This is a genomic window from Rhizobium sp. Leaf306, from assembly GCF_001423425.1.
In the GTDB taxonomy this organism is placed as follows: domain Bacteria; phylum Pseudomonadota; class Alphaproteobacteria; order Rhizobiales; family Rhizobiaceae; genus Neorhizobium; species Neorhizobium soli.
Genome location: NZ_LMNX01000006.1, coordinates 1 through 57,671, shown reverse-complemented (window position 1 = coordinate 57,671; position 57,671 = coordinate 1). Strand labels below are relative to the sequence as shown.

Below are 57,671 nucleotides of genomic sequence, written 5' to 3'. Positions count from 1 at the left end.
GCCTGGGCAGCTCCCGTCGGTTTCGGCGATTCCTTTGCCGGCTATCCGATCGTGGGAACGACGACGACGCTTGTGACCAGCACGACGCCAGGCTTTGGCGAGGGGCGCTTGTTTGCCGCGGAAGGCGAAGCGGTTCTCGGCGCTTCCGTCACTCTTCCGGTCGGTGCCGTCGTCAAGCCGATGCATGGAACAGCCGAAACCGGTGGTCCAACCCATACGGACATCGCATACAAGGTCGTGGGCAAGCTGAAACCTACCGGCACGCCTTGGGACCGCGCCATTCTCGTGCCGATCCAGGCCGTATGGCATGTCCATGGTCTCGGCGACGAACCTGAGCACGAGGACGGAGGCACGGAGCCTGCGGCAACTGTCGCCTCTGCCACCCATGACGAAGACCATCACCACGGCGGCATCGATCCGGATGCGCCGATCGTTGAGGATTTCGGCGCTGATACCCCCGGCCTGCCGGCCATTTTGGTCAAACCGAAGTCGATTGCCGACGCTTATCGCCTGCGTCAGGCCTATCGCGGCAATGGCACGGTGGCGGTCTTTCCCGGCGAGGTGCTGACCGGCCTTTATGCAACGCTTGGCGATGCGAAAATGGTGTTGAGTGCGGTCGCTGCGGGATCTCAGGCTCTTGTCGCGGCGGCACTGGTGCTGGTGACGGTGATCCATGTGGGGCAACGGCGCCGGCAGATCGGCGCGCTGCGCGCGTTCGGGGCACCGCGCGTCGCCGTGTTCCTCATCGTGTGGCTGGAGCTTCTTCTCCTGGTTGCGCTTGGCATCGGGCTCGGCTTCGTCTGCGGGCTACTGGCGGCGCAGTTCGGCGCCCATCTGTTTACCGCGAAAAGCGGGGTCATCCTGCCGGTCGGGTTCACGAGAGACGACGTACGTCTGGCACTTTTTCTGCTGGGCTTTGCAGCGGTCCTTTCGGCCGTGCCGGCACTTCTTGCCTATCGGCAGTCGCCCGCCCAGGCGCTTCGCTCCTGACCATTCCGAGCTACGTCATTAGACGAAAGTCATAAGCCGAAAGCATGTCTCATCCGGCGTGCCAAATTCTGTCACTCTGCAACGATTGCGCTAACCTGTCTGGCCGAGGAGGAGAATGGCCGGACAGGAAGGCACGGAGTTCATCTTGTTGGGAGGACGACAATGGCACACGTCGCAACGGCAGCCCGGACGAAGGCTAGCCCCATGACGCGCGAGGAAAAGAAGGTCATCTTCGCCTCGTCGCTGGGTACCATTTTCGAATGGTATGATTTCTATCTCTACGGAACGCTTGCCGTCATCATCGGCCGGCAGTTCTTTTCGGCGTTTCCGCCCGCCACGCAGGCCATCTTTGCACTGCTGGCCTTTGCTGCAGGCTTTCTCGTCCGCCCCTTCGGCGCACTGGTCTTTGGACGGCTCGGCGATCTTGTCGGACGCAAATATACCTTCCTGGTCACGATCGTGATCATGGGCCTATCGACATTCTTTGTCGGTCTTCTGCCGAGCTACGAGCAGATTGGTGCAACGGCGCCCATCCTTCTCATCGCGCTGCGCATGTTGCAGGGCCTGGCGCTTGGTGGCGAATACGGTGGTGCTGCTGTCTATGTGGCGGAGCACGCCCCGCCCGGTCGCCGCGGATTTTACACGGCCTGGATTCAGACGACGGCGACGCTTGGCCTGTTGCTGTCGCTCGCCGTCATCGTGACGCTGCGCGTCAACATGGGTGAAGAAGCCTTTGCCACAAGCTATCCGGTCATATTCGGTCTGCTGGGCGGCTGGCGCATTCCGTTCCTCGGATCGGCACTGCTGCTTGCCGTCTCCATCTACATCCGCTTGCAGATGAACGAGTCCCCCGTCTTCCAGAAGATGAAGGAAGAAGGCACCCGTTCGAAGGCACCGCTGACGGAAGCCTTCGGCACCTGGAAGAACGGCAAGATCGTGCTGATCGCACTGTTCGGTCTTGTCGTCGGCCAGGCGGTCGTCTGGTATACCGGCCAGTTCTACGCGCTGTTCTTCCTGCAGAGCATCCTGAAAGTCGACCTTCTGACGGCGAACGTACTGATTGCCTGGTCGCTTCTTCTCGGCACACCATTCTTCCTCGTCTTCGGTGCGCTGTCTGACCGCGTGGGCCGCAAATGGGTCATTCTGGCAGGCTGCGCGCTCGCAGCGGTCACGTACTTCCCGCTATTCCACGCATTGACCAATACCGCCAATCCGACCTACGCGGCAGCGATCAAAAACGTCCAGATCCAGGTTTCGGCGGATCCGGCGACATGCGGATCCCTGTTCGACCCGGTTGGTATCAGAACCTTCACGCAGCCCTGCGACGTCGCGCGACGCACGTTGTCGCAGCAGGCGTTTACCTACACGCTGGTGCCAGCAGCCGCCGGTGCGCCAACCACGGTCAGCGTGGCGGGCACGGACGTTCCCGTTGCCAATGTGACGTTGCCGGACGGCAAGACCGAAACCTTCGCCCAGCGTCTCGGCCCGGCCAGCGTGGCAGCCGGCTACCCTGCCGCCAACGATGCTGCCAAGGTGCGTGTGGATGGCTTCTTCGCGGTGTTCGGCAATGCCCAGGCTTTGACGGTCATCGCCATTCTCTGGGTCATGGTCGTCTATGTGACGATCGTCTACGGCCCGATCGCCGCGGCGCTGGTGGAGTTTTTCCCGACACGCATCCGCTATACCGCCATGTCGCTGCCGTATCACATCGGCAACGGCTGGTTCGGCGGGCTGCTGCCGGCCACCTCCTTCGCGATCGTTGCCTCGACCGGGGATATCTATGCCGGCCTCTGGTACCCGGTCGGCTTTGCCGTTCTCACGATCATCATCGGCGCGGTCTTCGTGAAGGACCGGCGCAATATCGATCTTAACGACTGATCAGTCAGCAAAAAAGAAGGGCCCGGCGGAAACGCCGGGCCCTTTTTCGTTTCAGGGCAGTGGTCCCCTCGCGGGATGCCTCAGGCCGAGAGGCCGGCAAATTCCTTGAGGATGGCGTCGCCCATGTCGCCGGTGCCGACCTGGCGGCAGCCGTCGGCCATGATGTCGCCGGTGCGGATGCCCTGGTCGAGAACGTTGGCGATCGCCTTTTCCAGGTTGTCGGCTTCAGTGATCATGTTGAAGGAATAGCGAAGACACATGGCAAAGGACGCGATCATGGCGATCGGGTTGGCAATGCCCTTGCCGGCAATATCCGGTGCCGAACCATGGACCGGCTCGTACAGCGCCTTGCGCTTGCCGGTCTTGCCATCGGGTGCGCCGAGGGACGCGGACGGCAGCATGCCGAGCGAACCCGTCAGCATGGCCGCAACATCAGACAGCATGTCGCCGAACAGGTTGTCGGTGACGATGACGTCGAACTGTTTCGGCGCGCGAACCAGCTGCATGCCGCCGGCATCGGCCAGCATGTGGTCCAGCTTCACATCGGAATACTTGGCCTTGTGGATCTCGGTGACGACCTGGTTCCACAGCACGCCGGATTTCATCACGTTGCGCTTTTCCATCGAGCACACGGCATTCTTGCGGGTGCGCGCCAGTTCGAAAGCAACGCCTGCGATGCGTTCGATCTCGTAGGTGTCGTAGATCTGGGTATCGATGCCGCGCTTCTGGCCGTTGCCGAGATCGATGATTTCCTTCGGCTCACCGAAATAGACGCCGCCGGTCAGTTCGCGGATGATCAGGATGTCGAGCCCGTCCACCAGTTCGGGTTTCAGCGAAGAAGCGGCGGCAAGCGCCGGATAGCAGATGGCCGGGCGCAGATTTGCGAAAAGCTCCATATCCTTGCGCAGACGCAGCAGGCCGGCTTCCGGGCGCACCTCATAGGGCACACTATCCCATTTCGGACCGCCGACGGCGCCGAACAGGACGGCATCGGCCGCCATCGCTTTTTCCATATCCGCGTCGGAAATGGCGGCGCCATGCGCATCATAGGCGCAGCCGCCGACCAGACCTTCGTCGGTGACGAAATCGGCACTCATGGCGTCGTTCATATGGGCGATGATCTTGCGCACTTCGCCAATGGCCTCTGGACCGATGCCATCACCGGGAAGCAGGAAAAGGTGTTTTGCCATTGTGCAGATGTCCTTGATTGTTCAGGCGGCGGTTGGGCAGCTGTTTCAGGAAGCGCCGGCACCGATGCGTGCGGTCACTTCGATCTCGATTTTCATTTCAGGGGTGGTGAGGCCGCAGACGATCATAGTCGCTGCCGGACGGATGCTGGCAAATGCCGATCCGACGACCTCGACCACAGAATCGTAATCGGCCATGTCGACGAGATAATAGCGCACGCGGACCACATCCTTCAGGCTGCTGCCGGCTTCGCCAAGCGCTTTTGCGATAGTGGCGAGCGCGTTGCGGGTCTGGTCAGCGACATCGTCAGGCATCACCATCAGGGCATAGTCATAGCCCGTCGTGCCAGAGACATAGACCATGTCACGGTCAACAACTGCGCGGGAATAGCCGATCCGTGCTTCGAAGGGTGATCCGGAGGAGATATGCGTGACCATCTGATGACCCTCAGAGCCAGGGGCGTTCCGTGCTGTTCTTGTCCTCGAAACTCGAGATCACGGCGTCGCTCTTCAGCGTCGATGCAATATCGTCGAGACCTTCGAGAAGGATCTGGCGGCGGCCGGGGTCGATGTCGAAATGCAGCGAGCCGCCATCCGGGCCGGTGATCTTCTGTGCTTCGAGATCGATCGAAATGACGGCATTGGAGCCGCGATCCGCGTCATCGAGCAGCTTTTCGAGATCTTCCGGAGATACGATGATCGGCAGGATGCCGTTCTTGAAACAGTTATTGTAGAAAATGTCGGCAAAGCTGGTCGAGATCACGCAACGGATGCCGAAATCGAGAAGCGCCCAGGGCGCGTGCTCGCGGGAAGAGCCGCAGCCGAAATTGTCGCCGGCCACAAGGATCTTGGAATTGCGATAGGCCGGCTTGTTCAGGATGAAATCCGGGTTTTCTGACCCATCCTGATTGTAGCGGGATTCTGCAAACAGTCCCTTGCCGAGACCGGTTCGCTTGATCGTCTTCAGGTAGTCCTTGGGAATGATCATGTCGGTGTCGATGTTGACGACCGGAAGCGGCGCTGCGACGCCTGTGAGTTGCGTGAACTTGTCCATGATCTGCCTCCAAGGGAGTTGTCGTGAAGGCCAAATAAAGCAATTTGCCGCCGATTTGAAGGGCATTATGCGTTCAACCGGTACTCCGCTGCGCCAGAGCGCGCAGGCGGAGCGAACATGATGACGCTAGAGGTCGATGATGGTACCGCGGCCGTCGTTCCACACACGGATATCGCGGCTGGCCGGCTTTGGTCCGAACGATTTCGCTCGCACGGGTACAGGGTTCAACCTGGTCGAGATCGCCCTACCAATTGAAAGAAGGACGAGAATGCCGGCAAATGCGACGGTCAGAGACGCTGTAAAGAGCGCCGCCATGGCAAGCACCGCAATAGCTGAGGCGACGACGAAAAATGCACGAATGTTTTGCATGGATCATACCTTTCAACGTCTGAAATGTGGGACCGGCCGGCCCCGCTTACAAGTGGTTTCACGACCTCCTGTCTTGCCGAGGGCCAAAAAGCTTGTCACAACCACGTTATGACTTTTCCCAATGATTACATGGTCCCGAAGCGATGGCCGCTCTGATCCGGCGCTCGCTCCTGAGCGTTCCCGCGAGCAACACCCGTGCGCTTTCGAAAATCCCGCAGCTCGACTGCGACGGCGTGATTTTCGATCTGGAGGATTCCGTGGCATTCGCGCAGAAAGCGGAAGCGCGGGATAACCTCCGCAGAAGCTTTGCCGAGCTGAATTCCGATGGTCTCGAGACGGCTATCCGGATCAATCCGCTCAAAAGCGAATTCGGTCCTGCGGATCTCGAGCTCATCGTCGAACTTCTGCCGGATGCGGTGGTCATTCCCAAGGTTGAGCATGCGGACGACGTCCGGGTGATCGCCGAGCGCCTTTCTCAGGCGGGCGTGCCGGAGAGGGTCTCTATCTGGGCGATGATCGAAACGCCGCTCGGCGTCCTCAACGCCGCCGAAATCTCGAGCGTGGGCGGACGGATCAAATGCCTCGTCGTGGGGCTCAACGATCTTCGCAAGGCAACGGGTGTTTTGCCGCAACCGGGGCGGGCCAATCTCATACCCTGGTTGATGCAGGTCGTGCTGGCGGGCAGGGCCTATGGTGTCGATGTGATCGACAGCGTCTTTAACGATTTCAAGGACGAAGTCGCGTTCGAAGCCGAGTGCGCCCAGGGCCGCGCCATGGGATTTTCAGGCAAGATGCTGATCCATCCGGCGCAGATCGACGCGGCCAACCGTCATTTCGGTCCTGATGATGATGCGCTTGAAGAGGCGCGCGCCATCATCGAGGCCTTCCGCCAGCCGGGAGCCGAAACGCTCAACGTCATCAACCTCGACGGTCGCATGGTCGAGCGTCTGCATCTCGAAGATGCGGAAAAGCTCGTCGCCAGCGCGGCGGTCATCGCCAACAGAAAGAGAAAGCCATGAAAGTATATCGTTTCATCACCGGTCCTGACGATGCCGCCTTTTGTCACCGGGTGACGGCGGCGCTGAACAAGGGCTGGGAACTCTCCGGTTCGCCAAGCTACGCCTTCAACGGCAAGACGGGCGAGATGCATTGCGGCCAGGCCGTGATGAAGACCGTAGAAGGCAAGGAATACAGCCCCGACATGAAGCTCGGCGAGCAGTAAAAAGCTAGGCCGAGGTGTGTCTGCCAGCGCTGGATCAGCGCTGGCTTGCTTCCTCGGCGCTCGCCTCGATGCGCTCCATGTCGTCGTCACTCAGGCCGAAGTGATGGCCGATCTCGTGGATAAGGACGTGGGTGATGATATCGCCCAGCGTTTCCTCATTCTCCGCCCAGTAATCGAGGATAGGCCGGCGATAGAGCCGGATGCGATTGGGCAGTTCGCCGGTTTCGACCGTAAACCGTTCCGAAATGCCACGTCCTTCGAACAGGCCCAGAAGGTCGAACGGCGTTTCCAGCGCCATGTCTTCGAAAACGTCGTCGTCCGGAAATTCTTCGACCTCAATGGTGAGGTTCGTCGTGAGTTTGCGGAATTCGTCCGGAAGGTGGCTGTAGGCTTCTAATGCCAGCGACTCGAACGTGCTGATCGTCGGCGCATGGCGATCCTGCCAATCATCGGTCTGGTCAATGCGGGCCATGGGATCTCCTTCCAACTCAGGCACATATAATACCTGAAGCAGCTATTTCGAGAAAAGAATCATTGCGATAGCTTTTAGAGGAAAAGATTCCTGATCAGGAGCTGTTGACTCTTTGCCACGTGTCTGGAATCCATAAGAACATAAAGCGAACATTATCGATGGAGTTAACGCCATGGCCAAAGGTGCCTGGGCGCGGGAGAGACTTTTGCCCTGCGCAAGCCGATCTCGGAGACGGAAAGCGGTTGGCGAGCTTGCTCCTGATGCTCGCGTCTGGTCTGGATTGGAACCCGCATGACCGCCTGTTTTCGATCCCCTCTGGCGCATGGACAGAGGCGTATTCTGACACTCGTGTTCCCGCGTCTGTCAACCGACAGAATTGCGCGCCGCCGCTGGGGTATGGACTGGCGGTCTTCCCGCCATCACGACCATCCACCGATCGTCTTTGCCGGGCGCCACGCCGACAGGATGTGCCTGACAGTGCTCGACGCGGCCGCCGAACGCCTTAACCTGAAGCTGGGGCAGGGCGTTTCAGAAGCGCGAGCGATCTTTCCGGAGCTCGACGTGATGGACGAAGACGATGATGCCGACGCGGCGCTTCTGATGGCGCTCTCCGACTGGTGCGACCGATATACGCCACTGGTGACGCTAGAAGGGCGAAACGGGCTCTCTCTGGATATCACGGGCTGTGCGGATTACGGTGGCGGAGAGCAGGTCTTGCTCGGCAATGCCTCCCGCAGACTCCGTCAGATGGGTTTCGACGTCAAAGGGACACTCGCATCTTTGCCGGGCGTGTGGAGCGATTCTGCTTCTGCCGCGGACGGAACCTGTGGCGGCGCGTTGTTTCGATCGAGTGACATCCGAGCCTTTCCAGAGATATCGCAGCGACACAGCAGCCGGTTAGGCATCACTGCCTCCGATCACGGATCGTTGATAAGGGGGTTATGATATGTCAATTACCGGGCTGGATTCTTTCTTGACATCGCTTGTCCTCTTTTGCAAAAAGTCTGTATCGAGGTCAATGTTCTCCAGGTCGATCCAAAATGCTGGTTTGCAGTTGCAATTACATCACCGAAAGGGAGATCAAGGATACGATCATCCAACTCCTCACTGAGGACTGTTGGCAGCTGATCGTTCCCGTCAAGGTCTACCATGCGATGGAAAAACGCGGCCGCTGCTGCGGTTGCTTTCCCAATGTCGTCGATCTGATCATAAAGACCACTGAGGAATATCACGCCCAGCGGCACTCGACGGAAGCTGACGTGATCGTCTATATGTCGCGCTTGAAACAACTCCACGAAGAAAACAGGAGAGCGGACATTGAAAGGCGACTTACAGGTCATCGAGCGGCTTAACGAGGCACTCTTCCTCGAACTTGGCGCTGTGAACCAATACTGGCTGCACTATCGTCTCCTGCATGATTGGGGTTTTACCAAGCTTGCCAAGAAGGAGAGGGCCGAATCCATCGAAGAGATGCAGCATGCCGATCGCCTGATCGACCGCATCATCTTTCTCGAGGGTCATCCGAACCTTCAGACGCTGGCACCGCTTCGCATCGGCCAGAACGTCAAGGAAGTTCTCGAAGCCGATCTGGCCGGTGAATACGATGCCCGCACCGCCTACAAGGCGTCGCGTGATATCTGTCACGCCGCTGGCGACTATGTCTCCATGAAGCTTTTCGAACAGCTGCTGATGGATGAGGAAGGTCATATCGACTTCCTGGAAACGCAGCTCGAACTTCTCTCGAAGATCGGCGAAGAGAGATACGGCCAGCTCAACGCGGAATCAGCCGACTCCGCTGAGTAAAGCTCAAATCATCGACATTAGATCGCTCAAGCCCGGTGGAAGATGCTTTCACCGGGCTTTGCTTTATCCGACCAGCGCTAATCGGACGTGCAATCAGCCTGCCGGCGCGAGGTGGGCAAATTCGGCGACGACCCTGTCATAGACCGCGCGCTTGAACGGCACGATCAGGCCGGGCAGATCCTGCATCGGCTTCCATTCCCAGGCATCGAATTCAGCCGTATGGCCGCCCGGCGGCGGGTTGACGGCGATCTCGCTTTCATCGCCGTCAAAGCGGAAGGCAAACCAGCGCTGCGTCTGTCCGCGATACTTTCCCTTTAGTCCGATACCGATCAGGTGTTCCGGAAGATCGTAATTGATCCACTCGCCGGCTTCGGCAAGCAGCGCGACGGAACGCATGCCCGTTTCTTCGTACAGTTCACGATAGGCGGCGGGCAGGGGATCTTCGCCCTTGTCGATCCCGCCCTGCGGCATCTGCCACAGTTGCGGAGACCCGTCGAATTCGCTGTTGCCGGCAGCAATGCGGCGTCCGGCCCAAACGAGGCCCTCGCTGTTGAGCACCATGACCCCGACGCAGGGACGATAGGGAAGATCGTCCGCTTTCACCGGTTTCTTGTGATCCTTGGCCATATCATTCCCCTTGCTTCAAGGTGCCACGCTCTCGCGGGCAAGCGTCGATACACCGACGATTTCTACACCGCGTTGCGAGGCTTCGTCGGCCCATTTGCGGATCGCCGCGATGCTCTCGTCGAAGGCGGAGGCGATGCCGATTGCCGTTCCCTTGCGTTGGGCTATCCGCTCCAGTTCGTCAAGTTTCTTGAGGATCGCGTCGGATTGAAGCTGACCGTCCAGGGTCAGGTCACCGAAGGCGTGCGGCAGTTGTATCGCCTTTGCCAGCACCTCCGTCTTCGACTGGGCCGAGGTGCCGTCATCGAGGAACAGCAGGCCGCGGGAGGCCATGTCGCGCAGGACAGGCTCAAGCGCCTTGACGTCGGAGAGATAGCGGCCGCCCTGGTAGTTCATGATCCCCGTATAGTTGGTGATCTCGCCCATCGCCACATGCAGTCGCTCAAGGTTCTTTGCCGCCGGATCCTTGACGAGAAGCGTGCCGGGTCCGGGGTCGTTGGCCGGGTAGTCGTAAGGCTCGAACGGGACCTGGATGAGGATTTCATGGCCCGCGCGGCGCGCTTCCTGCATCCAGCGCTGCAGACTGTTGCCGCTTGCGGCAAGGCCGAGCGTCACGCCTGATGGCAGTTGCTGGATGGCGCGCTGGGTGCCTGTCTGGCTGAGACCGAGGCCGCCGACCACGATTGCGATCCTTGTGCCGCGGGCACCGGACCAGGGACGTGCATACTGGTCCATGGGCCGGCTGCCGTCCTCGCCGAGGATCGGCAGTTTGCCGTATTCCGTGTCTTCCAGAAGAGACGTATTCGGCTCTGCCGCAAATCGCGGGTCCTGGCCAATTCTCTGGGCATTGATAAGGACGGGACCGTTTCCATCCCTTGCGCGCGGCGTGTATTTTGTCACGACCGAGCCGTCCGCCATCCGGTTCTGCTCAATGGTCGCGCCGGAATTCGGATTGGACCGGGGCATGCCGTTGGGGTTGGCATTTTCGGGAGAAACTGCATCATCGGCAGGTGTCTTGGGGGCGATCGCCGTGGAGGAGGGGGGCTCGCTCGAGGCGATGCGCTCAAGCTGAGGGTCGTTTCGCATCGCATAGATCGACAAGCCGACGACGGCAATCACGCCGATGCTTCCTAAAACGGCAACGGCCGACAGGCGACGCGCCGTTCGTCGCTTCGGCGGCCGGTTTTGACCGAGCGGTGCATGGAGATCGCTGCCCAAGGGATATGCCCGCGTCTGCGCTGCCGAAATGAATGCGGTCAGGCGGCTGTGATGAAACAGCCGCCTGACCGGTTTGCCTGATTAGTTCTTGACGGCGGCCGCAGCCTTGTCGGGGCTTGCCGGGAAGGACGGGTCTGTCTTTGTCCCATGCAGCAGGTCCATGGCATAGTTCAGCTGCAGGTCGTCCTTGGTTTCCGGCGGCACATAGGCAGCCGAACCGGAACCTTCGTCTGTTTCGGCCGCACCCTGGATATGGCCCTTGAGGCTGGATTCGCCCTCGGCGCGGACCTTGCCCTGCAATTCCGGCGGCAGCGGCTGTTCGACCTTGATGTCAGGCGTGATGCCCGTTCCCTGGATCGACTTGCCGGATGGCGTGTAATAGAGCGCCGTTGTCAGACGCAGCGCACCGGATTCGCCGAGCGGAATGATCGTCTGGACGGAGCCCTTACCGAACGAGCGGGTCCCGACAACAGTCGCGCGCTTAAGGTCCTGAAGGGCACCGGCGACGATTTCAGACGCTGAAGCCGAGCCGCCGTTGACGAGCACAACCACCGGCTTGCCGTCAGTCAGGTCGCCAGGGCCGGCATTGAAGCGGCGTGTCTCATCCGCATTGCGGCCGCGGGTGGAAACCACTTCGCCGCGTTCCAGGAAGGCGTCGGAGACGTTGATCGCCTGATCCAGCAGACCGCCCGGGTTGAGGCGCAGGTCAAGCACGAAGCCCTTCAGCTTGTCCGCAGGCACGTCGGCCTTGATCTTCTTGATCGCCTTTTCGAGATCGTCATAGGTCTTCTCGGTAAAGGAGATGACGCGCACATATCCGATGTCGCCGCCTTCGACGCGGGATTTCACGGCGCGCACGGCAATGATGTCGCGCATGACGGTGATGTCGAGTGGCTTGTCGGCACCCTGTCGGATGACCGTCAGCTTGATCGGCGTATTGACGGCGCCGCGCATCTTTTCGACGGCGTCCTCAAGCTTCAGGCCGCGAACAGCCTGGCCATCGATTTCAGTAATGAAGTCGCCGGCAAGAATGCCAGCCTTGGATGCCGGCGTGTCGTCGATCGGAGTGATGACCTTGACGAGCTCGTTCTCCATCGTCACTTCGATGCCGAGACCGCCGAATTCACCGCGCGTCTGGGTGCGCATGTCTTCGGCATCTTTGGAATTCATGAAGCTCGAATGCGGATCAAGCGAGCTCAGCATGCCGTTGATGGCATTTTCAACCAGCTTGTTTTCATCCGGTGGCGTCACATACTGAGCGCGGACCCGCTCGAACACGTCGCCGAAGATCGACAGTTCCTTATAGGTGGAAGCCCCGGCGGCCTGGGCCGGGACACCGGCTGAATAAATGACGCTCATCGCGGTCGCACCCAACAGTGCTCCGACGATGACAAGAGAAGCCCTACGAATCATTTCGCGCCCTTCCAGTTTCTTTGCTGGCCCACCACGGTTTAGAATCAACCGGAGTGCCGTCTTTTCGGAATTCAATGTAAAGCGTCGGGCGATCCGTTTCCAGCGCCAACGCAGTCGCACTTGCTACTCTTTTCTCACCCATGGCAGCGATCGGTTCGCCTGCAAAGACAAACTTGCCCTGCCGCGCGTTCACGATATCCATTCCTGCCAGAACAACATGATAGCCGTCGCCGGCGTTCAGAATGATCATCTGGCCATAGCTCCGGAATGCACCGGCAAACACGACCAGCCCATCGGCCGGTGCCGTCACCACTGCGCCGGGGTTGGAGGCCACGGTCATACCGCGTGCCGGGTGTCCCGTCCCGTCTGCATCACCGAACGCACGCAATATTTCGCCGGCAACTGGAAGCTCCAGTTTTTGCCTGAGGCTTGAAAACGCGTATGCGGGCGCAATGCGGTTTTTGTCGGGCACACCGCTTTCGGCCAATTGCCGGGCTTTCTCGCGTTCTTCTTCGGACATCTGCCGCCGGCGTTCCTCCTCGGCACGGGCCAGATCCATGCCTTCGCGCACGGATGCGATCTGTCCTTCAAGCCCCTGAATGAGATCCTGAAGCGAGGTGGCGCGGCCGACAAGGTCTTGAGAACGCGCGCGTTCGGCGGCGAGTTGTCTTTCGTTCTCGGCATTCAGCTTGGCGTTTTCAGCCAGCAGCAGGTTCATGCGCCGTTCTTCCTCGACGCCTGCCGTGATGGTTTGCGAGACGGTTTCCTTTTCCTTCGCCGCCTCTGCCTGAAGGCTCGCGAGATTTTGAAGATCCGTGACCAGCCTTTCGGCCTCCGCCCGCATGCCGGGCACCACGGCGCCGAGCAGGATGGCGCTTCTGACAGAACCCAGCGCATCATCGGGGGAAACCAGCAGCGCCGGCGGCGGGCTACGGCCCATGCGCTCCAGAGCACCCAGCACTTCGGCAAGAATGGAGCGACGCCCCCTCAGGGCCACGCGGATCTTGTCTTCCTGCACTTTCAGCGAGGCGAGCTTGTCTTCGCTGACCTGGATTTTCGACTGCAGGTCCTTGCGCCGGGTTGCTGAATCGATCAGCGCCTGGCGCATATCCGCAGACGTCTTCTTGATGCCGGAAATGCTGTGCTCGATCTGGGCAACCTTTTCCGACGAAAGGCTCATGCTTTTGGCCAGCACTTCCAGCTCGCCGCGGGTCTCGTTGCGTCTCTTTTGAAGATCGGCTGTCGGATCCGCCAAGGCTTCGGTCGCGGGCGGGGAGGGTTGGGCCGCAGGCGGTGCCGGTTCCTGTGCTAAGGCAATCCAGTGAAAGGCGGGCAGGCGGAGAGGCGCGAAGGCAAGCGCCGATGCCATCGCTGGCAGCGCAAGGCCCAGGGCTATGGCTCTCCTGATCGTCATTGCGTTCTCGAATCTGCAGCGGACCTGCGAAGGCTAGGCTGATTCGCCGGGGCCAGCCATAAACAACATCGTGTTTCGCAACATCGGCCCGGAAGGTAAACGAAGTCTAAACGCGGTGGTAGGGATGGCCTGAAAGGATGGTGACGGCGCGATACAGCTGTTCGGCAATGAGAATGCGGACCAGCTGATGCGGCCATGTCATAGAGCCGAGATTGAGGACGACATCAGCGCGTGCCCGAAGATCCGGGTCCAGCCCGTCGGCGCCGCCGATCGCGAGCATCATGTCGCGCTTGCCGCCGTCCTTGTACTTGTCGATCAGACCGGCAAAGGCTTCGCTATCGAGCGCCTTGCCGCGTTCATCGAGCAGAACGAGGATGGCACCATCGGGAAGGGCCTTCTCGAGTGCGGCGGCCTCCTCGCGCTTTCGCGTTTCTGCATTGGAAGCACGGCTTTCCGGCACTTCGATCATCCTGGCAAGTTCGAGCCCGATCGCGGGCCCGGCCTTGGAGAAACGGTCGAGGTAACGGGACGCAAGATCCTTCTCCGGTCCGGCTTTGAGCCGTCCCACGGCAAAAAGGCTGATGCGCATGTCCTGATCCATTGTTTTCAGAGCTCTCGGCTGCCACTGCGCCGCCACGTCGTCAACGCGCCGCCGTCAGCATGCAATCGTCGCCCCTTGTCGGCTCAGGAACGCCCCGGCCTGTTAGTGAAGCACTGTGCCTTCCTCGACATCCGGAGCGGCCCACATCTTTTCGATGTTGTAGAACTCGCGGATTTCGGGGCGGAACACATGGATGATGATATCACCAGTGTCAATCAGCACCCAATCACCCGTCTCCATGCCTTCGACACGGGCCCCGCTGAGGCCCTCTGCTTTCAGGTCGGTGATGAGGTGATCGCAGATCGCCATGACATGCCGGCTAGATCGTCCTGAGACGACGACCATGTAGTCTCCGAGAGCGGACTTTCCGGCAATATTGATGGTGACGATATCTTCTGCTTTGGAGTCCTCGAGGCTCGTGAGGACCTGATCGAGGGCATGGGCGGCGGCATCATCGCCACGTTCCAGGCTCTGCGGAATGACGGAGGCCGTCCTTCCCTTGGCGTGTACTGTTGTCAGGGTCGTTCCTTTCGTCCGGTAACAGCAACATCCTCTTCGCGCGAATCCCGTCTTATGACCGGCCGCATACCGAAGGTGGCATCGAATGCTTTATCTTTCAAGTGATCGGAATGTTCCACTTCAGGAATCGGAAGTCTTTCCCGATGCCCGGATTGCCGTCGAACTCAAGGCTGAGCGGGGACCGTGGATAAAGGTCCAGGCGGGCGGGCGGCGCTTCCACAGCGTACCGGCATCTGTCTCGTCGACACGGGCATGCTGGAATGTGCGCGCCATCTTGGAGGAGAGGAAGGAAAGCGTCGCACCCGGACGGTCTATCACGGCGATCGGGAAGGTGGAGACAATCTCCTGCCACTTCTGCCACAGGTGAAAGGTCCTGAGGCTGTCTGCACCCATGATCCAGATGAAATGGATATGCGGATTGCGCGCCTTGACGAAGGAGAGCGTATCGGCGGTATAGGCGCCGCCGAGTTCTTTTTCGAAAGCGGTGACCTTGATGCGCCGATCCTGGATAAGCCGCTCGCTCATGGCGATGCGGTCGGGGAGGGAGGCGAGTTCCGACCGGCTTTTCAGCGGATTGCCGGGCGTCACCATCCACCACAGCTGATCGAGGCCTAGGCGGCGAAGCGCGATCTCGGCGACCAGAAGGTGACCTTCATGTGGAGGGTTGAACGAACCGCCGAAAAGGCCGACGGCCATCCCCCGTTCCACATGCGGCATGGCGAGATGGCGTCTTTCGATCCGCTCTACCGTCACGTCAGGGCCGGATCTGGCCGGTGCCATGCACCCTGTATTTGAACGAGGTCAGCTGTTCGACGCCAACAGGGCCGCGCGCATGCATCTTGCCCGTGGAAATGCCGATCTCTCCGCCCATGCCGAACTCGCTGCCATCGGCAAACTGGGTGGACGCGTTGTGCAGGAGGATCGCTGAATCGATCTCATTGAAGAAGCGCGCAACCACGGCTGGATCTTCCGCAATCACCGCTTCGGTGTGGCTGGACGAATAGGTGTTGATGTGGCGGATCGCACCGGAAATGCCATCGACGATCGCCACCGAAATCACGGCATCGAGATATTCCGTGTGCCAGTCATCCTCGGTCGCCGGCTTGAAGCCCGGGTGAACCTTGAGCACGGCCGCCGAAGCGCGGATTTCGCAGCCGGCTTGCGTCAGCGCTTCCAGCACCGGCATCAGGTGGGTCCCGATCGCGGCGCTGTCGACCAGCAGTGTTTCGGCCGCACCGCAGACGCCGGTGCGGCGCATCTTGGCATTGACGACGATCGCCTTTGCCATCTCAAGATCCGCGGAGGCATCGACATAGATGTGGCAGAGGCCTTCCAGATGCGCAAAGACCGGCACGCGGGCTTCGGACTGGACGCGAGCAACGAGGCTTTTACCGCCGCGAGGGACGATGACGTCGATGGCGCCGGACAAGCCCGACAGCATGGCACCAACGGCAGCCCGATCGGTCGTCGGCACGAGCTGGATCGCATGTTCGGGAAGACCCGCCTGCTTGAGGCCCGCCACCAGGCAGTGATGGATCGCCTGCGATGAATGGATCGAATCCGAGCCGCCGCGCAGGATCACCGCATTGCCTGCCTTGAGGCAGAGCGCGCCGGCATCGGCCGTCACGTTCGGCCGGCTCTCGTAGATGACGCCGATCACGCCGAGCGGCGTACGGACACGTTCGATATGAAGCCCGTTCGGGCGATCCCATTCGGCGATCACTTCACCGACCGGATCCTTGATCGCGGCAATTTGGCGAAGAGCCTCCGCCATGCCGGCGATCGACTTTTCGGTGAGCGTCAGCCGGTCGATGAAGGAGGGCAGGAGCCCCTTGCCCTCGATGTTGCGGAGATCTTCGGCATTGGCGCTCAGGATCTCGGCGCTGTTGGCGAGGACCAGATCGGCCATGGCATTGAGCGCATCGTTCTTCTGCTCGGTCGATGCCGTTGCCAATGCACTGGCTGCAGCCTTTGCGTTGACGCCGATCGCATCCATGATTGCGGCAACGTCGGTCATCTGGACCTTATCCAACATGAACGGCATCCTCCTTGCGGGTGGTCGTGCGCCTGATCGCGCCTGTCATAACAAGGTCGTCGCGATGGACCATGGCGGCACGGCCGGCATAGCCCAGAATGGCTTCAATTTCCGCCGATTTGCGGCCGGTGATCTGGCGTGCCTCGTCGGCATCGTAGCTGACAAGACCGCGGGCAATCTCGCGGCCTTCCGCGCCGATGATCGCAACCGTGTCGCCCCGGTGGAAATTGCCCTCGATGCGGCGCACGCCGGCGGGCAGCAGACTTTTGCCAGAACCCAGCGCGTGTTCGGCGCCTTCGTCGACCACAAGTTCGCCGGCCGGCTGCAACTGTCCGGCAATCCAGGTCTTGCGCGCCGTCACTGGTGTGCCCGACGGGGCAAACCAGGAGGATCGCGCGCCCTGTTCGATGGCGCGCAGCGGATGATCGGGCTTGCCGGATGCGATGATCATGGCGCAGCCCGCAGTCGTCGCGATCTTGCCGGCGTCGATCTTGGTGCGCATGCCGCCGCGCGACAGTTCGGATGCCGCACCGCCGGCCATCGCCTCGATTTCGGGTGTGATGACCTCGATGATATCGAGAAACTGCGCATCCGGATCGAGATGCGGCGGTGCCGTGTAGAGCCCGTCGATATCCGACAGGAGAACCAAGAGATCGGCACCGGCCATGGTGGCGACGCGCGCGGCAAGCCGGTCGTTGTCGCCGTAGCGGATTTCGGATGTGGCGACGGTGTCGTTTTCGTTGATGATCGGGACCGCGCCGATCTTCAGAAGCTGATTGATCGTGGCGCGGGCGTTGAGATAGCGGCGACGCTCTTCCGTATCGCCCAGCGTCAGCAGGATCTGTCCGGCGACGATCCCGTCATGCGACAGGCTTTCCGACCAGGCGCGGGCCAGCGCGATCTGGCCGACGGCTGCCGCTGCCTGGCTTTCCTCCAGTTTGAGGGCGCCGTGGGGAAGGTTCAGCACGGTACGGCCGAGGGCGATCGCGCCGGAGGAGACGACGAGAACATCGATACCCTTCGCCCGAAGCGCGGCGATATCGGCGCAGATCGCGTCGAGCCACGGAGATTTCAGGCCGGTCTTGCGATCGACCAAGAGGGCCGAGCCGATCTTGATGACGATCCGGCGATGGTCGCCGAGCGGCTTGCGACCGCCGGCTTGCCCGGAAGAGACTTGCTTGTGACCGATCTCGTGGCCGGGCGTCATTCGTCGACGTCCTCGTCGAACTCCTGAACAGGAACGGAGCGGTTCGGCAGGGCCGTGTCTTCGCCGACGCTTGCCGCGACGATGACATCGCGGAGCGCGCGCAGAACATCGGTCATGCCCGTGCCGGTGATGGCGGAGATCAGGAAAGGTTTTTGGCCGCAGGCTTTCTCAAGCTCCTTGGCCTTCTTCTTCAGTTCCTTCTCGTCGAGCACATCGATCTGCGACAGCGCAACGATTTCGCGCTTGTCGGTCAGACCGCCACCATAGGCCTGAAGCTCGGTCTTGACCGTCTTGTAGGCCTTGCCGACTTCTTCCTCGATGGAAGACACGAGGTGCAGCAGAACGCGGGTGCGTTCCACATGGCCAAGAAAGCGATCGCCGATGCCAACGCCTTCATGAGCGCCTTCGATCAGGCCCGGAATATCGGCGAGAACAAACTCGCGGCCGTCGATCGTGGCGACACCAAGGTTCGGGTGCAGCGTCGTGAAGGGATAGTTTGCAATCTTCGGGCGGGCGCGGGTAACCGAGGCCAGGAAGGTGGATTTTCCGGCATTCGGAAGACCGACAAGTCCTGCATCGGCAATCAGTTTCAGCCGCAGCCAGATGGTGCTTTCCTCGCCTTCAAGGCCTGGGTTTGCCCAGTTCGGCGCCTGGTTCGTGGCGTTCTTGAAATGCGTGTTGCCGAAGCCGCCATTGCCGCCCTTGGCAAGCCTGAAACGCTGACCTTCCTTGGTCATGTCGATGATCAGCGTTTCGTTGTCTTCCTCGAAGATCTGCGTGCCGACCGGAACCTTGAGCGTGACACTGTCGCCATTGGCGCCGGTGCGGTTGCGGCCCATGCCGTGGATGCCGACCTTTGCCTTGTAATGCTGCTGGAAACGGAAATCGATCAGCGTGTTGAGGCCGTTGACGGCTTCAACCCACACATCGCCGCCGCGGCCGCCATCGCCACCGTCAGGTCCACCGAATTCGACGAACTTTTCCCGTCGGAACGAAACTGCGCCCGCGCCGCCGTCACCGGAGCGGATATAGACTTTTGCTTCGTCGAGAAATTTCATCGGTCTGGTAGTCCTGTTCTTGGTCGCTCCCGCTCTCCGGCGGGACGTACTTAGGGTTTTCGATACCGTCCGACAGGCTTTAGGTCAAAGCCTATCGACAGAATGCGCTGAAAACGGCCCCGGCGGACAAGGCATCCGCCGGGGCCGATCGTGATCAAGGCATGATCAGACGCGATCACGCCGGGGAGCGGGGGCCAGAAGCCGGAAATCCTCCGGGGCAAGCTCCGTCTCGATATGCGGCACCATGACATTGCGGGCGCGGTTGAACACATCGCTTGCGCCTGTGATGCGGAAGCCGAGCTTTGTCTGCACATTGAGCGAACCGAGATTGTCGGCAAACGCGCCCGAATGGACGACAGTGTCCGGCATGCGGCGGAAGAACCGGTCGAGGACCCCCGACGCTGCCTCGCTCATATAGCCGCGATCCCAGTAAAGCCGGTTCAGCCAGTAACCGAGATGCCAGCGGCCGTGCCTGAGTTCCAGCCCGACAATGCCGATATGCACATCGTCGCCGGTGGTGATCGCCAGCTGCCAGTTTGGCAGGATGCCTGATGTCTGCGGCACCAGCCAGTCGAGCGCATCCTGACGGTCATAGGGCTGTGGCACGCGCGACAGCATGCGGCTGACCTTGAAATCGCTAAGCGTTTCGGCAATCGCTACCGCATCCGACAGGCGGTGCGGGCGAAGCGTCAGCCTTTGCGTGACGATGTCAGGGCAGGGGCCAGGCTGAGTGCGAACCCCATTCGCCCTTTCGAGAACGACGGCATTCATCTCAGCTCTCCCCAGCTTCTGAGCGACATCCATGTCTTGCGGTCCAGCCGGAACCACTCGACGGCAACCATTCCGCTCAAGGCCAGGCATTCGATCATGCCGGTGCCCTGGAACTGGAAACCGCATTTCTGGATCACCCGCTTCGACGCGATGTTGGTGACCCGGCAACGGGCATCGATGTGCTCGATATGGCTGCGGGTGCGGAAGGCCATGTCGATCAGCGCGTGCGCCGCTTCCGTGGCATAGCCCTTGTTCCAGTGGGGTTCGCCCAGCCAGTAGCCGATTTCGAGGGTTCGTTCGTCGATTTGGGGTTCGAGAGCGCAGCAGCCGAGAAACTGGCCGTTGTCAGCTCGGGTCACGGCATAAACGCATTTGCCAATCTCGCCCGCATTCGTGCGTCGCACGAAATCGGCCGCGTCTTTAGACGTGTAGGGATGCGGCATGCGCGACACCATGGTCGCAATGTTCGCATTGTTGGCGAGATGGGCAAGTGCGTCGATATCGTCTTCGTGCGGTGCGCGCAGAACAAGGCTCTGCGACAGTAAGACGGGGCAATCGCTTCTCAACCGGTCCGGCCTGAGCCGTTCCTCTGGTCTTGTTTCCGGCGGCCGTAATTGGCCAGCCCTTACTAATTCGCCTTGCATGGTTCAGTCTCCTTTGAGGGATAAAAGAAAAAGGGAAGATGGGTAGCGCCCCATCTCCCCTTTTCTTTGACTGAACCTTCAAACGTTCAACCGGGTCGATGAGACGCCGGTTGCTTAACGCTTGCCGGCTTTATTCTGCGGCTTCGGCTTTCGGCATAACGGACACGTATACGCGGCCATTAGCGCGCGTACGGTAATTCACGTTGCCTGCCGTCAGTGCGAAGATCGTGTGGTCAGTGCCGATGCCGACATTGGCGCCCGGATGCCACTGCGTGCCGCGCTGACGCACGATAATGTTGCCCGGAATGACGACTTCGCCACCGAACTTCTTCACGCCAAGGCGCTTGGACTGAGAATCGCGACCGTTACGCGACGAGCCGCCAGCTTTTTTATGTGCCATTGGTGTTCTCCTTTAACTTTCGAAAACCTGGATTAGCCGAGGATGTCCGTGATGCGGACGACCGTGTGATGCTGGCGATGACCGCGAATACGCTTGGAATTCTGGCGGCGACGCTTCTTGAAGGAAAGAACCTTCTTGCCACGGTTATGCTCTACAACTTCAGCCTTGACCGTCGCACCCGAAACGAAGGGAGCGCCGAACTTGGCATCGGCGCCGACGCCGATGACCAGGATTTCGTTGAATTCTACGATTGCGCCAGCTTCTGCTTCCAGCTTTTCGATGGTGAGCACGTCGTTGGCGGCCACGCGGTACTGTTTACCGCCGGTCTTGATGACTGCGAACATTGGTTATCCTTTCATGTTCGTTCCGGCTCTATCCCCAAAAGGACGGCCGTCTTTTTCTCAGTCGGGCTATAGCAGGGCTGCGAAAGACGGATCTTCCAGAACGCATCTGCCGGTGATTTTCTGCACGCCTCGGCGCGCAACGTCTGGTCTGGACATTTTTCCACACTTCGACGCGTCCGGCCTTACGCGAGGCCCTAAAAACTGTCAAGGCGAAAGGATATGAAGACTTGCATTTCACCCCTTGCCAGCCCGATTTTTCGCCGCTATGAGACAGCCGCGCATCAAATGCGCCGACCAGCAAAGCGGAGAGGTGGCTGAGTGGTCGAAAGCACCGCACTCGAAATGCGGCATACGGGCAACCGTATCGTGGGTTCGAATCCCACCCTCTCCGCCATGGCTTGGGTCACTCTTCCCCAATTACCTGCAAGCCCTTGGTTTTCCTCGTAAATTCATGACCGATTGCCCCCCAAAAGGGAAGTTCAGTCATGAATGTATCGCGCATTGTATCGCTCCATGTACAGTCCGATGTATCGCCGGAAGCGGAAATCATTTCCGCGAAGAAACGGAATCTCAAGCTTAAAAAGCGATCGTCCGGGCTCTATCTGGTCAGAAGCGGCAGCATCTATCTTTTTCAGATCAGACTGCCGAAACGCATCGGCGGCGGCGCAGGCTCGCGACCGATCCGCGTGAGCCTCGGCGCTCTCTCGCATCAGGAAGCAAGGGAGCTTGCCGATGCGCTGGCGGCCTTGGCTCGAACAGCTTTCAAGGAGATTGAAAAGAGAATGGCTGAGGACAACGAGGCCGATCTGGCACACACAGCCAGCGATCTGGCAGGATATGATGTGGAGAATGACTGGCCCTACGAGTTTGTCAGCCTGATCTTGAAAGCTGGCCTGTTTGACGCGCGCGAGCCAATACGTGCCCCGACCCCGGAGGAGGCCAAGGGACATGAGCTCATGCGTGGGCTGGTCCGTATCGGTCAGCAGGTTTCGGCGAAGCAGTCCGGGCAGCCTTATGATGAGATGATCGCCGATAACGCTGACCTGCTTGCCGCACGGCAAATCGCCAAGCATGGCAAAATGGCCGGGCCTGTCTCTATCCCCGAACAGCTCTACGCATCGACACAGGTGCCAGTGGTACCAGCATCGAACGCCATGTCGGTTGCTCCTTCGATCAAGCGATCGATGAAGGGGCCGATTTCACGTTCGGAAACGCCTGCCTTTAAGGAAGACCGTCGCTCTGTCAAACGCAAGCCGTCCACAAAGCCGTTGTTCAGTCAGATCGCGTCCGAATATTTGACACTACGCCAGTCGGGCAAGTCCGGGAAAAGCACTGACCTCGATATCGCGGAGTTCCGTCTCAACATGTTCGTCGAGCTGATCGGCGATCATCCGATCGACACATACACGCCGACGGACCTGCAGGCATTCATCGAGCTTCTGAAATTCTGGCCAGCACGTCAGAAAGACCGAGATGAGAGCCTCACGCCGCGTGAGATCATTGACGGGAACCGGGATTTTCATCTCGAAACACTTGCGCTCAAAACATTGCAAGAGGGATATGTAGCCGTCGTGAAGACGGCTTTCGGCTCCAGAACGACCACCTATGACTATGCCAACCCAGTCGCCGGTGCGAAACTTGTCTACCCGGATTCCGCCCGCGACCCGCTTCGGACGGAGCCGCTGTCCGTGCAGAAGATTGGTCTACTGCTCAAAACAGGTGTAGAGCAGGGCATGATGGATACGGCAATGCTACCACTGCTTGGCCTTTTGACAGGACGGCGGCTCGGCCTGCTGGTTCATCTCCAAGGGATGGATTTCCGCGAAAAGTTCGAAGGCGTCTGGGTCGCGCAGACCGGGGGCATCGTATACCGAGACGGCATCTGGCGGCGCGTGCCTTACAAAACGGGTGCCAGCGTCAGCTTCTTCGTGCTTCACAATTTCCTGGTCGAAATTGGTTTTCCGCAATGGGCAAAAGAGCAGGGCGACGCGTTTATTTTCAGAGAGCTCATGAGACTGGCCGATCCAAGCAAGAGCGCTTCGTCCTACATGACACGACTGATGGATGAGGCTGGGATCAAGGATGTCTCGCAGGAGAAATTTCACTCGTTGCGGGCAGGGTTTATTTCGACCTCCGGTGACAAAGGTATCGAAGCGCGTGATCGCAAGCTTCAGGCGGGTCACGAGCTGGGGGCGGATGAGCACGAGCTGTACGGCTTCCAAACCTTGACCGAAACGAAGGCCCGCCAGATCGCTTACATGCCGCTGCCCGACATCGATCTGACACCGTACCAAGGCCTGGATTTTGACAGGTTGGCGAAAGCTAAGAGAACGCGTGGACGTCGTGCCCAACAGGCTTGACCTTTTGGGTCCCGAAGAGGCCACCCGTCTGTGCACTTCCTCGCGCCCTGCAGCTCAGAGTAGGGGGTGCAACATCAAAAAGTTGAAAAATTGGATTTACAATCATGAGGATAATGACTGAAATGAGCTGACCAGAGGTATCCGGGGGCTTGTGTACCTCCAGCAGCGCCAGCCGGCCGGGACAGACTATGGAATTGATCAAGAACACTGGCCGCGAGCGAGTCCTCGACAAGGTGGAAGAGTGGCTACATGCAGGCTCGGCACTCGACGTTATGTCGCCCAGCTTGTCACTACATGCCTTTGCTGAAGTCCGTGAGCTTTTGAAGAGGGCAGATTCAGTTAGACTATTGCTGGAGGATGGAGCCTCCCTAACGTCGCTATTGTTCGGTGGCCATTCTGATATCGGTTACCGAAACAAGCTCCAGAGTAGATGGCACGCCAAAGCAACGCTTGATTGGCTCGGACGCCATGTTCAGGTCCGTTATGCGGATAGGCTGCCTCAATCTATGGTCATCGTCCGCAACGCTAGCGTGAGCAGGGCTGCGATCGGGGCATGTTCCCTCACAACGGAGGGGTTAGGGATAACGCCGGGAAGCCGATTGGGGCTGGTACAGGCGACATCCACGGATGATGAAACTGCAGCCTTCTCATCTTGGTTCCAAAACGCCTGGGATACCGTTCCGGGCAGGCCCGATGCCGATGACCTCGAACGCGTTCTGTCCGACGCCGCATCTCAACGCGCGCCCTCCCTCATCTACTTCAAGTTTCTGTCCGAAATGTTCAAAGATTTGGGCGACGAGCTTGACGAGGAGCGCATCGTAAAATCCGCTACCGGCATCAGGAACACAACCGTTTGGAAGAAGCTCTTCAAATTCCAACGGGATGGCGTCGTCGGGGCGATCGACAAACTCGAGCGCATCGGAGGGTGTATCATCGCCGATAGCGTCGGCCTGGGTAAGACATTCGAAGCGCTCGCGGTGATCAAGTATTACGAGCTCCGAAATGATCGCGTCCTGGTGCTCTGCCCCAAGCGGCTACGCGATAATTGGACACTCTATAAAGCCAATGATCGCCGAAATAGCCTCGCGAGCGATCGCTTCAATTACGACGTCCTCAATCACACCGACTTGTCTCGGGATGGTGGCGCCTCGGGTGATATCGATCTCTCGCACGTAAACTGGGGCAACTACGATCTGGTGGTGATCGACGAGTCCCATAACTTCCGCAATAAGGCGACCCATAAGGACCGCGACACACGCTACGATCACTTGATGAAGCGCGTGATCAAGGCAGGGGTCAAAACCAAGGTCCTGATGCTGTCTGCAACGCCGGTCAACAACAGGCTTGCGGACCTGAAGAACCAGATCGCCTTCATGACCGAAGGTAGCGACATCGCCCTGATCGATCACGGTATTCCAAGTATCGAAGCAACCATACGGAAAGCGCAGGGTCAGTTTAACAGGTGGCTAGACCTACCCGACGGCGAGCGTCGCACATCGCGCCTGATGGACATGCTGGGGTTTGACTATTTCAAGCTCCTGGACATGCTGACGATTGCCCGATCCAGAAAACACGTGCAGCGCTACTACGGTACAGCTGAAACAGGCAACTTTCCCGATCGTCTGCAACCGATCAACGTAAAAGCAGATGTCGACCTGGCTGGCGAGTTCCGTCCGATCCGCGAAATCAACAATGAGATCAGGCGGCTCACGCTGGGGGCGTATGCGCCGTTACGTTACGTGGTGACGGACAAGCAAGAGGCCTACGACGCAAAATACAGCACCAAGATTCGTGGAGGCGAGAGCTATTTTCGTCAGGCCGACCGCGAGGAAAGCCTTATTCACCTGATGCGCGTCAATCTGCTCAAGCGGATGGAAAGCTCGGTGGCTTCTTTTGCTCTCACCATTAAACGTCAGCTCGATGACGTGAACGCGTTGCTTGCCAAAATCGAGGCCCATGACGAATCCATCGATGAGCTTGCGATCGACGATGTGGATATCGACGACCCTGCGTTTGAGACGCTTCTTGTCGGTCGCAAGGTTAAGGTTCTCTTGCAGGACGTCGACCGAGTTCGTTGGCAGCAGGACCTGATTGAAGACAGGAACCGCCTGGCTACACTTCTCTCGGCGGCACGCTCTGTGTCCGCAGATCGCGACGCGAAGCTATCGGCGTTAAAGGAGCTCATTACTCGCAAAGTTCAGGCACCCATCAACGACGAGAACAGGAAGATATTGCTGTTCACTGCCTTTGCGGACACTGCTGACTACCTCTACCGAGAGCTCGCGGAGTGGGGGCGCGCGAAACTTGGAATTCATGCGGCCGTGGTAACCGGTACTGGCGCAAACAAGACCACGCTTCAGAGCCTTCGCTCGGACATGAGCTCCATCCTCAGTGCCTTCTCGCCCCGGTCTAAGGAACGGCCCCCGGAAATGGCTGGCGAGGGAGAGATCGATCTTCTGATCGGCACGGATTGTATTTCGGAAGGCCAGAACCTTCAGGATTGTGATTTCCTCGTCAACTATGACATCCACTGGAACCCCGTCCGCATCATTCAGCGCTTCGGCCGCGTCGACCGTATCGGCTCGACAAACCAGCGCATTCAGCTGGTGAATTTCTGGCCGAACATCGAACTGGACGAGTACCTCGATCTGGAATCGAGGGTGAGTGGACGCATGGTCCTTCTTGATGTGTCCGCGACCGGGGAGGAAAACGTCATCGAGTTCCAGGCCGGCAATCAGATGAACGACCTCGAATACCGCCGTGCTCAGTTGCAGAAGATGCAGGACTCCGTGATCGATCTCGAAGACTTGTCCAGCGGCGTGTCCATTGCGGACCTAACGCTGAACGATTTTCGCATCGATCTGGTAGGTTATCTGCGCGATCACCGCATCCAGCTGGAGTCATTGCCGCTTGGTACATACGCCGTCGTTTCACCGCCCAAGGACGAGTTTGTCACTCCTGACAACGTCATTTCGCCGGGGGTGATTTTCTGTCTGCGCGCGGTTGGCGAAGCAGCGGAGCGGTTAGCGGAACCCGGGTATCCGCTAAAACCGCACTTCGTTGTTCATGTCAGCGACGAGGGAGAGGCGCTTTTGCCCTACACCCGTGCGAAGCAGGTGCTTGACCGCCTCAAGAAGGTTTCCATCGGACGCGATCTACCTGACGCTCAGGCCTGCGGCCGGTTCGACAAGTCCACCCGCTTCGGGCGCGACATGGAGCCCTATCAAAAGCTTCTGGCCCGGGCTGTTGCCTCAATCGCGGGAAAGAGCGAGGAGCGCGCGGTCGCCAGCCTGTTCTCTCCCGGCGGTACCCATGCGTTGAAAGGTGAGTTCGCCGGCATCAACGATTTCGAGGTCGTCGCATTCCTGGTGATCCTTCCGGAGACGAGCGTGGAATGAACGCAGCAGCGTGCATCAATGCCGTCGTTGACGCTCTCGGGTTACCCGCGACTGCGCGCGTTGATATTCGCGTCCCGAAGAAAATGCTCATTGAACAGGGCGCACCCACGTCGACCGACAAGCGTGCCATTCAGGAAGGCATTGATGAACTGCTGTGGTTTGCGGCATGCAAGCCCGGAACTGTCGGCGTGCCGACTTTTGGCGACCATGTACGTGAGTATGTCGAAATCGCCGTCATTGGTTGCGCCTTCCGAGCTGGGGCGAAAACGAGCCGACTTATAGAGCTCATTCATCGCGCCATCCCTTATCCGGTTGTTTTGATCACCGCTGATGATCAAGGGATCGACGTGTCCGTCGCCCATAAGCGGCGGGCTCAAAACGAAGCGGCCAAGGTCGTAATTGATAGAAATGCAGCCACACGCCTATCCGAACCGACGATGCCGACGCCGAACGAGAAGGCCTTCCTCGATAGCCTGGAGCTTTCGAAGCAATCGCACCGGGACTTGTACGCACTTTATGACGGATGGCTGGCACGGGTTGAGGCGATGAACGCGGCCAACTTGGTCGGCTCCTTCTCGGTGACCACGGATGAGCACCAGATCATGCGTCGGCGAGCGGTGATTGAGGACTACGAAAGGCTGGACAAGGAAAACTCGCTTTTGCGGTCCCAGGCGGCAAAGGCAAAACAGATCAGTCAGCGCGTCGATTTGAACCAAAAGATAAAGACAATCGAACGCGCCATGGAACAAGCAAAGCAGGAAATGGGGGGCGAGCAGCGATGAGAATTTCGACCATTCTGGACCATATCGACAGTGGGCATATGGCACTGCCGGAATTCCAGCGAGGGTATGTCTGGAACACCGAACAGGTGCGTGGCTTGTTCACGTCGCTCTACCGACGCCACCCCGTCGGGGGGCTCCTGGTCTGGGCGACGGAATCAGTTACGGCAAATCATCGCGGCGACGGCCAGCTCGCCTCCGGGATCGTGAAGCTGTTGTTAGATGGCCAGCAGCGTGTCACCTCCCTTTACGGTGTCGTCCGCGGCAAGCCACCAGCGTTTTTTGACGGCAACGCCAAGGCTTTTACGGGCCTGTATTTCAACCTCGCCTCGGAGACGTTTGAGTTCTTCCAGCCGCTGAAAATGTCTGGAGACCCGCTCTGGATCGATGTGTCGGCTCTGATGAAGTCGGGCCATGATGGCGTAGGAAAGGTCATGACCTCGCTAGGGCCGACGCCACCCGGGGAGTATTATGGCCGACTAAGCCGGCTGCTGGGCATCCTGGAAATCAACCTGCATGAAGAAGAGGTCACTGGCGCGGACAAGACCCTCGATGTGGTTGTCGACATCTTCAACAAGGTGAACAGTGGTGGCACCAAGCTCTCCAAGGGCGATCTGGCGCTGGCGAAAATCTGCGCGGAATGGCCTGACGCCCGCACCGAGATGAAGGGCAAACTGAAAGCCTGGAACCAAGCGGGATACGATTTCAACCTGGATTGGCTCCTGCGATCGATCAACACCGTGCTGACCGGTGAGGCCAAATTCCTCTATCTGCACAATCAGTCCGCCACCGACATTCAGGACGGCCTGAAGCGCGCCACCAAACGCATTGAAACCTGCCTTAATCTGATTTCAGGCAGGCTTGGATTGGACCACGCGCGGGTTTTCTTCGGTCGCTTCGCCGTTCCCGTTATCGTGCGCTACCTGGATCAAAAGGGCGGTGCGCTGGATGAGGTCGAGCGGGACAAGCTCCTCTTCTGGTTCGCGCAGGCTGGAATGTGGGGGCGTTATTCGGGCTCAACGGAATCCTTCCTGGACAAGGACCTTGAGGCGCTGGAAGGCGCGGACGGTGGTCTTGATAAACTCCTGGAGCAGTTGCGGCTGTGGCATGGTGGATTGCGGGTCGAGAAAGGCCATTTCACCGGCTGGAGCCTCGGTGCCCGCTTCTACCCCGTGCTCTACATGCTGACACGAATGGGCGCGTCCAAGGACTGGGGAACGGGCATCGAATTGAAATCCGGGTTGCTGGGCAAGATGAATGCCCTTGAAGTCCACCACATCTTCCCGAAGGCGCAGCTCTACAAACAGAACGTCCCGCGTTCGCAGGTGAACGCGATTGCCAATTTCTGCTTCCTCACCAAGGATACCAATCTCAACATCCGCGACACGCTGCCTGAGGTCTATTTCCCGAAAATCGAATCGAAGCATCCGGGGGCTCTGGCGTCGCAGTGGATTCCGATGGATGAGACGCTGTGGAAGATTGAGCGCTATGCCGACTTCCTGGAAGCCCGAAAGGAACTGCTGGCGGCCGAGGCGAACAAGCGATTTGCCTCGCTGCTGCATGGTGATGACAGATGGATTGCCGAACCTGCGCGGGTATCGACGATTTCCACGACGGCTGCGGCCGGCGGCATTTCCAGTACTGATGAAGAGGCAGAATTACAGGCGATCAATGATTGGGCGGTCGAGAAAGGTTTCACCGATGGCGTCATCGCCTATGACCATTCGAACCCGGAGACAGGCGATCAGATCGCCGTTTTCGACCTCATCTGGCCGAACGGTCTCCAGGAGGAGTTGTCAGAACCGGTCGCCGTGTTACTGAACGAAAACGACGAGACCATTGCCCTTGCGAGTGCCGCAGGCTTCCGCTGCTTCACTAGCGCCGCGGCCTTCAAGGACTACGTCAAAAAGGAAATGCTCGGACAACAGGCGGCCTGAGGCCGCTGTTGGAACCCGAATGAAATGGATGTGCGATGAAGAAGCTCGAACTGAACGACCTTGAAACCAAGAGCGCCGATATCGTCTCGGACAACATCACCGCTTTGCAGGCCGTCTTTCCGGATGCCTTCCGTGAGGGCAAACTCGACTTCGACGTCCTCAGGCAGCTTCTTGGCAGTGCAGTCGATGATCAGGACGAGAAGTACGGACTGAATTGGTACGGAAAGCGGAAGGCCCGCCAAATAGCGCTGACCCCGTCCGTTGGGACCCTCCTGCCTTGCCCAGAGGAAAGCGTCGATTGGGAAATCTCTCGCAATCTGATGATCGAGGGCGACAATCTTGAGGTCTTGAAGCTCTTGCAGAAGAGCTATTCGGGCAAAGTAAATTTCATCTACATCGACCCTCCGTATAACACGGGAAGAGACTTTATCTACCGTGACGATTTCGTCGATAACATTAAAAATTATCTGTCTATCACTGGCCAGATCGATAGCGGAGGAAGTAAAACTACCACGAATCCTGAAAGTTCAGGTCGCTTCCATACAGCATGGCTCAACATGATGTATCCCCGCTTGAAGTTGGCACACCGACTACTGTCACATGACGGTACCATCGCGATCAGCGTAGACGATGGAGAATTAGACAACATCCGCATGATGATGTCGGAGATATTCGGAGAAGAAAATTTCCTTGCGCAGATAATATGGAGAAAGCGCAGCACCCCTCCTAATGACAAGATCATTGGAGCCAACCATGACTACATAGTTCTATTTTCGAAGTCTCTAGATTCAGTTCGCATAAATCTTCGAGAAAGGTCTGAGGAACAGGTTGCGCGCTACCGAAATCCCGACCAGCATCCCAAAGGGCCATGGGCACCCGGCGACTTGATGGCGAATGTGAAGGGCGGACGCTATGTTGCGTCGCTTCATTTCCCAATTATTAACCCGAATAATGGTGAGCAGCACTTTCCTGGAGCAAACGGAAACTGGCGTTTCTCAAACGAAACAATCGATAAATTGCTCGTAAACGATGAAATATACTTTGGAGAGGATGGGCTTGGTAAGCCAAAGCTCAAGAGGTTCTTATCCGACGTCAAAGATGGAGTAACTTATCCAACAATCTGGGATTTTGTTCCACTGAACACTAGCGGCTCTAACGAGATGAAGGAAATCTTTGGCGAGGCAACAATATTTGAAAGCCCGAAACCCGTTGGATTGATTGAAGAATTACTACGCCTGTGTACCGATGGAAGATCGATCTGCATGGATTTCTTCGCGGGATCGGCGACGCTTGCCCATGCGACCATGTCATTAAACGCCAAGGACCAAGGTTCTAGAAGGTTTATATGCGTTCAATTACCCGAAGCTGTCCCATCAGGTTCGGAAGCAGAAAAGCGCGGCTTTTCAACAATTGCAGAGCTTTCGAAGGAGCGAATCCGGCGGGCCGGGGGCATGATTCGAAGTGCTGTGTTAGCTCCAACTGACTTTACAGGTTTCCGCGTCTTCAAGCTCGCACAGTCCAACATAAGGGCTTGGGAGCCTGTGCCTTCCGATCTCGAAGGAACGCTTCTGGCGAACGCCGAACACATTGTTCCGGGCCGCACTGAGCGAGACATTCTATACGAGCTCCTGCTCAAGCTCGGCCTCGATCTCTGCGTTCCCATGGAGACGCGACAGATTGCAGGAAAGACTGTTCACGCCATCGGCGGCGGCGCGTTGATTGCGTGCCTTGCGGACGGTCTCACGAAAGATGTAGTCGAAAGCCTTTCAGCGGGCATTGTTGCGTGGTGGAAGGAGCTCGCGCCGGCCGTCGAAACACGCGTCGTCTTCAAGGATTCCGGCTTTGCTGATGATGTTGCCAAAACCAACATGGCAGCGATCCTCAATCAGAACGGCATTCTCGATGTCCGCAGTCTGTAATGGGGGGCGGGATGAAGCTTCATTTTGAATCCGACCTTGACTACCAGAAGGCGGCGATCGAGGCGGTGTGCCAGCTGTTTCGTGGGCAGGAGATAAACCGCACCGAGTTTACCGTGACACGACGCTCGGCTGGCGGCGTGCAGGGCGAACTAGGCTTTGTAGAGAATGCGCTTGGCATCGGTAACCGGCTGACGCTGCTCGACGACGAAATCATGTCCAATCTCAAGGATATCCAGTTGCATAACGGCCTGCCACCATCGGGCTCGCTCACCTCTGGCGATTTCACGGTGGAGATGGAAACCGGCACGGGCAAGACCTATGTCTACCTCCGCACGATCTTTGAACTGAACAAGCAGTTCGGTTTTACCAAGTTCGTGATCGTCGTGCCGTCCGTCGCCATCAAGGAAGGCGTCAACAAGACCCTCCAGATTACCGAGGATCATTTCAAGGCGCTCTATTCGGGCCAGCCGTATGACTATTTCCTGTACGACTCGTCCAAGCTGGGCCAGGTGCGCAATTTCGCGACCAGTCCGACCATCCAGATTATGGTCGTCACGGTGGGTGCGATCAACAAGCAGGAGGTAAACAACCTCTACAAGGACAGCGAAAAGACGGGCGGTGAAGCACCGATCGACCTGATTCGGGCCACGCGCCCAATCATCATCGTGGATGAGCCCCAGAGCGTTGACGGTGGCCTCCAGGGCCGCGGAAAGCAGGCTCTCGATGCCATGAATCCGCTCTGCACGTTGCGCTACTCTGCGACCCACGTGAACAAGCATCATATGGTCTACCGACTGGACGCCGTCGATGCCTATGACCGCAAGCTGGTGAAGCAGATCGAGGTCGCATCGCTTGAGGTCGAGGGTGGTCATAACAAGGCCTATCTGCGGTTCTTGTCTGCGCGCAATGTAAAGGGCACGATTTCCGCCCGGGTGGAGGTCGACGTGCAGCGGAGCGGTCGCGTTCAACGCGAAGAAATCACCGTTCATGACGGCGACGATTTGGAAGAGGTAACCGGTCGCGCGATCTACAAGGATTGCCGTATTGGCGAAATCCGCATTTCTGGCGCCGCGTCCTTTCTCGAGGTCAAAACGGCGGGTTCCGAGGTCTTTCTGGAGCCGGGCCAAGCCATCGGTGACGTCGATGCCGACGCCATCAAGCGGCTGATGATCCGACGCACCATTCAGGAGCATCTGGAGAAGGAAAAACGCCTCGCGCCTCTCGGGATCAAGGTGCTCAGCCTTTTCTTCATCGACACGGTCGAGCACTACCGCTCCTACGATGCCGACGGAAATGCGGTGAAGGGCAAGTACGCGACCATCTTCGAAGAGGAATACCGTCGGGCAGCCAAGCTTCCCGAGTTCGTGAGCCTGTTCACGGAGGTTGATGTAACCTCTGACGCCCAGGAAGTTCATGACGGCTATTTCTCCATCGACAAAAACAAGCGCTGGACGGATACGGCTGAAAACAACCAGGTCAATCGGGACAGCGCAGAGCGCGCCTATAACCTGATCATGCGGGAAAAGGAGAAGCTGCTCAGCTTCGACACCAAGCTCAAGTTCATCTTTTCGCACTCGGCGCTCAAGGAAGGCTGGGACAACCCCAATGTCTTCCAGATTTGCGCGCTGCGCGAGATGGGTACAGAGCGGGAGCGCCGACAGACGATCGGTCGCGGACTTCGACTTTGCGTCAACCAGCAGGGCGAGCGACTGCGGGGCTTTGAGGTGAACACCCTGACCGTGATCGCCACCGAGAGCTACGAGTCCTTTGCCGAAAATCTTCAGAAGGAGATCGAGGCCGACACAGGTATCCGCTTCGGGATCGTCGAGGAGCATCTGTTCGCGAACATTCCGATGGTCGCCGAAGACCCTTCTCATGGACCGGGGATGGAAGAGGAAGGCGCAGCATACGATGCGGGCGTCCCCGATGTGTTGGGGTATGAACGTTCCGCGGACATCTATCGCCACTTGCTGGCCTTAAACCTTATCGACCGGCACGGCAAAGTTCAGGATAGCCTACGGACCGCCATCAAGACCGGGACCCTTGCACTGCCGGCCCACCTTCAACCATACCTTCCGGCCGTAACGACTATGTTGCGAAAGGTGGCGGGCCGCCTTGAAGTTAAGAATGCCGATGACCGCAAGCCGGTGGCGATCCGCAAGGAGGTGTTTGACAGCGGGGAGTTCCGTGCCCTGTGGGACCGGATCAAGCATACCACGACCTATCGGGTGCAGTTCGACAATGAGAAACTCATCGCCGATTGCGCGCGCAACATCGCCAATGGGCCACCGATCGCAAAAGCTCGTGTGACCGTCCGAAAGGCCGATCTCGCAATCGGTCAGGGCGGTGTGCTTGCCAAGGAGACGTCAGCATCTGGACCGATTGCCATCGACGAAGGCGACATCGTACTTCCCGACCTGTTGACCGATCTCCAGGATCGGACACAGCTGACGCGGCGCAGTCTCGTGACGATTCTGATCGAAAGCGGCCGTCTATCCGACTTCAAGAGGAACCCGCAGGCGTTCATCGAACTGGCGGCTGACATTATCAACCGCACGAAGCGCTTGGCGCTTGTGGACGGCATCAAGTATCAGCGGATCGGTGACAAGGACTTCTACGCCCAGGAACTGTTCGAGCGAGAAGAGCTAACCGGCTACCTGAAGAACATGCTGACCAACACCCAGAAGTCGGTTTACGAGCATGTCATTCACGATTCCGCGGGCGTAGAGCGGTCTTTCGCCGAGCAGATGGAAAAGAACGACGCCGTGAAGGTCTACGCGAAGCTTCCAGGCTGGTTCAAAATTCCGACACCGCTCGGCACCTACAACCCCGACTGGGCCGTGCTGCTTGAGGTCGATGGACGGGAGCGCTTGTATTTTGTTGTTGAAACGAAGGCCAGCCTGTTCACCGACGATCTCCGTGATCAGGAGGCGGCGAAGATCGTGTGTGGCGAGGCGCATTTTCAGGCCCTGGTACGGGATAACAATCCAGCGAAGTACATCCATGCGACAAAGCTAGAGGAGGTGTTCGACCACGTTTAGGGGCGTATCGAAGGCGGAAATTATTTCCGCCTTCGACGTTTAAGCGGGTGGTCAGGAGGTCAGCAGTCCGGTGCGTGCGACGGTACGGTCGAAGCGCGGGCGATAGGTTTTGGCCGTACCGGTGAACTATAAGGTTGTGTTCGCTACATTCACCCTCTAACTCCGGTCCGAAATTTTGCAATCTCCAGAAGTCTGAAATTACCTATGCGATCAAATTCGAAGCTGAAGCGTGCATCTGGTGTTGTGAGCAAATGCAGTTCCAGAGTAGCCGCCAGCGGAAAACAGGCTCACAGTTTTTTCCTCGGTGGCGAGAAGCATACCATCTTCACCAATGACGAGCTTTCCCCTTTGACGGATGGGGATCGAGTGCATTTCGATTACGATGTCCGGCGTCTAAAGAACGCTTACAGAACCGAGTACAACGCGGTTGTGCAGGATAGCCTTGTGATCGATGTGCCAGGTGAGGCGGGGGAAGACGTCGCTGGAGAGGTTTACGTCCTCAGCAATCCATCAATGGCAGGGTTGCTGAAGGTTGGATGTACTCAGGACACCGGCCTCAAGAGAGCAGCTGAGCTTTCAAGCGTGACAAGTGTGCCGACCAAGTTTCACGTCGAGTGGTCGCTAGCTATCATCGGCGACCCGCGTTCAGTCGAACAGCGTGCGCACGCGCTGCTCGCGTCAAAGCGGGCTGGTAAGGAGTTCTTCAGGGTAACGCTTGAAGAGGCAAAATCTGCGATTATTCGGAGCTTCTCCGAGCTGTATCCAGAGCGAGCCGCGTTCATGGATGCCGCCTTTGCAAAACGCGCCGAAGCCGAACTCGCTAGACGTGCGGACCTCGCCTTGCAAGCTGAGCGTCGTGCCCAAGAGAAGGCAGAAGAAGCCGAGCGGCGAGCCTTCGAGGAATCAGTCGAGGGCCGTTGGCTCACTCAGGGCACCTGCTGTCTCGTTATCAGGCGTTTCACTTCGGAGCCTAATCGAGAGTTTCCGTCCTTCTTCGGAAAGCTCTTTGGCAAGCGATATGATGACTATTTCGAATTCAAGATCACCCCTGGTGTGAACGGTGACCAGGTGGCTTGGACAGTCTCTGCACAAGGGAGAGTCTCAGAAGGCTCGGTTTATAAAACAGAGGTCTTCCCAACGTATGATAAGGCTGTCGCCACAATGGAGCGTTGGAGAAGCGATTTTGGCGTGCCCAATGTCTCCGCAGTTACTGAAATTCCAAACGTCATGCTGGAAACCCCTCCAGCACTTCCGGCAGGCGTCCACAACCCTCGTTACATCCATGAGGTGAGCTCGATATCGGAGTTTATTGTTCGAGTGCCACCGCCTCGGCCTCGTCGGTCGCGCTATTAGAGTGGGTAGGCCAGGCTTATGCAGCCTGCTAGAGAATTTCGGGCGAATTTTTGCTGAAGTTACTCTAGCTGAGGGTGCAGTTATCTGTTCAGCCAATGGGGCGTCGCGCGGCTGGCGAGCCGAGGCTCCGGTGTCAGAGCAATGGGCGTTGTACTAATCGTGCTGTGCATCTGAGAGAAAATCCAATGCCGGTTTCCAGCGGAGATATGAAAACCCGGCTGAGGGGTGTTTGATGCAAGCACACGGCAGATTGTCAATATTCGTCATCCTCTCGACTTCCCAAGGCTTGGGTGCCATCGGATTGAGTTGAAGATTGAACCACCCCCACGTGTTAAATCCACAGACTAACACAGCCTCCGGCTGATAACGCTCTAGGAATTTTCTATGGGCGTCACCGCCCTTCAAAAATAGTTCAGCTGGAACAGGTTGACGTGCGTAGTTTGCAGCGACAACCGGTACAAAATTTCGAAATGCTATGCTTTTCCAAACGTTATGACGTACTTCATCACTGACATTCCTCGATGCTGTGTGTCCTGCCAGAAACGTTGTAAGTATACGATAAAATCTCCAGTTCCTGTTGTTTTCTACAAAATCACGAACAGTATCTGTTAAGAGGTTCGTGGGGGAGCTGCCGACGGGGTATTCCGCGGCGTGGGTTGACTCGCCAACGACAAGCAGCTTCAGTCCGTTAAAACAGCTGTTGGGCAAACCCCAGCTTGACCCAATCCACGCCTCGATCATTATAAAGTTCCTGTGTCCAAGAGGTCAGATGATGGCAAAAACATATCACCCGAAGCGTCAGAGAGTTGCCAAAGGAGTTCATCAGAACCTTCGGAAGGACGGTTCGATTCAGTCCACCACTGTGAAACAAGGACAATACACAGTTACTCATAGGTCGGACGGGTCGAGACGCCAAACGTTCAACTCTGGCCAGGGATGGTCTGAAGTGACTGATAGCGGCCGTGGAAACAAGCACACTGGCGTTGAGCTTTTGGTGCTGAGAGCTTTGTGGGACGGATTATCGTTCGCTTTTCGCTCTATTTTCTCAAGAAGGTAAACGCAACTTATCTCCCTAAGTTGTGTCTCCCGCCTCCGCTTCATTGTAAGCAGAGGGCTCCCTACAGGCTTGATCCTCCATTTTCCCGATATTGTTGGGCCGCTGTGAAGCCATCTGGATGCCTGTCCACTTGTCCGCTAAGCCGGACCAACGCCACATATTTCGGCAATAGAGGCGCTTGCCGAGGTTGAGGAGCAGTCGAGGCATCGAGGATGCGCAATGGGCGGTGTATTCAACGTGGTGACCACATAATTGTCCATGTGAATTCCCAATTCTTCTGCAAACGCCGTGATCGGAAGTAATGGGGAGAAGACGGCCATTTGAACCGAACGGCGTTTGCAAAGGACGGGTGACAGAGAGCCAGATCAGAAAGGCGTGAGATGGCGCTTGGGCCGGAAGGGATAGAGGCCATCGGAGTACCTATCAGCGAGCTCATGGAACACATCCTCGCTCTCCCGCACGTCGAACCCTTGGCGCTCAAGATCGTCAACGATGGAATCCCGGACTTTGCCGAGGGCGCGGTTGGGGTCCTTCTGTGCCTGCGCGGCGGTTATCATCTGCCAAAGCAGGACGCGCGCCATATCGTCCCGGGTCGGCCGACGGCGCGCCCTGGTCTGCTCCCGCACCCGCTGCTGGCGGATCAGCTGTTCTGCATTGCGTTGTTTCCTGGGTTTCCTTGGCATGTTGCGCTCCTTGTTGGTGGAGCCTCAGCGTGACCGCCGACGATGCAAGCGACAAACGCCGATCGCCAAGAATGATTTCGATGCGCCTTTTCACCAGTGCGTTGCCCGCAACCGACGTTTGCCCCGGAATCGCAAATCCGTAGTTCGGCAACGAGAATGCAGAGATCGGAATCGCGGCAGGGTAAATTGAGATGAGGCGTAATGATGTGCAGGCACATCGACACGCACCGTCGCAATTGACGTCACATCGACCTGAGATACCGACAGGTTACGTCGATCTGAGACGACGTGATACGACGCATGTTGCTGCGACCGTCCAGCGCCTGACCGCCTCAAGCAACGCGGTCTTGGACTTCGGAATCGATAATCCTGACGTCAGAATCGCATTCCAATAGATCGGAATCGCAGGGGCGCCAACAGGAATCGATTTTCTGGATCGCACCGATTGGCTTGCCGCCCTCCGTTACCCGTCTCCGACATCCAGCATCTGGCGCACCTCGTCGCCCGTTATCACACTGACCTCGCTGAGACGTGTGGCAATGGCCATCAGGTCCTCGCGCCGCGCCCCCAGCATGTCTCGCGCGGCCTCCTCAGCTGACAGCAGCCGGGCATTGACCCGCTCAGTCAGCTGCCGATCCAGGTTCAGCTCGCTGACACTGACACCCTCAGATCGATAGACGAGGGGCTGATGCTTGGAGAAGCCCATCTGTTGATTTCCACTGAGAGCCGACCCGGCGCAGCCTTATATTTCCATTGAGAATTGACCCATGTTTCAACCGTCCCCTGCGTGTTTTCAGCGGGGGCTTGGAGTGATCGACATGGCGTTACTGAGCGTGATCCGGCGCTGGCATTTTCGAGAGCATTTATCGATCCGGGAGATTTGCCGCAGGACCGGCTTATCCCGGAATACCATCCGCAAATATCTGCGTTCTGATGGCGCAGAGCCGAAGTTCGCTGTCCCGGAGCGGCCGAGCAAACTCGGTCCTTTTGCGGATCGACTATCGGCCTGGCTGAAGACGGAATCCAAGAAGGGCCGCAAGCAGAAGCGGACGATGAGGCAGTTGCATGCTGACTTGGTCAGCCTGGGCTACGAGGGGTCCTATAATCGCGTGGCGGCATTTGCTCGCGAATGGCGCGATGATCGACAACGGGAATTGCAGACGACTGGCCGTGGCACCTTCGTTCCACTGGCGTTCGAACCCGGCGAAGCGTTCCAGTTCGACTGGTCGGAGGACTGGGCGATCATTGGCAATGAGCGCACGAAGCTGCAGGTCGCTCACACCAAGCTGAGCTACTCCAGGGCCTTCATTGTACGGGCCTATCTGCTGCAGACGCACGAGATGCTGTTCGATGCCCACAATCATGCATTCCGCATCTTCGGTGGCATTCCTGGCCGCGGCATCTACGACAACATGCGCACGGCAATCGACAAGGTCGGCCGCGGCAAGGAACGCGACGTCAACGTCCGCTTCATGGCCATGGCCAGCCATTACGTGTTCGAGCCCGAGTTCTGCAATCCGGCTTCCGGCTGGGAGAAGGGACAGGTCGAGAAGAACGTTCAGGACGCACGGCATCGCTTCTTTCAACCGATTCCACGCTTTCCATCGCTGGAGGCATTGAACGATTGGCTTGAGGTTCGATGCAAGGAATTCTGGGCGAAGACGCCGCATGGTCAGATGCGTGGCACCATTGCCGACGTCTGGGCAGAGGAAGTACCAGCTCTCATGGCCGTTTCCAGGCCGTTCGACGGGTTCGTCGAATATACAAAGCGGGTCACGCCCACCTGCCTCGTGCATCTGGAGCGCAATCGCTATAGCGTGCCGGCATCCTTTGCCAATCGTCCGGTGAGCCTACGGGTCTATCCGGATCGTGTCGTGGTCGCTGCGGAAGGTCAGACCCTCTGTGAGCACCGTCGCATCATTGATCGTTCCCATGATCGGCCAGGACAAACCATCTACGACTGGCGGCATTACCTGGCGGTCGTGCAACGCAAACCCGGCGCTCTTCGCAACGGAGCTCCATTCGTTGAACTTCCCGAAGCCTTCCGGACGTTGCAACAATATCTCCTCAAGAAGCCCGGCGGCGACCGCGAGATGGTCGATATTCTGGCCCTTGTGCTCCAGCACGACGAACAAGCAGTGCTGTCGGCCGTCGACATGGCGGTGAAGTCCGGTGTTCCGACCAAGACGCATGTCCTGAACCTGCTACATCGCCTCGTGGACGGCAAAACCTTCACGCCGCCAACCCTCGACGCACCTCAGGCACTGACGCTTACCAACGAGCCTAAAGCCAATGTCGAACGATACGATACCCTGAGAAAGACGGAGGTTCGCCATGCGTCATAACCCGGCAAGCGGCGCGATCGTCATCATGCTGCGACAGTTGAAGATGCATGGAATGGCCCATGCCGTCGGTGATTTGACCGAGCAGGGATCGCCGGCGTTCGAGGCTGCCATTCCGATCCTCTCCCAGCTTTTGAAAGCGGAAACAGCCGAACGAGAGGTCCGATCGACAGCCTATCAGCTCAAGTCGGCACGCTTCCCGGCCTACCGTGATCTGAATGGCTTCGACTTCGCCAGCAGCGAGATCAACGAGGCCCTCATGCAGCAGCTTCATCGCTGCGACTTCCTCGACAACGCCAACAACATCGTCCTGGTCGGCGGTCCCGGCACTGGCAAGACGCATATCGCGACTGCGATCGGTGTCCAGGCCATCGAACATCACCATAAGCGAGTTCGGTTCTTCTCGACCGTGGAACTCGTCAACGCTCTGGAACAAGAGAAAGCTCAGGGACGTCCAGGCCAGATTGCCAACCGTCTGACACATTCCGATCTCGTCATTCTCGACGAGCTTGGCTACCTGCCGTTCAGTGCTTCAGGCGGCGCACTGCTCTTCCACTTGCTGAGCAAGCTCTACGAGCACACCAGCGTCATTATCACGACCAACCTGAGCTTCAGCGAATGGGCGAGCGTCTTCGGCGACGCCAAGATGACGACCGCGCTGCTCGACCGGCTTACCCATCACTGCCACATCCTGGAAACAGGAAACGACAGCTTTCGCTTCAAGAACAGCTCAGCTCATGAGCCCAAAACGGCAAAGGAAAAACGCAGGAACTTGACCACCACAACCAATACCAACGATACCTAAGGCGGGTCACTTCTCGGTGGAAATGCCGGGTCAGCTCTCAGTGGAAATCAACAAGTATGTGTTATAGCGCTGAGTTCATCGGTCCCCAGGCTGGCTGACATCCGTTCCTTTCGGAAAGTACCAGCGTAGCCGCCCGTTGGTATTTTCGTCGCTGCCGCGCTGCCAGGGGCTTTGAGGGTCGCAGAAGTAGATCTCGAGGCCAGTATCCATGTGCAGTTGAGCGTGCTGAGCCATCTCGGCGCCTGATCCTAAGTCAACGATCTATGAAGATGTGCCGGTAGATCCATGATGGTCCACGCAATCGCGTCGCGGACGGCTTCGGCCCCATGCCCGGCAAGCGCTGTACCGTTTTTGACAGACTTGCCAATCCCATGACGTTCCCTGCGTGGTAGGTGCAGGAGCATTGTGAACCGTGTCGTCCGTTCGATTAGCGTTCCGATTGCCGAGCTGCCGAGCCCGAGAATGAGATCACCTTCCCAATGACAAGGCACCGCTTTTTCGCCGAAGTCGGACGGACGATCGCTGATCGTCAACACATAAGTCAGAAAGGATTTGCGACGGTTACGAGCACACCTCCTTGGTGGTCCAAGTTTTCGTCCGCGGCCCCAACGGCTCAGTTCCGCGTGGAAAACAACACGCATGCATTTTAAGACGCCGACGAGAGCGGATAAATCTCACGATCCATGTTGGCGTTCATGTCGGAGCCGATCGCCTTCAGGTCATCGGCGACGTGTTTCGACACGGCGTTGCGGGTGTCGTCCCATTCCAGGTGGGACTGTATGAAGGCGACCGCTTCTTCCTGCCGGCCGAGCTTCAGAAGGCCCTTGAAGATATCGACGGCCCATTTCGCGTAACGTCTCCTGTCATTGTAGATAGCCCTGCAGATGTCGAGGCAAGCGGGATCGCCGGTCTTCTCGAACTGCTGGCGGGCGATGCGGTAGATACCGAAAACGACATTCTCGCCAAGCGACTTTTCGGCACCGATCGTTTTCAACACGTCGGCGGCGTTTTCCATGATCATCCTGCGATACCGCAGCACTTCTGCGTCGAACGACCACGTCAATTTCATGGCCCTGGCCACTTCTGGGATCGGCTTTCCCGCATTGAGATGCGCAATGCCCTTGTCGACCGAAAGCGCGTCGATCACCTGCTTGAAGAGCTTGTTGCCGAAAAACGAAAGTGCTTCGCCGCGCCGCAGGCCGCTGAACACGGCCGCATAAATGGCTCCGGTAAAATGGCTGCTCGCATAGGAGTAGGGCGCATAGCGCATCATGATCTCGATGATGTCGAGATCGATGAGGTCGTAGCCCGCTCGGGTGAAGACCATCTCGTTGTGGATGCGGTCCGTCCGCACCGTCTTGCGAACCTCCAGGTCCAGCGCGGCCTTGTCTTCGTTGGGGCGCAGATGAAAGGCGTCGAATTTCAGAAAAGGGAGCCGTACGTAGCTGCAGTCGATCCCCTGTTGCGCCAACTGCTCTTCCAGCGTGGATTTGACGCCGGCGAAAGCCTGCTCGATTACCAGGATTTTTACGTCCTTGTCCTCGAGGAGCCAAGTGTAGAAATCCTTCCTAAGGATCATTTCCGGCTTGGTGTCCTCGAAGAACACTGGCCCGTCAAATAATTCGCCGACGACCCTAACATCGAAGGATGTCGTCTTGCGCAGGGCGGCGCCGATATACTGCATCTGGCAATTGCCGAGTAGAGCAACCTTATGGACCAAGTTATGCCTCATCCATCATCTTGTCGATTTCAGCCGCCATTTCGCCAATGTTCTTGACATTGGCAAGTCGTCCCACTTCGATCTCTATGCCGAGTTCCTCTTCTATTAGAAACAGGATGTTGACATTGGCCGCACTGTCCCAGCCGTCGAAATCCAATTCGTTCATGTCGAGTCCGATCGCATCCTGATCGACACCCAGAATGGATGATACTGCGTGCCTGATAGTCGTCAAACTTTTAGCCATATGCCCCTCTCTCGCGTCGAACCATTTGTAGCGGCGGTCAGTTCAATCCGCAATGCGCCGCGTCCGCAATCGCCTTCTGGCGTATTCCGCCGGTGTGGCATCACAACCCCTGCCGCCCCCCTAGTCCTTGTCTAGTCTCTCCTCATCAGGTCCTGCATCGTGGTACCGCTGTCATCGAAGCGGTATTTGTTGGTCGGTTCCGAATGGACGTACTGAACGTTGCCGATCTGTATATTTTTGCATGGGCCCTTGAAGGAAAAGCCGGCTTTCGATATCTGGGTCAGTTGCAGCCAGTCGAATTGCAGGTCGCCTGAGGTCTCAAGGCGGATCGCGTCGTCGACGTAGCGGCTGATCTGCACCATGGAGAATTGCGCGCTGCTGCAATGCACGAGATGAACGCCGTATTTTTCGCCGCCCCATGCGGCATGGCCCCTTGCAAGGTTGACGCTCAGGTCTTCGATGGAGAATTTCAGGCAGTTCGTGAGTTTCACGCCCGTGAAACCCAGGCCGTTGTCGAAATAGGCCGGGTCCGAATTGCAATTGTTGCCGCGGAGCCGAAAAAGCTGGCGATTGGTCAGGTCGATGCCGACCGTGCAGGTTGTAATGTTGTTGTCGAGCACACGCGTGTCCGCCTGCAGCACCTTGCCGTCGCGGCCGAAATCCGCCGGGGCATAGACGCCGCGGAAACATTTGATGCACTCGTTGTTCTGAAACCAGAATGCAAGCACGTCTTCACCAATGAAAAGCGCCGTGTGCAGGTACCAGAAGCGGTTCATGCTGATCGCCGTCGCGATGACGCCGTTAGTGTTGTCGGTTCCAAGCCTGACGCCGACGCTCTGTAACTGTCCTGCGGCCGCGACCTTCGGATTGAAGGCTCCATAGACGTCGTTATTGTCGAAAACCGATCCGTTGGAATGGCTGAGGTCGAAGCAGCATTCCCATCCGTAGCGCGACACTTCGCCATCGGATGGAGGAAGCGTGTAGGGGGCGTCGTAATCCAGAAAGGCGCACCGCCTGACGAACCAGTGAGGCGACTGGGTATAGAGCGCCGCGTTGTCGCGCTGGGTGTAGATCGCCTTGCCGCCATTCGAGCCGGATCGAGAGAACCGGACGTTTTCGATGACCGAATGCTGGCTTTTGCGCGTCCGGTTCGTCGAACAATAAATGCCGTTGCCGTCCGGCTCCGTGAATTTCAGCGTTCCGGGGCCGATCAGATCCACTCCGCATGGAAGGACCCATTCGGCGGTGCAGACGTATACCTTCCCGAGAAGATCGATCGCACCGCCGCCGTGGGCATCTAGATAGGCGGCCGCTTCCGCCAGAGCCTTCTGATCGGGCGTCTTTCCGTCACCCCTGGCGCCGAAATCCTTCGGGATAACCGAGGCCCTGTCATCGCCCCGTCGGGACGGCGGGGCAGAAGCGTTTTCCTGGCCCCATGCGGGACCGGCTGCTGCGGCAATCGATCCAAGCATTCCCAAAACAACATTGCGTCTCTGTAACGGCATGGTCACACATCCTCACGATAGGTCGTGGTTCGAAGTATATCCGGACAGTGGACAATGCCGCGTACGACATGTCGAGTTATCGACTTCAGTTTCCGCGCGTGATTTGCAATCATACTGCCCTGCAAAATTCTGCGCACCGCTTTTCATTTGAGGTTTTTTCATGTAACTTTGGGCAAATTCATGTCAAGAAGTGCAGGGTATGTCAAAACTCCTTAATAGTATTGGTTTTTTCGCGCACTCTTGTCCTGAAAAGCCCGCTTTGCATTTCTTCCGAGATGGCGTCGAAACGAGCATTTCCTACGCGGAATTGAACGCCCGATCAAAGCGATTTGCGCGTTATTTTCAGGAATTGGGACTGGCGCCCGGTTCGATCGTTTTCTTGTTCCTGAGGCATGATAGAGAGAACTACGAGGCTTTCATCGGAGCGATGATGGCGGGGTTCATACCCTCCATTCTGCCATATCCGACGCCGAAGCAGCATCCGAAACCCTATTGGGACGCACACGAGCAACTGGTGACGCGCGTCCAGCCCGGGGTCGTCATCACCTTTGATGAAAACGTGCCCGCTATGCTGGCAATAATGGGCGGCTCCAAGCAGACCATCGTGGTCGCGCAGAGCGATGTCGTGCTGCCTGAGGAGCCGGGTGGCAAGGTCGCGGACTACACCGAAGATACCGTCGCACTTCTGCAGCACAGTTCAGGGACGACAGGGTTGAAGAAAGGCGTGATGCTGACGCATCGCCAGATCGACAACCAGCTCCAGTCGTATCGCGACGCCCTCGGCTTCGGCGAACGGGACGTCGTCGTGAGTTGGCTGCCGCTCTATCACGACATGGGATTGCTGAGCAGTTTCCTTCTGCCCCTGTCGAGCGGTGCGACGATCGTCTCGATCGACGCCTTCGAGTGGGTCGGTCGCCCGCTCATGATGCTGGAACTGATCGAGACCTATGCGGCAACTTTCGCGTGGATGCCGAATTTCGCTTTCTCGCATATCCGCGTGAATGCCGAAGCAAAGGGGGCGGGTCCGAGGAACCTCGGTTCGTTGAAGGCGATCATCAGCTGCTCGGAGCCGGTTCGGGGGCAGACGCTAGAAATGTTCCGTTCGGCTTTCGCCTCCTGGAACCTTCCCACTCATGCGCCGCAGGCATGCTATGCTATGGCGGAAACAGTTTTCGCTATTTCGCAGTCTGCGATGCGGCACGAACCCCGGATCATCGCTGTCAGTCAGTCGACGCTGCAGGATGCAGCAAGAGCGATCGTCGAGATTCCGGAGGGCGATCCAGATGCGGCGACCTTCGTGTCGAACGGAAAGCCGATCAGCGGCGTTGCTGTCCGGATAGCGACCCCGTCAGGGCCGCGTATTGTCTCCGAGGGAGCTTCATCTGGGGCAGCAGGGGAAATACAAGTGTCCGGTTCCTTCGTCTTCGAAGGTTATTTCCGCAACCCTGAGCAGTCGCAAGCGGCATTCACCGAGGACGGATGGTACAGGACTGGTGACATCGGCTTCTGCGCCGATGGCGAACTCTTTATCTGCGGTCGTGAGAAAGAACTCATGATCATCCACGGCAAGAACTACTATGTCGGCGACGTAGAGGCGGCGGCATCCGCCGTAGAGGGCGTGAAGGCGGGCCGCGTCGTTGCCTTCAGCGTTTTCAACGATAAGACGGATGCCGACGACTGCATCGTCCTCGCGGAGAGCGACCTCGTCGATTCGATGGACCTGCGCATGATTAAGCGCAGTATCAAGCAGGCCATCTACGATGCGGTCGCCCTTACTGTGAAAACAGTGGATATCGCACCGGTCGGGACGCTTGCGAAGACGACATCAGGCAAGATGAGCCGGTCCCAAAATAGGGATATCTGGCTGCAAAGCAAATTGGAAGCATAGCATGTCTCTGGAAGTATTTTCGTCCGAATATGTGAAATACAAAACATTGAAAGGCAAGGATGGCTGGCTGTATGTCTGGGACATCGACGGCATCAACGAGATCGTCTCCGGCAAGACGCAGTATGATCCCCGCTATCTCGCGATGGGATGCCGTGTCATAGACCTACGGCAACAGTGGTGCGCGAGCCGCGGCATCCAGTATGTCCACACGGCGGCGCCGGACAAGTCCAGCGTATATCCCGAGTTTCTTCCCGACGCGATCACGCAGGACCCGAACGGTGTACTAAAGACGTTTTCAGACGCGCTCAGCGGCTACCGCGTCTGTTTCATCGACACGATGCCGACGCTCATGCGGCTGAAGGATAAAGGGCCGGTCTACTTCAAGACCGACAGCCATTGGACGTATGGCGCTGCCTATGAAATCCTGAAGTCGCTGATGGCGCCGATCACGAACGCTTTCCCTCTGTCGCGGGTACTTGAGGAAGACGAACTCGCCAAGCGCAAGGTCAATCGTGTTCTGGAGCTGGCGGCGCTAATGCCCACGCCTGAAAAGGAAGAGTATGACATCCTGGAGCCAAAGTTCCCGGCAAGCAAACTGGCGTTCCAGACGGAGTCAACACGAGGAAAAATACAGGTTTTCGAAACGGGCCGGAAAAATCTACCGCGCTGCGTGTTGTTTCGAGATTCGTTTTCTTCATTTTATCTTAGCATAATGCGAGAGTCTTTTTCAAGAATTGTTGTCGTGAACAGCAGGATGTTCTGGTACGACTTGATCGAACTTGAGCGACCAGATGTTGTCGTGGTCGAGGTTGCCGAACGGTACCTCGAACCAATTACGACGGACCTGTATCCTTCAAATTTCGAAACAACATTTAAAGTGAGCATTAACGATATCATCAACTCGGGTGAGATGCGATGCAAAGTGTAAATGACCGTGTTATTGTCGTAATTGGTGATACGTTCGGTTTGGCATCTGACGATATTTCTCTGGAGGATACGGCAGACGATATTGACGGGTGGGATTCTCTAAACCACGTCACATTAATGCTTAGACTGTCACGCGAATTTGGCATTCATATCCAACCCACCGAGACCGAAGGCCTGGCCAATGTCGGCGCACTGGTGGAATTCATTCAATCCAAAATCGCATAGTGCCGGCCTGCGTAGGGACGACATTCGAAACAAACAACTCGTCCGCCGAATAGATCGACGTTCACGTTCGTTTCGGACATGGGGCACGTAGATATGGCCGTGTTCTGACATGCGGCAGGAGCCGGGGTGTTGCCGCAAGGGCTGCAGCAAGGGGTGTAGGGCCGGGCGGTCATGAGCAGTTCAGACCTACGGATCGATATAACAATGGGGGGAAAGTATGGTTCGGAAAATAGAGTCCATGAAAATTCTCGTGACCGGGGGAGCGGGCTTTATTGGATCCAGATTGGTCAGGAAGCTCATCGAGTTCGGCGCCGGTGAGATCCTCGTCTACGATTCCCTGCATCCCCAGGTACATGGCGACAATGCGGCGTTTCCGGATTTTCCCGATGGCGTAACCTGCGTGCGCGGCTCGGTGGAGGATGCCGCCAACCTGACGAATGCGCTCGTGGCGTTCGATCCCGACATAGTGGTTCACCTGGCAGCGGAAACGGGCACGGGCCAGTCGCAGGACGAAATCGCACGTTATTGCACGGCAAATGTCACGGGCACGGCAAACCTGCTGCAGGGCATTGGGTTTTTGCCGCCCCGCATTCGGCCTTTCCTTTTGTCGTCGTCGCGATCGATCTACGGCGAGGGGCCGCATGTGGCGCCGGATGGCTCTCCTTCCCGCGCCCTTTGCAGGAGGGCCGACGCCATGCAGAATGGCGATTTCAATGTCTACGATGCAAAGGGCAGGGTGCTGCAGGGCGTGCGCGTCGCGGACGGCCTGCCCGAGCCATTGTCCGTCTACGCCTCGACGAAGCTAATGCAGGAGCAGCTGTTGCTAAACTGCGCCGAGCCGAAACGCCTCGATCCCAGGATCCTCCGGTTCCAGAACGTCTATGGCCCCGGTCAATCGCTGCGCAATCCCTATACCGGCGTGCTATCGATTTTCACGGCGCAGATCCTTGCGGGCAAGACCATCGATCTCTACGAGGATGGCGGCATGGTGCGCGACTTCGTCTTCGTCGATGATGTCGTCGATGCGTGCGTCGCCGCCTTGCAAGGTTCGGAACCGTTGAAGGAAGCCATCGATATAGGTGCTGGCGAAGACACCACCATCCGCGCCGTCGCGGCGGAGCTCCTGACGATATGCGGCGCCGACCCGCAACAGCGGATGCAGGTCTCTGGGCGGTTTCGGCCGGGAGACATCAAGTATGCATGTGCTGACATCGCCCCGGCGAAGCGACATCTGGACTGGGCGCCTCGCGTCAGCCTGAATACAGGACTGCAGCTTCTCGTGGACTGGGCGAGAGGCAGCGCTTGACCGCGCCTGCAGCGAGGCCAACAACTGCATCGTTGGTCCGTTTTTCTCACCGAAAGGAAGGTCAGATGGTCAAATATAAGTCCGTTTCGTCTCGTTATTCGGCCGTGCGGTCCGTCCTCGGCGCCGCGCTGGGCTGCGTCTCGTCCACAGCGGTTTTCGGGGAGCCGGTGCAATGAGCGTCATGCCTTACGTGCGGCCTCGCCGCCAGAAGACGGTGCTGATGCTGCTACAGGGCCCCCATCAGTTGCATCTCTATCAGGAGATATTCGTCAGTTGCCGGGATTGCCGTTGGGTGTGCCTCCTGCCGAGCCCGAGAGCGCTGCCCGAGGAGACGATACGGGAATTTTACCTCCTTCATGGTGTGCAGTTCTTCTCCGACAAGAAGACCGCGATCGCGAGCTTTCGTGGCATCGATATTCTGATCACCACCTTTGCCGTCCCGCACGCGGTCCATGCGAATTTCGCATCGATCATCGCCCTGGCCTACGAGATGGAGATTCCCGTCTTCGAGCTTCAGCACGGCCTGTTCCAGATCGGCTTTTCCTATTCTGAGCGTAGCGCCGTCGTCGGTTCGGGCATGACGGGAGCGCTGACGTCGCTGGACGCGCCCAATCTCGTCGATCAGAAACTGGTCTGGGGGAAGTCCGGGGATGCCAGCGAACAGTCCATCGGATATCCACCCTACACCACCGAGGTTTACGACCGTGTCGCCCGGCGCGGGGGCGACACGAGCGGCGTGCTGATCGCAACCAACACGCATTGGAATATCCTGACCGCCGAAGAAGTCAGGGCCGCCTGGGAAATGATCATCAGGCTGATGAAGAGCCTGCCGGACATTCGCTTTACGATCATGCCCCATCCGGCAGAAGTGGGCGCTGCGCCACTCAAACGCGTCATCGAGCGATGCGACCGCGAGCACGTGATGAACATGACCGTCATGCGCCCATCGAGCCGCGCGGAGTTCATCGAACTGATCGCCACGTCGCGGCTGGCCGTCTCGATGATTTCGAGCGTTCTGCTCGATTTCGAAATGTACGATCTTCCGTGCGTCATTCTGCCGTGCCGCGCCCAGCGGCCGCTCGCCCAGGCCTTGACTGTCGCGACGCGTCCGTCCAACGACGACGGACTGCTCGCTGCCGTGCGCGGCGGCTACTATGAAGATACGCCCTTGATCCTACGAACGGGGAAGCTGTTTCCGTTCGACCACGATGCGCTCAAGGCGGCACTGGACGCAGCGGTTTCGTCACCGCTGCCGGCAGCGAAAGCAACTCCGTTGATCAGCAAGTACCTTCCCAAGGAATAAAAAGATGCGTCGGCTCGGAATTTTTCTTTTCTATCATCGTGACGGACTGGTCAGCAAACATGTTCACACGCTGATCGAGGCATTTTCGCCACATCTTTCGGAAACCGTCTTCGTCGCGAACGGAGCGCTCGACAAAAAATCCTACGGCAAACTCGGGGAAACGATCCAGCACCTTGTTCAACGCGAAAACATTGGTTACGACGTCTGGGGTTATAAGGCCGGCATAGAACATATCGGCTTCGAGCGGCTCTCTGAGTTCGACGAAATCGTATTTTTCAATTATACGTTTTTCGCGCCTGTCGGCGACCTCTCCCATATGTTTGACGCAATGGCAGCGCGAGCGGTTGATGGCTGGGGCATGACGGCCTACGAGGACAAGCGGAAGACCTTCCTGCAGTCCTACTTCCTCGTCACACGAAGATCGCTGCATGCGAGCCCGGATTTTGTCGAGTATTGGGAAACCATGCCGATGATCAATTCCATCGACCAGTCGCTCGATTTCCATGAGTTCCGATTCTCCAACCATTTTACCAGCCTTGGCTACAGGCTGGAGCCTTTCGTGCACAACCGCGAAGGCTGGGACGGCAATACCACGCTGACGGATATCGCTGGATTGATCGAGGACGGGATGCCAGTGGTGAAGTACCGCGCCTTCAACTTCGATCCGGAAGTCATCGAAATGCGGGGCGGGCGACGCGTCTCGGAGAACTATCGCATTATATCCGAGAAGACTGACTATGATGTCGCCGAAATCTGGGACTACATCATCGACCAGACTTCGCCGGATGACCTGATCACCTCGGCCGAGTTGCTGCGGGCGGTTGATACGGGTGAAAGCGGGCAGGAAGGCGAACTGCTCTTGGCTGTCACGCTCGAAGATCTCGAGACTATCGACCTCGCATTCGAGCGCCTGGCGCGTTTTAAGCCGGGAAACGTCTTCGTCGCAACGGACGAGGAGGCCGTCGCAGACAGGGCGTCCGGCCTCAACTACCATGTTCGCCCGGCAGGCTCACAACGTTGCGCGCTTCTCGTGTTCTACGACCTGTTTCTGGAGCCGCCCTTCGCGGGCAAACATGTCGTCCAGCTTTCCGACTTCGCGCAGGAGCGGTCGCGCTATTTCTTCAAGCAGTCGCTGTTCGATGAACACTGGGATCCGCTACTAAATGCGCGAGCGCGCTCCTGGTTCGGAGAGGCGCCGCATATCGGCATTATCTTCACGGTGCCCGACACCATCAGCGGAACGTCGCATTTTAACAAGCCGACTGGCACAGCGCTGCTGAACTGGCAAAGAGGATACAAGTCGAAGTTCCTCAAGCAGGCGGCCGGACAGATGTACTGGCCGTGGCGTGGCAACGTGCTCCTCAATGCCGCACTTGTCGCGCAGGAGGCGCTGAAGCCGAAACTCGAGGAACTGCTGGAGAACTTCAGGCCGCGCGAATCCGAGCCGCTCGCCGGGATCGAGGCCGCTTTCCCGGAACTCGCACGGGATCATTCCTTCGCCTCAGGGCTGGTCGTTCCTTCGGAAAAGGTTGCAAAAATCATTCTGCGGGCAGGTGTGCGGACCAAGAAGGCCAACAAGCGGATGGCGGATCTTGTGAGCAAGTTCCGCGCCGACGTCAAGCATCTGCAGGCTTCGTCCCGGTTGGACACCCGTCCGGAAAAGACGATGCCACTCGCGGAATCGGAGATCGGCGCAAACACCGTCATGCGGCTGGGTTGGTTTCAGGATGGTCCGGTTGCCCTACGCATAGACGGACGTGAGAGCGTCTACCAGCTTACCTTGCGGCTCAAGTATAATTTCGAGGACTGGATCGTTACAGACAATCACATCCAGATCTCGGGCTGGGCGTTCGATGAAGAAGGACCGCACCGTACCCTTAAAGTCGGTCTTATTACCCATGCCCGAATCCCCGCGTTACCCGAGTATATGTCCATTACCCGGCCTGACGTTCTCGAGGCATTTATGCCAGCGGCTGTCGGGGAGAAATGCGGGTTTTCGATCAGCGTCCCGACCGAGCCGGGCGTGCCTGCGACACAGCATGCAATCGTGTTCATCGACGAGGCCGAGAATTCGATCGCGATATTCCCTTGCGCTGCGGAGGGATGCATCGGCGATCTCTTCGTCCGCCCCGAGATCGTCACCGCCGCGGCAGAGGCTGTGGAGGCTGACACCACCGTGCCGGATGCGGCCGAACCCGTGGCTGTGCAGCAGGCCTGATACGCGCCGGGCCAAAACAAGTCTCCATGGCGCATGCCGGTTTGTGGCGCGCGGAGCATATAGGTAACGTCTGTTGGCTGAAGCCTTTTAGGTTTTCCGCTGACAGACGGCTTGCGGACCACCGCGCCGTGACTGTGCGTCGGGCATCAGATGATGCGGCACGCCAGTCCAATGGAGTTTTAATTTACGTGGGATATGCACCCGTAAGTATTTTGTCATAAAAACGAGATTTGAAATCGGCCGCCGACATCAAGCATCACGAAAGCGAGCCGACGATCATCAGGCGCAATTTCCTGGACAAGATTACCGCCAATATCGGCAATTCGGCCGTGACCTCGTGGATGGCGCAAGAGGTCAAGAAGATGGTCTGGGCGCCGGGGCGCCGATACCGTCATGGACCTCTCGATCGGCCGCAACCTCCACAACATACGCGAACGGGTTATCCGCAACGCAACGGTGTCGATCGGCACGGTGCCACTCTAACTAGGCTATGCGGGGCAGACGGTCTTCAAAACGAGGGGATCCTGATCAACAAGACTTCTGCCGAAATAGCTGCATCGTCTGAAATTTGGTTAGAAAAATTACGTGCCAAAGGTTTGGTTTCCTTTCAAGAGCTTTGACGTTGAAAATGGCTGGAGTCGGCACCAAGCCGCCATCGCTTTTTTGTCGGGGAATGCTCGAGAGTGCCGTTCCTTGCCAACGAACATGCTCTGATCCCCAAAAACTGGACCGTCATAACTGGAGTTTTCCGCGGTATCCCGGTGGCGCAACCAGCCCGCCATCGTGATCAGAGCCGGAAAACTCCAGCTTCCGGCGGTCTAAGGTTTAGTCCCAGAGCAAGAAAACCAAGACTCTCCTGAAAACTGAAGGAAGATGGGTCTCAGGTCAACTACACTGACATTGTTGACTGCATATCGCCATAAGTATACTCTAAAAGGGAGAAGGCATCCGAAGCATAACGCACGTCAGCCTGATTCAATTTCCGATAGTGCAAGTGACCGATTACGGCAGAATTCAACTGTGATCTATCGGCGGCGGTGGCAATTCGCCAGCCCTCAAGACTTTAATGTAGCAGATCGCATTATTCAAATCATAACTGACAACACGGTCAGCGGCGAAGCCGTGGCCAAATTTGGGAGATAGATTATGCCCGCTACACCCGTAACCTGGCTTGAAGAGTTCAACGTCACGCTGTCGGTCAGTCCACAGGACCCTGACATCATCCAGCTTGCCAACGGCAACATCCTTGTTTCGTGGTCCAGCACCGATCCGGCCAGGCCGGGCGCGTCGGGAGATGAGGACATTATTGGCCAGATTTTCGATCCGCTGGGCAACCCTGTCGGGAGCGCCTTCCGGATCAATCAAGGCTTTTTCGCCGACGACGAGAACAATGCCGATCTTGCCGCCCTTCCCGGTGGCGGTTTCATGATGGTCTTTCAGGATGTCGAAACCACTGGCGTGCCGCTGCGCGTGAACGTGTACGACGCGGCCGGCAATGTCACCTTCTCCTCGACGATTGAGACCGACGGTGCGACGACCGTTCCGAACTTCAGGAATCCGCATGTCGCCGTGTCGAGTGCCACGTCCGCCCTTGTCGTCTACGAGCAGACCACCGCAAGCGGCACGACCATCGTTGGACGAATCTACGATCCCTCGACCGGCACGGTCGGGTCGCAAGTCAACCTGATCGCCTTCGCCGAAGGGAATTTCGATCCCGACGTGACGGTGCTAAGCAACGGCAACTACGTCATCACGGCAACGCGGAACGTGGCCGGCGACAGCGAGATCATCTACCGCATCGTCAACAGCGCCGGCACGAATGTGCTCGGCGTCACGGCCGTCGCGGAGACGGAGGGCGATGGCTTCACCGATAACGAAGCCTCGGTGACCGCGCTTGCCGGCGGCGGCTTCGTTATTTCCTACACCGACACCGACGCCAACGACACCGACGTCGCCTATGTGGTCTACAATTCGGCGGGCACGCTGGTCGGCTCGGGGACTGCTGGCAACACGTCCGGCAACACCACGAACAACAGCAATGAATCAGCCGTCGTCGGCCTCTCGGATGGCAGCTTCGTCATCGTCTTCGATAATGACGAAGACGATGTGCTGGAGGCAACCCATGTCAGCGCAACCGGGTCGTTCCTGGGCTCGTTCACCTTCTCCGGCGCCGGCACGGAGCTTTCCGCGATCGATCTCGGGGATGGCCGCTTCGCGGTGACGTGGGAATCGTTCACCGATGGCGGCGGCGTTAAGATGGAAATCCTCGACACGCGCGACTTCGTCAACCCGACCCCCGTCTACACGCCAGAACCGAACTGGCAGGTTGGAACGATCTTCGCCGACGTGTTCACAACCGACGGCGATGCCGACATCGTCCATGGCCACACCGGCGACGATACGATCACCGACGGCGGTCTTACGGAGGACAACCAGTATTTCGGCGATGCAGGCGACGACACGATATTTGCCGTCTCGTCGATAGGTGGCGATCTGTGGGACGGCGGCGCTGACAACGACACGATTGACTGGTCGCAGAATTTTAGCCTCGGCAATGGCACGATCTTCGACCTCGGGCTCGGAACGGTGACAGACGGCTTCGGCTTAAGCACGGAAGTCATGGTCAATTTCGAAAACTGGAACGGCACAAACCAGGACGATACTGTGAAGGGTACCGCTGGCATCAACATGTTGAGTGGCAATGGCGGCAATGACACGCTCAATGGTGACGTCGGAGCGGATGTCCTGTTCGGTGGTCTTGGAAACGACACCTACATTGTCGATAACTCCGGCGAAGTCGTGACTGAAGCGGCCGGAGAGGGGACGGATACGGTTCGCACCGCCGTTTCCTATACGCTGACCGCGAATGTCGAGAAACTGGTCCTGACCGGGGCGGCGGCCGTCAACGGCACCGGCAACAACCTCAACAACATCATGGCCGGAAATGGTGCTGCCAATATACTCGACGGAAAGGCCGGATCCGATGACATGGCCGGCCTCGGCGGTAACATGGTCAAGCCTGCCGCAAGATACGGCTTGCATCCCAATTNATCATGGCCGGAAATGGTGCTGCCAATATACTCGACGGAAAGGCCGGATCCGATGACATGGCCGGCCTCGGCGGTAACGATACCTATATTGTCGATAATTCCGGCGACGTCGTGACTGAAGCGGCCGGAGGGGGAATAGATACGGTTCGCACCGCCGTTTCCTATACGCTGACCGCGGATGTCGAGAAACTGGTCCTGACCGGGGCGGCGGCCGTCAACGGCACCGGCAACAACCTCAACAACATCATGGCCGGAAATGGTGCTGCCAATATACTCGACGGAAAGGCCCACCTCATGGCCGGGCATGATCCGGATACTGAAATCCTCGNCTGGTCCTGACCGGGGCGGCGGCCGTCAACGGCACCGGCAACAACCTCAACAACATCATGGCCGGAAATGGTGCTGCCAATATACTCGACGGAAAGGCCGGATCCGATGACATGGCCGGCCTCGGCGGTAACGATACCTATATTGTCGATAATGTCGGAGACCAGATTTCTGAGCAGGTCGGCAACGGCACGGATACGGCACGCTCTAGCGTCAACTATGGTCTGAGTGCGAATGTCGAGAAACTGGTCCTTACCGGCGCAGCGGAGATCAACGGCACGGGCAGTGCCGACGACAATGCCATCGCCGGCAATGGGGCACGCAATGTCATCGACGGTCGCGGCGGCAGCGATGACCTATTCGGCGGTGCGGGCACCGATGTATTCGTCTTCTCGACCGCACTGAGCGCCAGCAATATCGATACGATCATGGATTTCTCGGCCGTCGATGATACAATCCGCCTAGTCAAGAGCGTATTCACCGGCTTTGCCATCGGCCCGCTGCCAAGTGCATCCTTCAAGGATTTGGCCGTCTCGGCGATCGATGCCAACGATCGCATCCTCTACAACCACAATACTGGTGTCCTATCCTACGACACGGACGGCAGCGGTGCTGCAGTAGCCGTCCAGTTCGCGATCCTTGACAATAATGCCATCTTGTCGGCTTCCGATTTCCAAATTGTTTGATCGATCCGGCACGAAATAGCGAAATCTCTCAATAAACTGCTCCCGAAGGTTTGAATCCAACCTCCGGGGGTTTGTATATTCAGCCATCTGGAGACCTCGAATTACCTCAGAATTGGTGATCGGCGGCGCGGCCTGATGGCTGTGGCGGCATATGCCTCCGATTTCGGGCTGGATTTCGTGGTTTCATCGCCCCTTCCGGGGCGGCCAGCGTCATGCGGCGGCACGGCGACCTTCGTGGAAGACGTATCGGAGCATGTTGTAGGCGATATTGGCCATGCCGATCTTCACCTTGGCTCTGCTGATTCCGATCGTTCTGATGAAGAGCTTCATCTTGTCTCTCTGCTTGGCAAAGACATGCTGCCCCGGCAGATCTGATTTTTGATCGTCGCCCGTTTGCCTGCGACATCGTTTCCGGCAGTGGCTTGCCCTTCGGCTTTCGTTGGTGGATGTCCGACATCAGACCATTGTCCTTCAGCCATTCCTCGTTGGTCTGCGAGCGATAGGCACTGTCGGCCCAGACAGTCGAGGCGGTGTTGTCCTTGGCGACGATGTTCCTGAGTTGGGCACCGTCATGGGGGCCGCACTCGTCACCGTCCATCCCCGGACGAACCCATGCGCTCGGTCGATGCCGGCATGGTTCTTGTAGCCGAACATCGGAGTGGCGATGTCGTGGCTCTTGGTCGCGGCAGATCTCGGTGTTTGCGTCGGTTGCTTGGCCTTAGAATACTTCAGCGACTGAATAGCCCCGAGATTTGTAGACGCCTTCTTTCCTAATTTTGAGGCAAGAAGATCACCATGAGCAAATCGAATTTCAGCGAAGAGTTTAAGCGCGACGCGGTGCGTCAGATCACGGAACGGGGCTATCCGTTTGCGGAGGTTTCGCAGCGGCTGGGTGTGAGGCCGCACTCGCTTTATGAGTGGAAGAAGAAGTTCTCCTTGGCGTCTGGGAACCAGGGTAACGACCAGTCCGAAGAGATCAGGCAGCTTAAAAAGGAACTGGCGCGGGTCACGGAGGAGCGCGACATATTAAAAAAAGCGACCGCGTATTTCGCCAGGGATGCACCCCTCTCGACGATGTAAACATCGTCTGCCGGGCAATGAGTGAAGTACGCGTTCGTTGCCCAGCATCAACAGCGGTTCTCGGTGCGAATGATGTGTCGCCTCTTCCGCATCCATCCCAGCGGGTTTTATGCCTGACTCCGGATGCCCTTGAGCAAGCGTGCCTGTGAGGACAAGCGGCAGATTGATCTGCTCCAGACGGCTTGGGAAGAGAGCGGCAGGGTCTACGGGTATCGCAAGCTTCATGACGACCTGCTCGATCACGGCGAGACATGCTGCCCCAACCGTTCGCCACGCGATCGACCATCTGGACGAA

At 58.0% G+C, this 57,671-nt stretch carries 49 protein-coding genes, 1 tRNA gene and 3 pseudogenes (1 of these 53 running past the window's edge); 27 read left to right on the top strand and 26 right to left on the bottom strand.

Features of this window, described 5'->3' with window-relative positions; all coding sequences use genetic code 11:
• On the top strand, positions 1-990 hold the 3' portion of the coding sequence (locus ASG19_RS21910) for an ABC transporter permease (RefSeq protein ID WP_062462810.1). Its footprint begins 279 nt before the window's first position; the window shows 990 of its 1,269 coding nt (coding positions 280-1,269); its start codon lies off the left edge, out of view; it ends in the stop codon at positions 988-990.
• Positions 991-1,152: 162 nt separating this feature from the next.
• Entirely contained in the window at positions 1,153-2,868 is a 1,716-nt protein-coding gene (locus ASG19_RS21905; protein ID WP_062462807.1) for an MFS transporter, read from the top strand.
• Between the two features lie 80 nt (positions 2,869-2,948).
• On the opposite strand, the gene leuB is transcribed toward ASG19_RS21905, so the two are convergent.
• From leuB to ASG19_RS21885, 4 genes are all read right to left on the bottom strand, one after another.
• Positions 2,949-4,058: a 3-isopropylmalate dehydrogenase gene (gene leuB / locus ASG19_RS21900; protein WP_062462803.1), complete on the bottom strand. Its 1,110-nt coding sequence runs from the start codon at positions 4,056-4,058 to the stop codon at positions 2,949-2,951.
• Positions 4,059-4,103: 45 nt separating this feature from the next.
• Positions 4,104-4,493: a RidA family protein gene (locus tag ASG19_RS21895; protein ID WP_062462799.1), complete on the bottom strand. Its 390-nt coding sequence runs from the start codon at positions 4,491-4,493 to the stop codon at positions 4,104-4,106.
• Between the two features lie 10 nt (positions 4,494-4,503).
• A complete protein-coding gene (gene leuD / locus ASG19_RS21890) occupies positions 4,504-5,109 on the bottom strand; it encodes a 3-isopropylmalate dehydratase small subunit (protein WP_062462796.1) in 606 nt (201 codons plus the stop codon).
• Between the two features lie 126 nt (positions 5,110-5,235).
• Entirely contained in the window at positions 5,236-5,478 is a 243-nt protein-coding gene (locus ASG19_RS21885) for a hypothetical protein (protein WP_062462792.1), read from the bottom strand.
• A 143-nt stretch (positions 5,479-5,621) separates the two neighbouring features.
• On the opposite strand from ASG19_RS21885, the gene ASG19_RS21880 reads away from it, so the two are divergent.
• Positions 5,622-6,497: a CoA ester lyase gene (locus ASG19_RS21880; protein ID WP_062462788.1), complete on the top strand. Its 876-nt coding sequence runs from the start codon at positions 5,622-5,624 to the stop codon at positions 6,495-6,497.
• Entirely contained in the window at positions 6,494-6,700 is a 207-nt protein-coding gene (locus ASG19_RS21875; RefSeq protein WP_062462785.1) for a DUF1737 domain-containing protein, read from the top strand. Before ASG19_RS21880 ends, ASG19_RS21875 begins: the two co-directional genes overlap by 4 nt.
• 34 nt (positions 6,701-6,734) lie before the next feature.
• Here ASG19_RS21875 and ASG19_RS21870 read toward each other — a convergent pair whose 3' ends face one another.
• Positions 6,735-7,172, bottom strand: a complete 438-nt coding sequence (locus tag ASG19_RS21870; RefSeq protein ID WP_062462782.1) for a metallopeptidase family protein — start codon at positions 7,170-7,172, stop codon at positions 6,735-6,737.
• A gap of 291 nt (positions 7,173-7,463) precedes the next feature.
• Here ASG19_RS21870 and ASG19_RS21865 point away from each other — a divergent pair, with 291 nt between their 5' ends.
• The 3 genes from ASG19_RS21865 to bfr all read left to right on the top strand — a co-directional run bounded on the left by ASG19_RS21865 (position 7,464) and on the right by bfr (position 8,975).
• A complete protein-coding gene (locus ASG19_RS21865) occupies positions 7,464-8,117 on the top strand; it encodes a hypothetical protein (RefSeq protein ID WP_062462779.1) in 654 nt (217 codons plus the stop codon).
• A 95-nt stretch (positions 8,118-8,212) separates the two neighbouring features.
• Positions 8,213-8,524, top strand: coding sequence for a (2Fe-2S)-binding protein (locus tag ASG19_RS24550; protein ID WP_062462776.1), 312 nt, complete (start codon positions 8,213-8,215; stop codon positions 8,522-8,524).
• Complete coding sequence (gene bfr, locus ASG19_RS21855) at positions 8,490-8,975, top strand: bacterioferritin (protein ID WP_062462773.1); 486 nt, start codon at positions 8,490-8,492, stop codon at positions 8,973-8,975. The genes ASG19_RS24550 and bfr overlap by 35 nt, the downstream gene beginning before the upstream one ends.
• 93 nt (positions 8,976-9,068) lie before the next feature.
• Here the strand turns inward: bfr and ASG19_RS21850 are convergent, their stop codons facing one another.
• The 14 genes from ASG19_RS21850 to rplU all read right to left on the bottom strand — a co-directional run bounded on the left by ASG19_RS21850 (position 9,069) and on the right by rplU (position 21,223).
• Entirely contained in the window at positions 9,069-9,602 is a 534-nt protein-coding gene (locus ASG19_RS21850) for an RNA pyrophosphohydrolase (RefSeq protein WP_062462769.1), read from the bottom strand.
• 15 nt (positions 9,603-9,617) lie between these two features.
• On the bottom strand, positions 9,618-10,817 hold the full coding sequence (locus ASG19_RS21845) for a divergent polysaccharide deacetylase family protein (RefSeq protein WP_062462766.1): 1,200 nt from the start codon (positions 10,815-10,817) through the stop codon (positions 9,618-9,620).
• An 81-nt stretch (positions 10,818-10,898) separates the two neighbouring features.
• The gene (locus tag ASG19_RS21840; protein WP_062462763.1) at positions 10,899-12,230 is read right to left on the bottom strand and encodes a S41 family peptidase; all 1,332 of its coding nucleotides are present in this window, start codon (positions 12,228-12,230) and stop codon (positions 10,899-10,901) included.
• A complete protein-coding gene (locus tag ASG19_RS21835; protein ID WP_244476257.1) occupies positions 12,220-13,599 on the bottom strand; it encodes a murein hydrolase activator EnvC in 1,380 nt (459 codons plus the stop codon). The genes ASG19_RS21840 and ASG19_RS21835 overlap by 11 nt, the downstream gene beginning before the upstream one ends.
• Positions 13,600-13,750: 151 nt before the next feature.
• On the bottom strand, positions 13,751-14,233 hold the full coding sequence (gene rlmH / locus ASG19_RS21830) for a 23S rRNA (pseudouridine(1915)-N(3))-methyltransferase RlmH (RefSeq protein WP_062463039.1): 483 nt from the start codon (positions 14,231-14,233) through the stop codon (positions 13,751-13,753).
• Between the two features lie 114 nt (positions 14,234-14,347).
• Positions 14,348-14,764 carry a ribosome silencing factor gene (gene rsfS / locus ASG19_RS21825; protein WP_062462756.1) on the bottom strand — a complete coding sequence of 139 codons (417 nt, stop codon included), beginning with the start codon at positions 14,762-14,764 and terminating at the stop codon, positions 14,348-14,350.
• 120 nt (positions 14,765-14,884) lie between these two features.
• A complete protein-coding gene (locus ASG19_RS21820) occupies positions 14,885-15,544 on the bottom strand; it encodes a nicotinate-nucleotide adenylyltransferase (protein ID WP_062462753.1) in 660 nt (219 codons plus the stop codon).
• The gene (locus ASG19_RS21815; RefSeq protein ID WP_062462750.1) at positions 15,519-16,799 is read right to left on the bottom strand and encodes a glutamate-5-semialdehyde dehydrogenase; all 1,281 of its coding nucleotides are present in this window, start codon (positions 16,797-16,799) and stop codon (positions 15,519-15,521) included. Before ASG19_RS21815 ends, ASG19_RS21820 begins: the two co-directional genes overlap by 26 nt.
• The gene (gene proB / locus ASG19_RS21810) at positions 16,789-18,006 is read right to left on the bottom strand and encodes a glutamate 5-kinase (RefSeq protein ID WP_062462748.1); all 1,218 of its coding nucleotides are present in this window, start codon (positions 18,004-18,006) and stop codon (positions 16,789-16,791) included. Before proB ends, ASG19_RS21815 begins: the two co-directional genes overlap by 11 nt.
• The gene (gene obgE, locus ASG19_RS21805; protein WP_062462745.1) at positions 18,003-19,064 is read right to left on the bottom strand and encodes a GTPase ObgE; all 1,062 of its coding nucleotides are present in this window, start codon (positions 19,062-19,064) and stop codon (positions 18,003-18,005) included. Before obgE ends, proB begins: the two co-directional genes overlap by 4 nt.
• A gap of 165 nt (positions 19,065-19,229) precedes the next feature.
• The gene (locus ASG19_RS21800; protein ID WP_062462741.1) at positions 19,230-19,835 is read right to left on the bottom strand and encodes a GNAT family N-acetyltransferase; all 606 of its coding nucleotides are present in this window, start codon (positions 19,833-19,835) and stop codon (positions 19,230-19,232) included.
• The gene (locus ASG19_RS21795) at positions 19,832-20,479 is read right to left on the bottom strand and encodes a GNAT family protein (protein ID WP_062462738.1); all 648 of its coding nucleotides are present in this window, start codon (positions 20,477-20,479) and stop codon (positions 19,832-19,834) included. Before ASG19_RS21795 ends, ASG19_RS21800 begins: the two co-directional genes overlap by 4 nt.
• Positions 20,480-20,609: 130 nt before the next feature.
• Positions 20,610-20,879 carry a 50S ribosomal protein L27 gene (gene rpmA, locus ASG19_RS21790; protein WP_062462735.1) on the bottom strand — a complete coding sequence of 90 codons (270 nt, stop codon included), beginning with the start codon at positions 20,877-20,879 and terminating at the stop codon, positions 20,610-20,612.
• A 32-nt stretch (positions 20,880-20,911) separates the two neighbouring features.
• The gene (rplU, locus tag ASG19_RS21785) at positions 20,912-21,223 is read right to left on the bottom strand and encodes a 50S ribosomal protein L21 (RefSeq protein ID WP_062462732.1); all 312 of its coding nucleotides are present in this window, start codon (positions 21,221-21,223) and stop codon (positions 20,912-20,914) included.
• Between the two features lie 304 nt (positions 21,224-21,527).
• Here rplU and ASG19_RS21780 point away from each other — a divergent pair.
• The 8 genes from ASG19_RS21780 to ASG19_RS21745 all read left to right on the top strand — a co-directional run bounded on the left by ASG19_RS21780 (position 21,528) and on the right by ASG19_RS21745 (position 36,010).
• Positions 21,528-21,617: transfer RNA gene (locus ASG19_RS21780), tRNA-Ser, on the top strand.
• A gap of 91 nt (positions 21,618-21,708) precedes the next feature.
• Complete coding sequence (locus tag ASG19_RS21775; RefSeq protein ID WP_062462729.1) at positions 21,709-23,583, top strand: hypothetical protein; 1,875 nt, start codon at positions 21,709-21,711, stop codon at positions 23,581-23,583.
• Positions 23,584-23,771: 188 nt separating this feature from the next.
• On the top strand, positions 23,772-26,981 hold the full coding sequence (locus ASG19_RS21770; RefSeq protein ID WP_062462726.1) for a helicase-related protein: 3,210 nt from the start codon (positions 23,772-23,774) through the stop codon (positions 26,979-26,981).
• The gene (locus ASG19_RS21765; protein WP_062462723.1) at positions 26,978-27,763 is read left to right on the top strand and encodes a DUF4391 domain-containing protein; all 786 of its coding nucleotides are present in this window, start codon (positions 26,978-26,980) and stop codon (positions 27,761-27,763) included. The genes ASG19_RS21770 and ASG19_RS21765 overlap by 4 nt, the downstream gene beginning before the upstream one ends.
• Positions 27,760-29,697, top strand: coding sequence for a DUF262 domain-containing protein (locus ASG19_RS21760; protein ID WP_062462720.1), 1,938 nt, complete (start codon positions 27,760-27,762; stop codon positions 29,695-29,697). Before ASG19_RS21765 ends, ASG19_RS21760 begins: the two co-directional genes overlap by 4 nt.
• 35 nt (positions 29,698-29,732) lie before the next feature.
• Positions 29,733-31,616 (top strand): site-specific DNA-methyltransferase, encoded by a 1,884-nt coding sequence (locus tag ASG19_RS21755; RefSeq protein WP_062462717.1) that lies wholly within the window; start codon positions 29,733-29,735, stop codon positions 31,614-31,616.
• An 11-nt stretch (positions 31,617-31,627) separates the two neighbouring features.
• Positions 31,628-34,657 carry a DEAD/DEAH box helicase family protein gene (locus ASG19_RS21750; RefSeq protein ID WP_062463037.1) on the top strand — a complete coding sequence of 1,010 codons (3,030 nt, stop codon included), beginning with the start codon at positions 31,628-31,630 and terminating at the stop codon, positions 34,655-34,657.
• A gap of 204 nt (positions 34,658-34,861) precedes the next feature.
• Entirely contained in the window at positions 34,862-36,010 is a 1,149-nt protein-coding gene (locus ASG19_RS21745; RefSeq protein ID WP_062462714.1) for a GIY-YIG nuclease family protein, read from the top strand.
• A gap of 153 nt (positions 36,011-36,163) precedes the next feature.
• On the opposite strand, the gene ASG19_RS24030 is transcribed toward ASG19_RS21745, so the two are convergent.
• The 3 genes from ASG19_RS24030 to ASG19_RS21735 form a co-directional block, all read right to left on the bottom strand.
• Positions 36,164-36,751 carry a hypothetical protein gene (locus ASG19_RS24030; RefSeq protein WP_156466588.1) on the bottom strand — a complete coding sequence of 196 codons (588 nt, stop codon included), beginning with the start codon at positions 36,749-36,751 and terminating at the stop codon, positions 36,164-36,166.
• Between the two features lie 681 nt (positions 36,752-37,432).
• Positions 37,433-37,750 (bottom strand): hypothetical protein, encoded by a 318-nt coding sequence (locus tag ASG19_RS21740; RefSeq protein WP_062462711.1) that lies wholly within the window; start codon positions 37,748-37,750, stop codon positions 37,433-37,435.
• Between the two features lie 463 nt (positions 37,751-38,213).
• Entirely contained in the window at positions 38,214-38,456 is a 243-nt protein-coding gene (locus tag ASG19_RS21735; protein ID WP_062462708.1) for a hypothetical protein, read from the bottom strand.
• A 112-nt stretch (positions 38,457-38,568) separates the two neighbouring features.
• Here ASG19_RS21735 and istA point away from each other — a divergent pair, with 112 nt between their 5' ends.
• Both istA and istB read left to right on the top strand, forming a co-directional pair.
• On the top strand, positions 38,569-40,095 hold the full coding sequence (gene istA, locus ASG19_RS21730; protein WP_062462705.1) for an IS21 family transposase: 1,527 nt from the start codon (positions 38,569-38,571) through the stop codon (positions 40,093-40,095).
• Entirely contained in the window at positions 40,085-40,897 is an 813-nt protein-coding gene (gene istB, locus ASG19_RS21725; protein WP_062462702.1) for an IS21-like element helper ATPase IstB, read from the top strand. The genes istA and istB overlap by 11 nt, the downstream gene beginning before the upstream one ends.
• A gap of 93 nt (positions 40,898-40,990) precedes the next feature.
• On the opposite strand, the pseudogene ASG19_RS24545 reads toward istB, so the two are convergent.
• From ASG19_RS24545 to ASG19_RS21710, 4 genes and pseudogenes are all read right to left on the bottom strand, one after another.
• Positions 40,991-41,457 (bottom strand): annotated as a pseudogene (locus ASG19_RS24545) (IS30 family transposase); the annotation flags it as partial.
• A gap of 86 nt (positions 41,458-41,543) precedes the next feature.
• Positions 41,544-42,617: a hypothetical protein gene (locus tag ASG19_RS21720; RefSeq protein WP_062462699.1), complete on the bottom strand. Its 1,074-nt coding sequence runs from the start codon at positions 42,615-42,617 to the stop codon at positions 41,544-41,546.
• 1 nt (position 42,618) lies between these two features.
• Positions 42,619-42,861 (bottom strand): phosphopantetheine-binding protein, encoded by a 243-nt coding sequence (locus ASG19_RS21715; protein ID WP_062462696.1) that lies wholly within the window; start codon positions 42,859-42,861, stop codon positions 42,619-42,621.
• Positions 42,862-42,992: 131 nt separating this feature from the next.
• On the bottom strand, positions 42,993-44,366 hold the full coding sequence (locus ASG19_RS21710; RefSeq protein ID WP_156466587.1) for a hypothetical protein: 1,374 nt from the start codon (positions 44,364-44,366) through the stop codon (positions 42,993-42,995).
• Between the two features lie 199 nt (positions 44,367-44,565).
• Between ASG19_RS21710 and ASG19_RS21705 the strand changes: the two genes are divergently transcribed.
• The 10 genes and pseudogenes from ASG19_RS21705 to ASG19_RS24540 all read left to right on the top strand — a co-directional run.
• Positions 44,566-46,254 carry an AMP-binding protein gene (locus ASG19_RS21705; RefSeq protein WP_082476495.1) on the top strand — a complete coding sequence of 563 codons (1,689 nt, stop codon included), beginning with the start codon at positions 44,566-44,568 and terminating at the stop codon, positions 46,252-46,254.
• 1 nt (position 46,255) lies between these two features.
• Complete coding sequence (locus ASG19_RS21700; protein ID WP_062462687.1) at positions 46,256-47,182, top strand: hypothetical protein; 927 nt, start codon at positions 46,256-46,258, stop codon at positions 47,180-47,182.
• Positions 47,170-47,406 (top strand): acyl carrier protein, encoded by a 237-nt coding sequence (locus ASG19_RS21695; RefSeq protein WP_062462685.1) that lies wholly within the window; start codon positions 47,170-47,172, stop codon positions 47,404-47,406. The genes ASG19_RS21700 and ASG19_RS21695 overlap by 13 nt, the downstream gene beginning before the upstream one ends.
• Before the next feature lie 238 nt (positions 47,407-47,644).
• Positions 47,645-48,712 (top strand): NAD-dependent epimerase/dehydratase family protein, encoded by a 1,068-nt coding sequence (locus ASG19_RS21690; RefSeq protein ID WP_062462683.1) that lies wholly within the window; start codon positions 47,645-47,647, stop codon positions 48,710-48,712.
• 172 nt (positions 48,713-48,884) lie between these two features.
• A complete protein-coding gene (locus ASG19_RS21685) occupies positions 48,885-50,015 on the top strand; it encodes a hypothetical protein (RefSeq protein ID WP_156466586.1) in 1,131 nt (376 codons plus the stop codon).
• 4 nt (positions 50,016-50,019) lie between these two features.
• Entirely contained in the window at positions 50,020-52,233 is a 2,214-nt protein-coding gene (locus ASG19_RS21680) for a rhamnan synthesis F family protein (RefSeq protein ID WP_062462676.1), read from the top strand.
• A 242-nt stretch (positions 52,234-52,475) separates the two neighbouring features.
• Positions 52,476-52,713 (top strand): annotated as a pseudogene (locus ASG19_RS23685) (phosphomethylpyrimidine synthase ThiC); the annotation flags it as partial.
• A gap of 2,899 nt (positions 52,714-55,612) precedes the next feature.
• A partial coding sequence (locus ASG19_RS21665; protein ID WP_210168450.1) for a calcium-binding protein occupies positions 55,613-56,296 on the top strand: 684 nt, incomplete at its 5' end.
• A gap of 135 nt (positions 56,297-56,431) precedes the next feature.
• Entirely contained in the window at positions 56,432-56,671 is a 240-nt protein-coding gene (locus ASG19_RS24020; RefSeq protein WP_156466584.1) for a hypothetical protein, read from the top strand.
• A 420-nt stretch (positions 56,672-57,091) separates the two neighbouring features.
• Positions 57,092-57,671: pseudogene (locus ASG19_RS24540) on the top strand (transposase); the annotation flags it as partial.

Excerpts from the sequence above, each read along its gene's own strand:
- ASG19_RS21700 (WP_062462687.1), top strand. The coding sequence starts at position 46,256 with ATGTCTCTGGAAGTATTTTCGTCCGAATATGTGAAATACAAAACATTG.
- ASG19_RS21705 (WP_082476495.1), top strand. The coding sequence starts at position 44,566 with ATGTCAAAACTCCTTAATAGTATTGGTTTTTTCGCGCACTCTTGTCCT.
- obgE (WP_062462745.1), bottom strand. The coding sequence starts at position 19,064 with ATGAAATTTCTCGACGAAGCAAAAGTCTATATCCGCTCCGGTGACGGC.
- leuB (WP_062462803.1), bottom strand. The coding sequence starts at position 4,058 with ATGGCAAAACACCTTTTCCTGCTTCCCGGTGATGGCATCGGTCCAGAG.
- ASG19_RS21795 (WP_062462738.1), bottom strand. The coding sequence starts at position 20,479 with ATGCAAGGCGAATTAGTAAGGGCTGGCCAATTACGGCCGCCGGAAACA.
- ASG19_RS21680 (WP_062462676.1), top strand. The coding sequence starts at position 50,020 with ATGCGTCGGCTCGGAATTTTTCTTTTCTATCATCGTGACGGACTGGTC.
- rplU (WP_062462732.1), bottom strand. The coding sequence starts at position 21,223 with ATGTTCGCAGTCATCAAGACCGGCGGTAAACAGTACCGCGTGGCCGCC.
- ASG19_RS21865 (WP_062462779.1), top strand. The coding sequence starts at position 7,464 with ATGACCGCCTGTTTTCGATCCCCTCTGGCGCATGGACAGAGGCGTATT.
- rpmA (WP_062462735.1), bottom strand. The coding sequence starts at position 20,879 with ATGGCACATAAAAAAGCTGGCGGCTCGTCGCGTAACGGTCGCGATTCT.
- ASG19_RS21710 (WP_156466587.1), bottom strand. The coding sequence starts at position 44,366 with ATGCCGTTACAGAGACGCAATGTTGTTTTGGGAATGCTTGGATCGATT.
- proB (WP_062462748.1), bottom strand. The coding sequence starts at position 18,006 with ATGACGCCCGGCCACGAGATCGGTCACAAGCAAGTCTCTTCCGGGCAA.
- ASG19_RS21835 (WP_244476257.1), bottom strand. The coding sequence starts at position 13,599 with ATGGCATCGGCGCTTGCCTTCGCGCCTCTCCGCCTGCCCGCCTTTCAC.
- ASG19_RS21685 (WP_156466586.1), top strand. The coding sequence starts at position 48,885 with ATGAGCGTCATGCCTTACGTGCGGCCTCGCCGCCAGAAGACGGTGCTG.
- ASG19_RS21755 (WP_062462717.1), top strand. The coding sequence starts at position 29,733 with ATGAAGAAGCTCGAACTGAACGACCTTGAAACCAAGAGCGCCGATATC.
- ASG19_RS21765 (WP_062462723.1), top strand. The coding sequence starts at position 26,978 with ATGAACGCAGCAGCGTGCATCAATGCCGTCGTTGACGCTCTCGGGTTA.
- leuD (WP_062462796.1), bottom strand. The coding sequence starts at position 5,109 with ATGGACAAGTTCACGCAACTCACAGGCGTCGCAGCGCCGCTTCCGGTC.
- ASG19_RS21690 (WP_062462683.1), top strand. The coding sequence starts at position 47,645 with ATGAAAATTCTCGTGACCGGGGGAGCGGGCTTTATTGGATCCAGATTG.
- ASG19_RS21760 (WP_062462720.1), top strand. The coding sequence starts at position 27,760 with ATGAGAATTTCGACCATTCTGGACCATATCGACAGTGGGCATATGGCA.
- ASG19_RS24550 (WP_062462776.1), top strand. The coding sequence starts at position 8,213 with ATGCTGGTTTGCAGTTGCAATTACATCACCGAAAGGGAGATCAAGGAT.
- ASG19_RS24030 (WP_156466588.1), bottom strand. The coding sequence starts at position 36,751 with ATGATCGAGGCGTGGATTGGGTCAAGCTGGGGTTTGCCCAACAGCTGT.
- rlmH (WP_062463039.1), bottom strand. The coding sequence starts at position 14,233 with ATGCGCATCAGCCTTTTTGCCGTGGGACGGCTCAAAGCCGGACCGGAG.
- istA (WP_062462705.1), top strand. The coding sequence starts at position 38,569 with ATGGCGTTACTGAGCGTGATCCGGCGCTGGCATTTTCGAGAGCATTTA.
- ASG19_RS21870 (WP_062462782.1), bottom strand. The coding sequence starts at position 7,172 with ATGGCCCGCATTGACCAGACCGATGATTGGCAGGATCGCCATGCGCCG.
- ASG19_RS21885 (WP_062462792.1), bottom strand. The coding sequence starts at position 5,478 with ATGCAAAACATTCGTGCATTTTTCGTCGTCGCCTCAGCTATTGCGGTG.
- istB (WP_062462702.1), top strand. The coding sequence starts at position 40,085 with ATGCGTCATAACCCGGCAAGCGGCGCGATCGTCATCATGCTGCGACAG.
- ASG19_RS21880 (WP_062462788.1), top strand. The coding sequence starts at position 5,622 with ATGGCCGCTCTGATCCGGCGCTCGCTCCTGAGCGTTCCCGCGAGCAAC.
- ASG19_RS21840 (WP_062462763.1), bottom strand. The coding sequence starts at position 12,230 with ATGATTCGTAGGGCTTCTCTTGTCATCGTCGGAGCACTGTTGGGTGCG.
- ASG19_RS21750 (WP_062463037.1), top strand. The coding sequence starts at position 31,628 with ATGAAGCTTCATTTTGAATCCGACCTTGACTACCAGAAGGCGGCGATC.
- ASG19_RS21770 (WP_062462726.1), top strand. The coding sequence starts at position 23,772 with ATGGAATTGATCAAGAACACTGGCCGCGAGCGAGTCCTCGACAAGGTG.
- ASG19_RS21905 (WP_062462807.1), top strand. The coding sequence starts at position 1,153 with ATGGCACACGTCGCAACGGCAGCCCGGACGAAGGCTAGCCCCATGACG.
- ASG19_RS21735 (WP_062462708.1), bottom strand. The coding sequence starts at position 38,456 with ATGGGCTTCTCCAAGCATCAGCCCCTCGTCTATCGATCTGAGGGTGTC.
- ASG19_RS21715 (WP_062462696.1), bottom strand. The coding sequence starts at position 42,861 with ATGGCTAAAAGTTTGACGACTATCAGGCACGCAGTATCATCCATTCTG.
- ASG19_RS21850 (WP_062462769.1), bottom strand. The coding sequence starts at position 9,602 with ATGGCCAAGGATCACAAGAAACCGGTGAAAGCGGACGATCTTCCCTAT.
- ASG19_RS21740 (WP_062462711.1), bottom strand. The coding sequence starts at position 37,750 with ATGCCAAGGAAACCCAGGAAACAACGCAATGCAGAACAGCTGATCCGC.
- ASG19_RS21695 (WP_062462685.1), top strand. The coding sequence starts at position 47,170 with ATGCAAAGTGTAAATGACCGTGTTATTGTCGTAATTGGTGATACGTTC.
- ASG19_RS21800 (WP_062462741.1), bottom strand. The coding sequence starts at position 19,835 with ATGAATGCCGTCGTTCTCGAAAGGGCGAATGGGGTTCGCACTCAGCCT.
- ASG19_RS21745 (WP_062462714.1), top strand. The coding sequence starts at position 34,862 with ATGCGATCAAATTCGAAGCTGAAGCGTGCATCTGGTGTTGTGAGCAAA.
- ASG19_RS21875 (WP_062462785.1), top strand. The coding sequence starts at position 6,494 with ATGAAAGTATATCGTTTCATCACCGGTCCTGACGATGCCGCCTTTTGT.
- ASG19_RS21775 (WP_062462729.1), top strand. The coding sequence starts at position 21,709 with ATGAATGTATCGCGCATTGTATCGCTCCATGTACAGTCCGATGTATCG.
- ASG19_RS21815 (WP_062462750.1), bottom strand. The coding sequence starts at position 16,799 with ATGTTGGATAAGGTCCAGATGACCGACGTTGCCGCAATCATGGATGCG.
- ASG19_RS21820 (WP_062462753.1), bottom strand. The coding sequence starts at position 15,544 with ATGGCACCGGCCAGATCCGGCCCTGACGTGACGGTAGAGCGGATCGAA.
- ASG19_RS24020 (WP_156466584.1), top strand. The coding sequence starts at position 56,432 with ATGGCTGTGGCGGCATATGCCTCCGATTTCGGGCTGGATTTCGTGGTT.
- ASG19_RS21895 (WP_062462799.1), bottom strand. The coding sequence starts at position 4,493 with ATGGTCACGCATATCTCCTCCGGATCACCCTTCGAAGCACGGATCGGC.